The organism is bacterium (assembly GCA_018830565.1).
In the GTDB taxonomy this organism is placed as follows: domain Bacteria; phylum UBA9089; class JAHJRX01; order JAHJRX01; family JAHJRX01; genus JAHJRX01.
This window is the reverse complement of the sequence record JAHJRX010000045.1, coordinates 1-57,671: the sequence shown is the minus strand read 5'-3', so window position 1 is coordinate 57,671 and position 57,671 is coordinate 1. Positions and strand designations below refer to the sequence as shown.

Below are 57,671 nucleotides of genomic sequence, written 5' to 3'. Positions count from 1 at the left end.
AGGACGAATACCTATATTAGTAAAACTTTGATAATATTTATTCTTATATTTTACAAAAGTAGCATATTCTCCTTGAGAAGGTATGACAAACTCTTTTTCTAATAAAAGATTAGCGGTAGGATAACCCATCTTTGCTCCTCTTTTACTACCTGCTGCTACTTTTCCAGTAATTCGATAGATGTGATTTAAGAGCTTATTAGCTTTTTTGATTTCTCCTTCGCTTATAGATTTTCTAATGACACTACTACAAACCACCTCTTTATCAATCTTCAAAGGAGAAATGCTTTCTACTTCAAAGCTATATTTTTGACTTATCTCTTTTAGTAAACTAAAATCCCCCCCCTTCTTAATTCCAAAAGTATGATCTGTTCCTACCCATATCTTCTTCATATTAAGCTTATCAATTAAAATTTGACTGACAAAGTCTTCTGGAGATAAAGTAGCTATTACTGGATTAAAGTTAATAACTAAGACCTTTTTTATGCCTAATTTTTTTATAAGCTTGATTCTTTTTTCTAAGTTATAAATTAATAAAGGAGAATTTTTAGAGATTACTTGAAGAGGATGAGGATAAAAAGTTATCACTAGACTTATTAGACCTTTAAAATTTCCTTCAGCAGCTACTCTTTTAATAATTTCTTGATGTCCTCGATGAACTCCATCAAAAACCCCTATAGTTACTATAGATCCACGCTTTTTAAGTAGTTTAGAATTAAAATTAAAGATATCTTTTATGAAGCTCATGAGAAGCCATTTAACACTTTTTCTATGGGTATTAAGTAATTAAAAAGAAGGTCATTTTCTATGATTTTAGTAAGTTTTTCTAAAGTGAGGGTGTCTTCAAGAAGAAATGAATCAATCCTAGTTCTGACAAGAGAAGACAAACATCCTCCATATCCTAAATAGTTACCTATATCTTCACATAAAGTCCTAATATAAGTTCCAGTAGAGCAACTTACTTTAAATACTACCTCTGGATAGGAATCTTCTTGATAGCTTATTAATTCTAAAGAGCTTATCATTACTTTACGCGGAACTCTTTCTACTATATACCCCTTCCTGGCCAATTGATATAACTTTTTTCCTTTCCACTTAACGGCAGAATACATAGGAGGAACCTGAGTTATTTCTCCAGTAAAACGTAAAAATGCTTCTTTTATTTGCTCTTCTTTTAAATTAACTGGTTCTTTTTTACTAAGAATGCTTCCCCAAATATCCTGGGTATCAGTAACAACCCCTATCTTCATTCCAGCAATATATTCTTTCCCTTTAGAAGATAACCAACTTGAAAGTTTAGTAGCTTGACCGAGGCAAATTAAAAGGACACCAGTAGCTTGAGGGTCTAAAGTTCCGGTATGTCCAATTTTTCTTATCTTGATGAGTCTTCTTAATTTTACGATAACATCATGAGAGGTCAAATTTTGAGACTTATAAATATTTAGTACTCCATCTATCTCTCTTTCGGAAGTATTCATTTAGGAATATACTCCTTTAGGAATATTTAGACCATCAATCTATTAGTACTCCATCTATCTCTCTTTTGGAAGTATTCATTTATGAATATACTCCTTTAGGAATATTTAGACCATCAATCTATTAGTACTCCATCTATCTCTCTTTTGGAAGTATTCATTTAGGAATATACTCCTTTAGGAATATTTAGACCATCAATCTATTAGTACTCCATCTATCTCTCTTTCGGAAGTATTCATTTAGGAATATTCAGCCCCTCGATAATCTTTAGAATATGATCACTGTATTCTATAGATAAATCATGTTTAAAGTTGATGAAAGGAATACATCTGAGGTTAAGATTTTTAGCTATTTGACCCTTAATAAATCCCTTAGCTTGAGATAGTCCTTCTAAAGTCCTTTTTATCTCTTCTTCATTTCCATAAATACTTATAAAGACATCGCAATTTTTTAAGTCTTTAGAAAGTTTTACCTTGGTGACTGTAGCAAAGCCAATTCGAGGATCCTTTATCTTTTTAGTAACAATTAAAGTGCTAATCTCTTCTTTGATAAGTTCTGCTACTCTTAAATGTCTTTGAAGATTATGGCTCATAGTCATTAACTACTCTTTTGATGGGAGATGAAGTTTAGCGATCCAAGTACTTGTAACCATAGTTATTAGGGGAAAATTAATGAATAGAGGTAAGAATAGAGGTAAGAATCAGAAATAAAATTTTATCTTAACTTTTTATCTTAGCTTTTTATCTTTAATGTTAATGATTTTTAAATTAAATTTTAAAGTTTAGCTGGTATCCTTTCTAAGACATATACTTCTAAAATATCACCTATCTTTACATCATCAAAATTTTCAATTTTAAGACCACATTCAAATCCAGCTGCTACTTCCGAGGCATCATCTTTAAATCGACGAAGAGAAGCAATCTTTCCTTCGTAGACTACTATTCCTTCTCTTACTACTCGCAAACTTGCACTCCGAGTAACTTTTCCTTCTCGCACATAACAACCAACAATTACTCCTATTTTAGGGGTTTTAAAAAGATCTCTAGCTTCTGCTATACCAAGGGTATTTTCTTTATATTCTGGCTCTAATAGTCCCTCTAAAGCTTTCTTGATATCAGAAATTACCTCATAAATAATTCTATAAGTTCTAATATTAATATCTTGATGAGAAGCTATTTTAGCTGCATTAGCATTAGGGCGAACATTAAATCCTATAATGATCGCATGGGAGGTTTGGGCTAATAAAACATCTGACTCATTAATTCCACCAGTTCCTTGATGAATAATCTTAATCTTTACTTTTTCAGTCTCTAATTTAGTTAAGGAATCTCTAATTGCTTCTACGGAACCTTGAACATCAGCTTTTAAGACAATATTAAGTTCTTTAATTTTTCCTTGCTTAATTTGATCAAATAAGTTCTCCAAGGTTATTTTCTTTGAACTTACTTCTTTCTTCTTTTTTAAAGCTTCTTGCCTTTTTAAGCTCATTTGTCGAGCTTCTCGCTCATTTTCTGTAACAAAAAAATAATCACCCGCCAAAGGAAGACCAGAAAGTCCTAAAACTTCCACCGGAGTGGAAGGAAGGGCCTTCTTAATCCATGCTCCAGCATCACTAAACATTCCTCTTACTCTTCCATAATATTGGCCTACGACAAAGAAATCTCCAATCTTCAAACTTCCTTTTTGAACTAAAAAAGTAGCTACTGGTCCTTTAGATTTATTTAAATGAGCCTCAATTACTGTGCCTTTAGCTTTTTGATTAGGATTAGCTTTTAGCTCTAATATTTCTGCTTCTAAAAGCAACATTTCCAAGATGTTCTTTAAGCCTAGCTGCTTTTTAGCTGAAACTTCTACAAAAATAGTCTTTCCTCCCCATTCTTCTGGAACTAAATCATATTCGGCTAGTTGTTGTTTTACCTTATTTAAGTTAGCATTAGGTAAATCTATCTTATTAATAGCTACCACAATAGAAACATTAGCTGCTTTAGCATGGTTGATTGCTTCTACCGTTTGAGGCATTACTCCATCATCAGCAGCTACAACTAAGACTACAATATCTGTCACTGAGGCACCTCGAGCTCTCATTGCTGTAAAAGCTTCATGCCCAGGTGTATCTAAAAATACAACTTCTCCCTTATCTAATTTAACCTTATAAGCTCCAATGTGTTGAGTAATTCCTCCTGCTTCTTTAGAAGCGACGCTAGAAGCTCGAATAGCATCTAAAAGCAATGTTTTACCATGATCTACATGCCCCATAATGGTAATAATAGGAGGTCGAGGAACAAGTTGGCCTTCATCTTCCACTTCTTCCTTTAGTAGGATCTCTTCTTCGGTAATAATTTTAAATTCAAGGTCATAGTGTAAGGCTAAAGTATCTAAAATGTCTTGATCGTAATAATTATTTATAGTGCATACTTTTCCATTTTGGATTAAAATCTTAATAACTTCATTAACTGGTTTTTGAAGATGGCCAGATAATTCTCCAATAGTAAGAGATTCAGGAATCTTTAAGATATGAAGCTTTTTTGAAATCTTTTCTATTTCTTTTATTTCTTCTTTTATTTCTTTAATAAGAGGTTCTTCTTTAATAAGAGGTTCTTCTTCCTCTTTAAGAGGTAAGGGAGTTTTTTTCTCTGGAACAAGCTTTTTATGAAGATTAATAATTTTCGTCGTGGTGTCATTATCAATAGAGCTTACATGAGAAGCAGCTTTAATACCAAAAGAAGTTAACTCTTTGATAAGCTCTTTACTAGAAACATTTAATATTTTGGCTAACTCATGAATACGCATTACTCTCTTTACCTACTTACTAATACTCTTTGCAGAGACTTTTATTACTTCAGCAATATTCTTTCCTACGCCTTTTAGCTTAGTTAATTCCTCTACCGAAGCTTTTAAAATGCTTTCTCCATCTTTATACCCAACTTCTATTAATCTTTGAACAATAACCTTACTTACTCCTGGAAGATCAAGAGGAATTTCTTCTACTGTTTCTTCTACTTTTTCTATTTTAGTCCCAGCAGTCATCGCTTCTAATTTTTTTGTTGTTTCTTCTTTCAATTCTTCTTTCAATTTTTCTTCCCCTTGAATGTCAATACGCCAGCCAGTTAATTTAGCGGCAAGCTTAACATTTCGTCCATTTTTTCCAATAGCCAAAGAAAGCTGGTTATTGGGGATAATAACCTTTGCTTGCTTCTCTTCTTTGTTAATAGTAACACTAGTGACTTTGACTGGACCTAAAGCATTTTTGATAAAAACAACTGGATCGGAATTATAAAGAATTACATCAATCTTTTCTTCATTAAGTTCCTGAATAATAGTATTAATCCGAGTTCCTCTTACCCCAACACAAGTACCTACGGGGTCAATAGAGCTATCATTAGAAACTACAGCAATCTTAGAACGAAAACCGGGATCCCTCGCTATCGACTTTATTTCTACTATTTTTTCATAAATTTCTGGAATCTCTAATTCGAATAATTTTTTAATTAAATTTGGATGAGTTCGAGATAAGGTAACATACGTTCCCTTGAAACCCATTTTGACATCGGAAATATAACTCTTAATTCTATCTCCTATTCCATATTCTTCTGTAGGAATTTGTTCTTTTGAAGATAAAATACCTTCTATGTTACCTAAATTTACATAGATATTTCCTTTGGCTATAGTTTGAACAGAACCAGTAATTACATCTCCAATCTTTTCTCTAAATTTTGTGTAAATAATCTCTTTTTCTGCCTCTCGAATTCTTTGAGTAATAACTTGCTTAGCTGTTTGAGCAGCAATACGACCAAAATCTTTGATTTCATTTTCAATCTCTATTTCTTCTCCTATTTTTATCTGAGAATTTATTCTTTTGGCTTCTTCTATGCTTATCTCTAAAGAAGAACTCTTTACTTCTTCTACTACCTTTTTCTTAATAAGAATCTTTATCTCTTCTGTGCTGATATTTACACTAACCTTAACATTAGCATTAACGCCATAGTCTTTTTTATAAGCTGACATTAAAGCATCTTCAATGGTTCCTACTAAAGATTGCTTCTTTATACCTTTTTCACTTTCAATTTGAGATAAAATATTGTAGAGTTCTATCTTCATAAATTTTCCTTAAAATTTCTAATTATTTTAATTCAAGCCTTAGTTTAGCCTTGATTATTTCTTGACAAGGAATTTGTATTAATTCTGAGGTATCTTTAACTTGTAAAGTCAAAATATCATCCTTTAAATCTTTTATATAACCTAGATAGCTCTTTTTTAAGTCTTGGCTGCTTATTTTTATCTCGGCTAAATGACCTTTATATCTTTGATAATCTTCCTTATTTCGCAAGGGTCTTTCAATTCCAGGAGAAGAAACCTCTAACCGATATTTTCCCTCCATAAAATTATCCAGCCGACTTCCTATAAAATGGCTAATCTCCTCACATTTATCTACCGTTACGCCATTCTCACTGTCAATAAATATTCTTATTAACCAGCTTTTTTTTAACCTAACACATTTAATATCGAATAAGTTTATGTTTAACTCTTCTTGGTGAGGAATAATTACTTCTCTAACCTTATCTATGATAGATTGCATAAATAAAACATCCCATAAGAATTAAAGAGTAAAGCCCCCTCTTTTTATCAAGTCTTTTTAGTTTATATTACCTAATTTATTTTGTCAATAGGAAAATTCCTACTGGCAGCAATTCTCATTATATTATAAGAATATTATAAGATTTTACAAATTTGATTCTAATCCAGCCTTTTTAATCACACCTTATATTTTTTATATTATATATATATAGCATGGCAGGAAAATCATGGCAGAAAAAGCTCAGTATATCTTGAACTCAGTATATCTTAAATTGGTTTAACAAGAAGATTAGCTCGGCTATCTCGGAGGGGTTTAATAATAAGATAACAGCTTAAACGAATGGCTTATAGATATAAAGACATTCATTACTTTAAACTAAAAATTCATCAACATTGCGGATATTTGAATCCGATAAGAAAGAACCAAAAAAATAGCTAAGTAAATAGGTAGCTCTACTTACTTAGCTTTTGATATGAGAAATTGTTTGATATGAGAATTACTTTAAAAAAACCGCCTTAAATGAGAACTTTAATTTCCGATCGATATGTTTTTTCAAGTAATGATTTTAGGGAGGATTCATCATTACTTTTCTTTTAACTTATCGTTCTACCTTATATATCGGTTAATCTTAAAAAATCTTTAGCAATATTTATGCCAAAATTTTAATGATTTTAAAATTATCCTGCCCAATCGGTTAATGAAGATATATAATCCTTAGAGCCATCCTGGACCCATCTGTCAATTAGATTTGGGTCTTTAAGTTGTTGTCCTCTTCTTCTTGAAACGGCCAGATATTGAACCTCTATTTCCTCTAAGTGGGTAATATGGCATTGCTGACAAAAATAAGCTAAATATTGCCCCCTGAAAGGTTCAAGCTCTATCTTTATTCGGGCACTAACTAAAGAAGCATGGCTTTCTTGAAACTGGGAACAATTAACCATACAAGCTAAACACCCAGAACAAATAGAGTAATCATAAACTATTTTTTTATCCTTCACTCTCTGCCTCGTTAGATTATAACTTCACCAAATAATTTAGCCACCGCTTGATCTAGGCTCTGTTTTGGACCAAATAAAAAGAGCAGCTTAATTGAAGAGCATTGTTCTTCTCCAGGGAGAAGAACTTTTGCCGGAGCGTGGCTTTCGAGTTCGGCAAAAGCAAGCTCTTTCCCTTCAAAGTGATTATAAACCTGAATTACATCACCACTTGAACGTAGGTCATCTTTTGGTTTATCTACGTACTTACCGTTAATAAGATTTGGAAAGGATTTTAAGATAAGATAAGAATATTTCTCTTCTATCCTTGGTACATATCCTATCTTGCCCCTCGTCTTGTCTGGGGGAAAGCCTACTTTGTATCTTTTCTCACCATCAACAAATACAGAAAGACAATCCTTGCTTATCTTCATTCTTTCCATAGATAGAGGTTCATAGTAATCATAATAGATTTGACCTGTTGTCTCTGCTAAGGGAACAATTACATCTCCTGGTGGAATAACCGCCAGAATACTCCAGAGACCAATTTTTTCAAAGATGGTGACCATTGTTTTATTGGTCAGGCAATGTTCAAATAAGAGAGAAATATATCTTAAATTGGGGATGTTTTTTAAAATAAGAAAAGAGTCTTCGTATTCTTCTTGGGTCTCAAGAGTAATTTTACGGGTAAAAGAGAGATGGTAATGAGTATGGTCATAGGTCTCTACATTAAAGTCATTCTTCATAGCTATTAATCTATCTGGCCAATATTCAGTAACCTGATAGTTTCCAGGGTCCATTTGAGAAGGCACTTGCCAAGATTCTAAGCCATTTAAGATGTAGATGCTCTTTTGTGTCCATTCTGGGGCATACCAAGTACGGTGTCCTCCTTTATTCCAGCCCTCGAAAGAGACCTTATTTACCCAGAGAAGGTTTTGAGAATCAAAAAAGGCTCCCAAAAGGCGACCCCCAAAGGCCGGTACTACCAGAATAGATTCTCTTTCCGAAGAGCTTAATTGGTAATAACTAATCTTTTTTTTAGAAAGAAGGGTTAATAATTCTCCTTTAGAAAGTTTATTTAGTTGGTCCATTTGCATTTTTTCTCTATAATTTCCTATCCGATATCTCGCGAGCCAGTGTTGGATGGAAGTCATCTAATTCCATCTGCCTGGCTAAAAATTTGCCATAATACGAACGTATCGTTAGCTAACAGGTTTAAGCTTCTTAATCTTTTTTTCTGCTGGGTATAAGTATCTAAGCATCAAGTGAGTAATATTATCTATTTCTTGGAAAAAATACTGATAAGATAGAGCAGTAACTTTAAGTGACTTTTCTTTAAAGTCTTTTTCTATTTCAAACATCATTCGTTGAAGATCCCAATTTGAAAAAAACATAAACCTATTTAAAGAAGCTATTTCTTGATAAAGAAGTTTAGCTCTATTTAATAGTTGAGTTATTTTTGGAGAGACATTACCTTCATTATCTTTAATTTGATTGATAAAATTTTCACAAATGCTCTTACCTTGGATGCTTAATTGAGAAGCGATTTGGTATTCTTCAATGATATTTTTAAACTCCTCAATTAATTTCTTAAGGGAAGGAACTTTATGGTTTTTTTGAATCTTATTAATCACCTTAAAGATATTAATCTTCTTTTGGCCATATTGATCTATTACCTCTCTTAATCTTAAGAATTTTGTCCCTTCGATTTTAGCCCCACCTTCAGTAGCATTAATATAAGTAAGATCAGGAGTTTCTTTAATTTCTTCTTCAAACCATAATTTCCATTGCTTCATATTGATACTTGTTTTTATCATCTGTCCAAAATTATCTTCCACAAAAGTAATCTCTGTCTTAGTAATATGCTGATCTGATTCTTTTGCTAACCTCTCTGGCGCGCCTTTGGCGTAAAAGACATTATCTGGAAAAGAAAGATCTTGACCGGTAAAGATAATGGGATTACACCCCATAGCTTGAGCCAAACTAAAACAATTGGTGGCCACAGAACCTAGCCTACTTAAAAATCCCTTAGGATCAATAAAGTGTTCTATCCATTGAGCAAAAGGATAACCTCCGTTCTCTATAAAGATAGGTCCTTTGAAATTATTAATGGTGGGAGGATAAGTAAAAGAACTTGGTAAAAGACAAAGATTTTTAAATAACCAACCCTTAAAACAGTCAATATTTTTAGGATTTGCCTCAAGGCTATAGACAAAGTGTGGTTCAATCTTGTTCTTCATTAAGATAGGTAAAGCGGTGTCGACAGAAATGAGGATAAAATACTTTTTGGCTTCTTTTAATAATTTGACATTTTTATTTAAAGAAGGTCCGGTAGAAACAATGACCGCTGGAACTTGAGAAAATTTATTAAAAAGGGTATTAATGCCTGGATTTTTAAGAAAATGAACAATATTTTTTAAAAAATTACGAGGCCAAATCTTGGTAAAATGAGCTAAAGTAGCAATATTAACATAAGCTTCAGTGCTAATCTCTTTTAATATTTCTTTAACTTTTTTAAAGTAGTCTAAGTTATACTTTGTAAAATTTTCATTTTCAATTGTTTCAAGATCTACGACAGTAAATATTATCAAATGCTCTCTAATTTTTTGCTTAATTACTTCTGGAGCTTCTCCAATAGATAATATAAGGCGCTCGTCTGCTAAAATAGAAGAAAGATCCTTGAGATAAAGAGCTGCCTTAAAGATACTTAAATCAGGATCAGCAATAATGATAAAGGTTTTTTTAGGAACTTGACTTAATAAAGCTTTAATATGATCTCCTGTTCCAAATCCAAAAACAACTACAATATTACTATGAGAAAGATCCTTATCAAAAGTAATAGATCCTTCGCAAGCTAAAGAAAGAGCCAATTCATAGTTTGGTTGGACATCTTTTAACTTTTCTAAAAGATCAAATCTTTTTTCTCTTAAAAGGTTAAGATTTTTAGCATAATTATTAGGTTTATCGATAATAGGTCTATCCATAAAAGATGTTACCTTTTAATTTATTGTCTATGAATTTGAAAGTGCTTTTAAAATTGTCATTTCGAGCAAAGTGAGAAATGACTAAAGCTGCTGTCGAAGGTGGTTTAATTTATTAAAGATTCTAATTTGGGTAATATTTTTTCAAAAGAGATCAACAACTGACGCGAGAATTTAGTTATTTCTTTAAAGAATAATAAATAGTTATTTAATACTTCACTCTTCCTACCTTTTTTTAACCTATGAAGAAGAGATTCTATTGATAATTTATTAGCTTCCATAAAATTAGGCAGAGAGATGATATCCTTAACTATCATTGATAAGCTAAGATGCACTTGGTGATTTCTACTAATATCTTTACTTTTATCTTTACTTTTATTAGACTTGTGTCTTTTTATGAGCTCTTTTCCTTGAGAGCTATAAATTAAAATAGTTTGATACTCTTCTACCAAAGTCTTGATAGACAAAATAACTTTTTCTATATCTTGATTAGGTTTTTTAAAGGTTTCATTAATGATGTCGGTTATATTTAAATTATTTTGGCAATAAGCATCAATTACAGCTTGAAGAACCATAGGTTCAGTTCCTTTTACCTTGGCTCCACCTTCAGTAGCATTAATAAATATTCGATCTTGATGACAGGCAATCTCTCTTTCAAACCATCTTAAATAAACCAACATACCGCTATCGCTGGCTACCTTTTCTCCGTAGATACTTTCTAACCAGACAGTCTTTCTTTTCTTGGCATCATCTTTTTTTGCTTCAATAAAAGAACTACCTATCTCATCAGCATAATATTTTCCCTGAGAATAAGATAAATCTTGGCCAACAAAGATAATAGGATTAGCCCCTAAATTAATAGCCAAACTAAAAGATGTTGCTCCTACGTTACCCCCTAAAGATATACTTTCTTTAAGATTAATTACCTTTGAAAACCATTTAGTTATAGGATTAGAAGAATGGATAAAGAAAACTTTTTCTTTAAATTTGTTTATAGTCTTGGGGGCAACTTCTTCACTGGCTATTAAGTAAGTATTTCTTAGTTTTATTTTTTTGAAACATAAGTAATTTTTAAGATTAAACTCTATGCTTGTTACAAAATCTGGTTCAATCTGGTGTCTCTGTAATACTTTTAAAGCTGTGTCTACGCATATTATTATAGCTTTATTTTTAGCATGTCTTATAAAAGAAACGTTTTTACTTAAGGAGGGGCCAGAAGAAACGATAATGGCTGGAACATTCCTGAATTTATTGCTAAGTTCGCCAACTCCAGGGTGGCATACAATTGCTGGAAGATTCTTAATTGTATTTATTTCTGAAATGTAGTTGGAGCGTAAAATTGATCCTAAGTTTAAGTAAGCAATATATTGAATTTCATTAAGTTGATTTAAGACTTTTTCATAAAAGTCAGGAGCAAGATTCATAGAAATGGGATTTTTAATAATCTTAAAAGTTTCGGCTAACATCACCTCGCCAAAGTATTGTTCTATTCTACCTCGGGTAGCTAATAATAAGTCTTCATCAAAACTAAGGCTAACTTGTTGGTGAGAAAAAATATCCGATAGATCAATGCTTTCTAATAAAGCTTTAAAGGTACTAAGATCATGGTCTATAATTAATATTAAGCTTGATTTAGAACTGGAGCTAATTACTTTTCTAATATGGTCACCTAAGCCAAATCCTAAGATGACAATGACATCATGAAATTTAAGATCATCATCTATGACTAAATCAAGTTTTTGGCTAAGATAGGGAAGTGGCCCTTCTTTATTTGGTTTTACTTTTTTTAGTTTTGCCACTAAATAAGGTTCAATTTTTTTTAATATTTGTACATTTTTTTGAAATAACAATGACCTAACTCTCAAGGTAAATAATTTGAATATGTATCTTAAAAATCATAAACGTAGCCGTCAGCTAAGGCTAACAAATCAGGCAGTGGTGTGCCAAGCACTCCTTTCTCTTGCCTTAACGGACTTATCCCTAATAAAACTGCTATCTGAAAACTGATACCTGAACGTTTGTTAAGAATCAAGAGCCTTGAATGTTTCTCCCAAATTCAACTTCCTTTTCCATTATTCTTCCTTTTCCTTCCCCAATTCTAATTGCAAATAGATCTTCTTCCCTTCAGCTTCGCAATAAGCACCTTTATAGGGCGAAAAGGTTCTTGCCCTCAAGATATTTAATAAGTCTTTAGCTTTGTAGCTACTGTTCAAATCTATACAATCAATTTTTTCTATATCCTTTGTCCGATGATAGGTTCCCTTACCAACCGGCTTTATTCTTCTATTAGTGCTATTCTTTATATCCTCCCATGTTCCCTGAAACAGTTTTAAAGAGGCATCTTCCAATTTATGGTAAAGAGTCTCGCCAGTATCATTAAATTCAACCTTAATCTCCTTTTGGGCAATTATGTCACCGGTATCTATTCCTTCATCAATATAATGCAAAGTCACACCGGCTGGAGTTTCTTCAATTATACTCCAGATATTAGGATGAGCTCCTCGGTTGTAAGGCAAATAGGATGTATGAAGGTTTATGCAACCCTGAGGAAAGATATCCAGAAACTCTTTCTTTATTGTATACCCAAAATTAACACTTATGCCTATATCCGGGCTTAAACTCTTAATCTTATTAAGACAGTCAGATTGACTAATCCCATTTCCTAGAAATATCATTTCTTTCATCAGTCCTGAAATCTTTTGCATCTCTTTGGCAAACTTTGCCTTTTCTGGAGGATGAATTACCAGTCCAACTATATTTTCCTCCCTTGTCTTCAGCCACTTTAGAACATTCAGCCCTATTCGATTGTTGCCCAGATAGAGGATTTTCATCTTGCCTTCCTCCGTCTGGGGTTAAAAGGACAAGATTTTGAAATTAATTGACTGCCAATCCCTTTTCTCCTCTTTTCTGGAGCAATATTTATATGAACTTCAGCAAAAAACTCATCTTTAATATCAAACCGGGCCACTCCGCATTTCTCATTTTTATCATCAATCCCAATATAAAATAGCCTATTGGAATCCTTTAGGGCTTCCTTAAGCCAACCACAGTGTTCTTCATACGAAACTTCTTCCCTATTAAAGGATTGTTCCCTGCTCACCGGATCATTTTTCCAGTGGTAGAGGTCATCACAGTCTTCTAATTTTGCCTCTCTCAGAATTAAATCCACTTTATATCATCTCCCAGAACAGGATATCATCTTCTTCGATGTCAACTCTAGCTGATCTGCCAATAACTAAATTAAGCATCTTTGTAGGAATACCATAACCTGGTCTCTTGACCTCGATCATTTCTCGGGTAATCACTGTTTTCTTAGGAATATTACAGGCTGCCACTAAACTCCTTCTCCCTAAACGATACAGCTCCTTTTCTGCTTGAGTGCACCTTTTGATTGGAGAACCCAATGCCTTTTCAGTATCTCTTATGGCCTGAACCATTACCTTTAGTTCATCTGGCTCCAGGGCAAAGAAATGATCAGGTCCTGGTAGTTTTCTATCTAAGGTAAAATGTTTCTCTATCGCACAGGCACCTAATGCTACAGCCGCAATATCAGATACAATTCCTAAGGTATGGTCAGAAAATCCCACTGGCAGTTGAAATGCCTGCCTCATTGTCTCCATTGCCCGTAAGTTCAAATCTTCATACTTAGGAGGATAGCTTATGGCGCAATGGAGTAAAATAACATTTTCATTACCTTGTTTATAAATAACTTCTAAAGCTGTTTCAATATCTGAAAGGTCAGCCATACCAGTTGAAAGAATAATCGGCTTGCTAGTTTTGGCCACATGCTCCAAGAGAGGCAGATGAGTGATCTCAAAAGAGGCAATCTTATGAGCCAACATTCCTACTTCTTCAAGTTCGTCTACAGCCTGAAGATCGAAAGGTGTCGATAGGAAAATAACTCCCTTTTCAGCGCAATAGTCAGCCAAGTCCTTATGCCACTCTCTTGGTATCTCAATTCGTTTGATCAAATCCCAGACAGACTCTTCTTCTTTAGCTAATCTCTCTTTCTTTAAGTAGCTCATCTTTGGGGTTTTTTTAGAGTAAATTTTTTCAGCAGAATAAGTTTGAAACTTAACAGCACTTGCTCCTGCCTCAGCCGCAATATCAATCAGCTTTAATGCCTGCTTGAAATCCCGATTGTGATTACTTCCTGCCTCGGCAATGATAAAGCAGGGTTCTCCTTCGCCAACCAATTTATTACCTATCTTTACCTTCTTCATCGCTCTTCTCTATTGACTCTCTATAGCACTTATTAATGAAAATTTGACCTAGAGCAAATTAATTTAACTCCAAACAAGTTTATCTTTTGTTATTCGGTATTATTTCCTATGTCCGGTTTTCGTTAATAACTAACTCTATTGATTTGCTTTGTAATCTCCTCTACTACCCTCTCTACGCCTCTTCCATCAACTAACTCTCTGCCTTTCGTGCTCATCTTTTCTCGTTTATTTCTATCTTTAATCAAATTTTCTCCTGCCTTTTTGATATATTCTTCAGTAACATCTTCAAACCAATTCAAGTTTATAGAGGTGCCGTAGCTATCTAATTCCTCGGCAATCTTTTTCTGGTTATCTGCCATGACCATAATGATATTCGGTACCCCAAGATAGGCCAATTCATAGCAGGTACTCCCACCGGCACTGACGGCCATATCTGCCTTTTCCATTAAGTCAAAGATATCTTGAGGGTCACTCACAAGGAAAAATTGGTTACTTACTCCAATCTCTTTTCTAAGAAGTTCTTCGTATTGATAATGAGGCCCCATAATCACAGTAACCACAATATTATTCTTGATATCCTTAAGTGCCTTAACTATTTTTAGGGTTTGATTATCTGGATCGGTTCCACCAAGGGTGATCAAGATATTCTTAGCTATTTCTTTTATCTCCTTAAGTCCCTGTTTATCCCTAGCCTTCTTCCTTAAAAGGGCATATTCTGGTCCTAACAATAGCTTGGTATATTTTTCTATCGAATAATCACTATTTTGGGCACCAATGTTTTGATTAAGCACTATATCAGAACAGAAATGCAACTTTGCCAAATCATCGATACTCATCAAAATAATATTTAATTTTTTTAATTGTTCAAGATAAGACTGATCAATCTCATAAGAATCAGTAATTACCAAATCAGGGCGGATGTTTTTAATCAAATTAATAGTTAAGTTTAAATCTTCTTCTAAGCTTATTTCTGAGGGTAATTTTTCTATTAAGTGACCATTACTAACAATCATTCCTCCTATCTTTGAATCAATATCCTTGGTGGCAAATACACACTTGATACCTTTTTCCTTTAAGCTTTCAGCTAGGCTTAGGCACCGACTAAGATGTCCTAACCCAACATTCCCCCCTCCATCAGTTCGAAAGATTATTTTATTCATCTTTATTCTAGCTAGACTTTCGTGAATTTTGCAATATTTTGAGATTCCAGAAACTCCTTGGCTCTTTTTAAATCTTGCAGTTCACATATTCTTATGACCTCTTTCATTTCTTCATTCAAGGTATCATATATTTTCTTTTGCGCAATTTTTTTATTGATGAGTTCTAACCAAGGTTTCCTCTGGAAAATTTGGATTATATCCCTGGCTTTGAAAAACATATTTTCATAATAAAGGTAATCAAAAATTATACAGAGCAAGACATAATCTTCTTCCGTATCAAGAGTAATTCTAATCTCGGGACAATTTAGTTTTTCTGGCGTTTTGACTAAAGTTATTTTGAACAAGTCAGGTCTTGTTTTGTAAATATATGGGGTAACATGTTCTCTTTCATAGTCATGTTGGGTATCTTTAAAAGCCTTTTCTAAAGTCTTGAAGTTTATCACCTCGGTACCTAAGCCACGAGGGAAGGTTCTTGAGTCATTTGATGTATAATCCGATTCAGTCTTTAAATGTTCTTTTATCGCTAAATCAACTAATTCAGAGTCGATACATGGGCAATCACTTGTTACTCTTATAACAAGATCTAAATTATTTTCATTTGCTGCTGAGTAATATCTACCTAAAACATCTTCTTTACTGCCTCTAAACCATTTTACATTTTCAGATTCGGCTATTTTTACAATTTTTTTGTCTTCTGGGTCGGTGGTGGTAGCCACAATAATTTCATTTACTTTTTTTGATTTATTAAGTCTCCTAATAACCTGCTGTAAAACGGTTATTCCACTTCCATACGGCAATTCTTTTAAAACTTTTCTTGGTAGCCTGCTTGAAGAAGTTCTTGCTTGAATAATAGCCCCAATCTTCATTTCTAATTACTCACCTAATATCTTTCTTAGTTCTTCTGGGGTTAAACACCAGTTATTTTTATCACTCCTATAGGAAAACCCTGGTGGTAGAGGCTTACCACCAGCTATTCTATGTTTTTGTATTGTTCGCCAAGGAAAGGCTGAGTAAATAATAAAACAATCCTCATATTCTAAGGTGTGCAGAGCTTCATCTTTTGAAATTAAGACTTCATGGATCTTTTCTCCAGGTCTAATTCCTACAAATTCATATTTGCATTTTGGGGCAATTACTTTAGCTAAGTCCATAATATTCATGCTCGGCAGCTTTGGAACAAATATCTCTCCACCTATCATTTTAGCTAAACATTTCAAGACAAATCTTACTCCTTGGTCTAAGGTAATCCAAAAACGAGTCATTCTTTTATCAGTAATGGGAAGTTTGCCGGTGGAAGAAAGTTTTTGAAAAAGAGGAATAACACTTCCCCGGCTACCGACTACATTTCCATATCTAACCACACTAAAATTGATATCCTTTTGGCCTATATAAGAGTTGCCGGCAATAAAGAGTTTATCAGAACATAGTTTAGTAGCTCCATAAAGATTAATTGGGTTCACAGCTTTGTCAGTACTTAGAGCAAGCACCTTTCCTACTCCTTGATCTATGGCTACATTGATAATATTTTCTGCACCTAAAATGTTTGTTTTAACTGCTTCGAAGGGATTGTATTCTCCCGCTGGAACTTGTTTTAATGCCGCTGTATGAATTACAATATCAACCCCTGCCAAGGCCCGATATAATCTTTCTTTATCTCTTACATCACCAATGAAATATCTGATATTTTTATATTCCTTTTCACTGAAGATCTGGCTCATCTCAAACTGTTTTAATTCATCTCGGCTAAATATAATAAGTTTCTTAGGATGATATTCTTTTAGAACTATTTCTGTAAATTTTCTTCCAAAAGAACCTGTTCCTCCTGTAATTAATAGAGTCTTATTTTTCAAGATCATATTTGTACCTACTTTTTTAAAGTTTATTTCCTCTTTTTGTATAAATTAAATATTTCCTGATGTCAATAATATTATTTGTCAGCAATTCTAATGATGAAATTATGAAAAAAACTGTCATGAAAAGATTTGCAGAATGTTGTCATACCAAGTTGCAATCAGAAATAAAATGTTGCAAGCTACTAAATATCTCAAATATCTTATTGTTTTGGATTTTGAATTTTGGTATTCGGATTTGTTTCGTATTTCGGATTTCGATATTCGGATTTAACCGTTTTTTCATATTTATACCGAATTGTTATTATACATTTGATTGCAATTTGGTATAAGGGCTATATTTAGTCCGAGGTCATCCGATAGGTTCTGGTGTTGTTAAGTCAACATGTAGGCATATTGTTAAGAATAGAATGGGAATATCAATGGCCTGCTGGGGAATTAGTGGGGCTGAATTAATTCTGAAGTTACGTTCAGTAGCAAAAAGCAATGATTGGGATGAATACGGGGAGTTTTAGACAAAAGAAGCCCAGAAGAATGAACTTTTTTCTGAAGGCAATAACTTTTTGATTTTACAGGAAAGAAAAATTGCTTAATTTTGGTGGCATTCAAATGAAATTTTCCTACTAAGGCATTATTTACACTCTGGTATCTTAGAAGCAAAAGTTTCATTGACAATCTTGATGGCACAATATTCTCCGCACATCGTACAAGTACTCTTATCCTTGGGGGCTCTTTCTTCTCTTAACTTTTCAGCTTTTTCTGGGTTAATGGCTAACTTGAACTGTTCTTTCCAATCTAAATTACGACGGGCATAAGCCATCTTTAAGTCATCTTCTCTTTTATTAAGCTTAATCATATCACCGATATGGGTAGCAATTTTAGCAGTAATTACTCCCTCTTTGACATCTTCAGGAAAGGGAAGAGCAACATGTTCTGGCGGTGTTACATAACAAATGAAATCAGCTCCATAGGCTGAAGAAAGAGCCGCGCCTACCGCCGCAGAAATATGATCATAACCAGGGGCAACATCGGTGGTTAAGGGACCTAACATATAAAAAGGAGCCTCTCCACTCATTCTTTTCTGAATAATCACATTGGTTTCTATTTCATCAATGGGAATATGACCTGGTCCTTCCACGATTACTTGAACTCCTGCTTTTTTAGCTTCATCAGCTAACTCGCAATTAAGGATTAATTCTTGCACTTGAGCTCTATCGGAAGAATCATGAATAGCCCCAGCACGCATGCCATTACCCAAGCTAAGAACCGTGTCGTATCTTTTCAAAATCTCTAATAAGCGACCAAATTGAGCATATAAGGGATTCTCTTCTTTGTTATGAAGCATCCAAGCTGTCATAAAAGCTCCTCCTCGACTCACTAACCCACCATAACGATAATTTTGCTTCTTCAGACGTTCTAAGGTGATTAAATTAATACCACAATGAATAGCCATGAAACCAATGCCATCACGGGCTTGTTTTTCTATTACTTCAAATAAAAAATCTGGTTTCATCTTAACCACCGAACCAAATTCTTGAATAGTCTCTATAGCGGCTTGATAAAGAGGAACATTTCCTACTGGCAAAGAGATTGCTTTTAAGATAGTTCTTCTTATTAAGTCTAAATCTCCTCCTGTGGAAAGTTCCATCAAAGTATCAGCTTGATATTTTTCCGCAATCTTTGCTTTATCTATCTCCATTTCTAAGTTTATAATATCAGGGGAGGTGCCTATACTGGCATTAACCTTAGTCTTTAATCCTTTGCCAATGCCTACCGGATTACACTCCCGATTGACATTAGCTGGAATAACCACTTTGCCTTTGGCTATCATGTCTCTTATGTATTCCCAAGAAACACCTTCTCTTTCCGCTACATCCTTCATCTCCTTAGTAACTTCTCCATTTTTAGCTCTTTCTGACTGGGTCTGCATTTATTTCTCTCCTTATTAAATAATAGAGACTATCATACTTTAAATTGTTTTTTTGTCAAGCCTTTAGTTAAATCCCCTGATAACTAACCGATCACCCAAAAACTAACTTTTTTGTTGCAAATTATCTTAAAAATAGGTATGTTTAACAAGAATAAAATGGAGAGTATTAAAAGGAATTTAAGTTATCTAAAAAAGAGGATTGTCCATATTTGTCCAAATAGAAGAGTAGTTATTGTTGTAGTTACTAAGCTGGTAGAAGTAGATAAAGTAGAAGAGGTTATTAAACAAAACATAAAAAATATAGGAGAAAGCAAGGTTCAAGAAGCAGAGAGAAAATTTTCATTTCTTCAAAAAGATAAGGTTAAGTATCATCTGATAGGACATCTTCAAACTAATAAAGTAAAAACAGTCGTGAGATTGTTTGATTTAATCCAATCTGTAGATAGTTACTCTTTAGCTTATGAAATAAATAAGGAAGCGGAAAAGATTAATAAAGTTCAAGACATCTTGCTTCAAGTAAATACTTCTAAAGAAAAAAATAAGTATGGTTTTTTTGAAGAAGAAGTTTTAAACTTAATTGAAAGATTAGCCTCCATGTTTAATCTTTCAATTAAAGGGTTAATGACAATTGCTCCTTTTGTTTCTGAAGAAGATAGATTAAGAGATTGTTTTAAAAGATTAAGAAATTTACAAACTAAAATCTCTAAACTAAACATCAAAGGCCTAAAGTTAAAGTATCTTTCTATGGGCATGAGCAATGATTATGAAATTGCTCTACAAGAAGGAGCTAATATGATTCGCGTTGGAAATGCAATATTTAATTGAATAGGAACTTAAAAAATTCATAGACGTAGCTTTTATTAAAAGTAAAGGGTTATTGGCAAAATGAATTTAAAAGTATCATTTTTAGGGGGAGGAAATATAGCTGAAGCTATTGCCAGAGGTGTCATTGAAGCAAAGCTTCTCTCTCCAGAGGAGATTTCAGTAAGCGATGTCAAGAAAGAAAGATTAGATTATCTTGTTGATAAATACAAAGTAAATGTTTTTAGTAATAACAAGGAAGCGATTAGGGAGACTGATGTTATTATCCTTTCTGTAAAGCCGGTGGTATTAAATCAAGTGATAGATGAAATAAAGAATGAGGTTAATACTACCCAGAGTATAATTTCTGTGGTGGCTGGAATTAATACTACTGATATTGAAGATCGATTTAATAAGAAGGTTAGCGTCATTAGGGCGATGCCTAATATGCCGGTCTTAATTAGAAAAGGTATTTCAGCTATTTCCTTAGGTAAATATGTTCAGGAGGAAGAAGAAAAAGCAGCTTTCACGATCTTTAAGACGGTAGGAGAAGTAGTCAAAGCAGAAGAAAGCTTAATGAATGCGATTACGGCTTTATCTGGAAGTGGCCCTGCCTATGTCTTTACTTTTATTGAAGCTTTAGTAGATGCAGGCGTAGAATTAGGGATATCTCGAGAAATATCTCTTAAACTTGTTACTGAAACTATAAAAGGAGCAGTCTTGACTATCTTAAAGACCGGTGAACATCCAGTGCTTCTTAAAGAGAAAGTAACTTCTCCTGGAGGAACAACGATTGCGGCTTTGAACACTTTAGAGGAGTCAGGATTTCGTTCTGCTATTATTAAAGCTGTCAAGAAAGCCGCCCAAAGGGCTTCCGAGTTATCAGCGGAAAATTAATTTATTGTCTAAGAATTTGAAAAAATTCTTGTTGTAAGGATTGCAACAAAGGGGAAAACTAATTTTCCTTTCGTGGGAACGGCAGCACAAAAAAATGCGAGCAAGTCCGAACGTTCCTGAGCATCATAAGGGCGAAGTTTTACGGAAGATAGTTCCGTAGCACTATCAAAGAGCTATCTTATTTGACTTTTTTTAAAAATAAAAATCATGATGTTTAACTTAGCTAATCTTTTTAGAAACTTAGCGATAATTTTAAATATAGCCTTTAACCTTTTCTATTTTTTATTGGTAGCTAGAATTATTAGTTCCTGGATAGCACCAGATCCTTTTCATCAAGTTGTTCAAATTATCTATAAACTTACTGACCCTATCTTAAATCTAATTAAAAGATTGGTTCCTTTGCAGTTTGGAATGATTGATTTTTCGCCCATTATTGCCTTTTTTCTTTTAGAATTTTTAAAAAATTTCATTGTGGGAACCTTAATTAGTATTAGTAATAAGATTTAAGTTTGAAGTTACAAATTAAGATTAAGATACAGCCTAATGCTTCAGAAAATAAGATTTTAGACTATCTTGATAATTATTTAAAGATTAAGATAGTTTCTCCAGCTATTGAAGGAAGGGCTAATAAAACTTTGATTGATTATTTATCTAAACAACTTGGGATCTCCAAGTCTTCTTTTAAAATTATTAAGGGTCAACATTTTTCTAAAAAGATAATAGAAATTAGTAATTTGACAGAAGAAAAGCTGAGTATCGTGGAGAAATTTTTAAGATTACCAAATTATAAGATTAATTTATAAGATTAATTGATAAATTATATAAAATCTATCCAAAATCACCAAAAAACTAGATGAATTACCAAGAAACATTAAATTTACCTAAAACAGACTTTAAAATGAAAGCTAATCTTCCCCTTAAAGAACTAGAAATAGAAAAGTTTTGGGAAGAGATAAGGCTTTACCAAAAATTACGGGAAAATTCTAAAGATAAACCAAGGTATGTTCTTCATGATGGCCCTCCTTATGCTAATGGAGATATTCATATGGGACATGCTTTAAATAAGATCCTAAAAGATATTATTGTCAAATACAAGTCGATGACTGGCCACGATGCACCATACATTCCTGGATGGGATTGCCATGGCCTCCCCATTGAGTATAAAGTTGCGCAACGATTGGCTAATGAAGAAGGCTTAACTTCAGAAAGAATAAGACTGGAATGCCAAGAGTATGCTGAAAAATATATAGAGATTCAAAAAGAACAGTTTAAAAGGTTAGGAGTTTTAGGAGATTGGAATAATCCGTATTTAACCCTCGATCATGATTATTGTGCTACGGTGATAGATGTATTTGGCAAGATCGTGGAAAGAGGACATGTTTACAAGGGACTCAAGCCTGTCTACTGGTGCTCTGACTGCCAAACAGCTTTAGCAGAAGCGGAGGTAGAGTATAAGGAACGAAATTCTCCTTCTCTCTTTGTAAAGTTTCTTCTGAAAGAAAAAGGTGAAATATTTAAGGACATTAACTCGCTTCTCTATGTAGTTATTTGGACTACCACTCCCTGGACATTGATTGCTAATGTAGCTATTGCTCTTCACCCCGAGGCTAATTATATTACCGTCTTGGTAAAGAGAGATGAAAAAGAAGAAGCTTACCTTTTTGCAGAAAATATGCTCTCCAAAATGATCAGCATTTTGAAGATAAACGACTATCAGATTCTCCAAAAAAACAAAGGAAGAGAGTTAGAAAATTTATCTTGTGACCATCCTTTCATAGAAAGAAAATCAACCTTAGTCTTAGCTGACTATGTTTCTTTAGAAGAAGGTAGCGGTTGTGTTCATATTGCTCCTGGTCATGGATTGGAAGATTACGAAACAGGAATTAATTACAAACTGCCTATTATCTGTCCGGTAGATGAAAAAGGTAAATTTACTAAGGAAGCTTTAGAATTTGAGGGATTGGAAGTATTTAAGGCTAATGAAAAGGTTTGTAAAAAGTTAAAAGACTTAGCTTATCTTTTATGGCGTGGCGAAATTACTCATTCTTATCCCCATTGTTGGCGATGTAAGAATCCTGTAATCTCTAGAGCTACTAAGCAATGGTTTATCAGTATGGAGGTAAATAATTTAAAAGAAAGAACTTTGCAAGCCATAGAAGAAGTAAATTGGATTCCTGACTGGGGTAAGAACAGATTTTATGGAATGGTAGCTAATCGAGATGAGTGGTGTATTTCTCGTCAAAGATCTTGGGGAGTGCCCATTCCGGCATTTCATTGTCAAGAATGTGGAGGTTATCTTTTACTACCTGAAATAATCTATAAAGTCAGAGATGTTATCCAAGAAGAAGGAATAGAGGCTTGGTTTAAAAAAGAAGCTAGTTATTTTCTGTCAAGCCAAGAAAGATGTCCTCAATGCGGAGGAAATAAGCTTAGCCAAGAAAGTGATATTATAGATGTTTGGTTTGAGTCAGGAGTAAGCCATGAAGCTGTTTTACGTCAAAGAAAAGAGCTTTATTGGCCAGCTGATTTGTACTTAGAAGGAAGCGACCAACATCGAGGTTGGTTTCAATCATCTATGTTAGTAGCTATGAGCATCCATGGAAAGCCTCCTTATAAGACGGTCCTTACTCATGGTTTTATGCTTGATTCTTCAGGCAAAGCCATGAGCAAATCGATGGGGAATGTGATCTCTCCCCTGGAAATTATTTCTAAATATGGAGCTGATATTTTAAGGCTTTGGGTATGTTCTATTGATTATCGAAATGATGTAAACATAGGAAAAGAAATTATAGAAAGAATGGCTGAAGCTTATCGAAAAATTAGAAATACCGGTCGGTTTATTTTAGGAAATATTTATGATTTTGATCCTGATAAAGATAGCTTGCCTTATCAAGAATTACTAAGCATAGATCGTTGGCTTCTTTCCAAGCTTCAAGTCTTGATTAATAAGACTACTTCTTCTTTTGAAGAGTTTGAGTTTTATAACTTCTACCATTTGTTGAATAATTTTTGTGTTGTTACTTTAAGTTCTCTTTATTTAGACATTATCAAAGATCGACTTTATACTTACCCTAAAGATTCATTAGATAGGAGATCTGCCCAAACCTGTATTTATAAGGTGTTAATAGTTTTGGTTAAATTAGTAGCTCCAGTCATAAGCTTTACTGCCGAAGAAATATGGAGTTATTTACCTAATGGTAAAAAAAAGAAAGAAAGTGTTCACTTGGCTTCTTGGCCTAAAGCAAAAGAAGAGTTCATAGATGAGGAATTAGAAAAAGAATACGAAGAACTACTTTTATTGAGAGATGAAGTCTTAAAAGAGATAGAAGAGATTAGAAAAAAAGGAGTGATAGGAAACTCCTTAGAAACAAGAGTAACCATTAATTTATCTTTGACCAATAAGAAATTGTTAGAAAAATACCAAGAAGAATTAAAGAGCTTATTTATTGTCTCCAAGGTAGAGTTAAAAGATTCTTTGGAAGAAAAGATAAAGATAAAAGTAGAAAAGGTAAAGGAAAAGAAATGCCAACGATGTTGGAATTATCAAGAATCAGTGGGAAAGAGCTTAGAATTACCAGATCTTTGTCAAAGGTGTGTTAAGGTAGTAAAAAGTTAAGTTTATCTTAAATTTACCAAAGAAAGGAGAGGAAGATGGAAGAAAGACAGCGTGAAATCTTTAAGGAAAAACTCTTGAAATTAAGAGCTGAGTATGTCAAAGAGGTTCAAAGCATGGAAAAAGAAAATTTACGTAATTCCTTGCGAAATGTTTCTGGGAACCTCTCCGGGTATTCTCAGCATATCGCTGAAATTGCTGCTGATAGCTCTGAGCAAGAAAAAAATATTCAACTATTAAGTTCAGTCTCTCATCTATTAGCAGAAGTTAACGAGGTTCTTCATAAGATGGAAGATGGTTCTTATGGAATATGTGAAGATTGTAGCCAAGAAATTCCACTTAATCGGTTAGAAGCTATTCCTTATGCTAAATTTTGTTTAAAATGTAAAGAAAAGAATAGCCCAAAAGATAGGAGGAGATGAGCTTTACTTTGGAGGTAACTTTAAAAGATAAAAGATCTTTGGCTTTTTACTCAGTCTTCTTGGTAGTCTTATTTTTGGATCAAACAAGTAAGTATCTGATCAGATGTGCCTTTCAATTAGGTGAAGGAATATGGCTGATTAAAGATGTCTTATCTATTTGTCATATCCAAAATCAAGGAATTGCTTTTAGCTTATTAACAAGTCTTAAAGATATCCTTATCTATTTAAATCTTGCCTTAGCAGGAATGATCGTCTTTATTTATCAAAAGATAAAAAAAAGAGTCGGTCAAATCTTTATAGATGTTATCTTTGGATTAATTATCGGCGGAACAACAGGTAATATTATCGATCGTTTTTTATTTAAAGGAGTGATAGATTTCTTAGATTTAGGTTGGAAAAGTATCAGGTGGCCGGTCTTTAATCTGGCTGATATGGCCATTTGCTTAGGGATGTTCCTTCTTTGCTTTTTTCTTTATAAAGAAGAGAAAGAAAAAGGCAACCATCTTTTTTCAGAAAAATAAAAGTTTTTAGAGATTTTTAATTAAGAACAGAGGAGAAAATGCATCCAGTCTTACTTTCTGTTGGTTTTATAAAAATTTATTCTTACGGATTATTCCTATCAATTGCTTTTCTCATATCCTTATTTTATCTAAAAAGAAAAGCAGTCGATGAGGGGATAAAAGTTAAGGACTTGATAGACTTAAGCTTGTCTGGCCTAATTGCCGGTATCATTGGAGCAAGGCTTTTGTATGTCTTAGATAATTATCAATATTACTTAAATGAGCCTTTAGAGATTATTTTACTTAACAAAGGAGGTTTAATATTCTATGGAGGTTTACTTTTAGGCAGCTTAGCCAGTGTCATCTTTATTAAGAAAAGAAGACTACCTTTGGGAAAAATTACAGATTTATTAGCTCCTTGTCTTGCTTTGGGCGAAAGTATGACCAGAATAGGCTGTTTTATGGCTGGGTGTTGCTATGGAAAGCCTACTTCCCTGCCTTGGGGAGTAAGATTTCCTGTGGATAGCTTAGCTTGTAGTCATTACGGCCATAAAGTCTTACATCCTACTCAATTATATTCATTCTTGGCTCTCTTAGTTGTCTTTATTTTTTTAAATTGGAAGCTGAAGCATAAACTATTTGAAGGTGAAGTATTTATTTGGTATTTTATCTCATATTCTACAGTAAGATTTATTTTAGAGTTTTTTAGAGGAGATAACCTGGCTTTTATTTTTTCTCTCACTATGGCCCAAAGTCTTGGAATATTACTCTTCATTTGCAGCCTCTTTTTCTGGTTGATGCTTAAAAATAGATCTAAGACTTTAATTTAGAAAAATGGTCAAGTTAAAAAAGAACTTAACGATAGTTACTCTTATCTTAATCTTAATCTTTTCTAACCAAGTATGGGCTCAAGAAAAAGAAGAAGTGAAAGAATCTAAGATTCGGCGATTTGAAATATTATTTAATGCTTCTTTGCCTTTTACCCTGATCTTTAGTTATTTATTAATTAGTGGGATAGAGAGTATCGCTAGCCAAGGAAAGGTCTTTTCCGTGAAAGAAAAAGACCGCCCTTTAGTCTTAGTTGGGGCAGTAACTTTCTCTAGCTTAATTGCTTTTATAGATCTTAAGAAAGACTCTTCAAGAGATGAAAAAGTAAGGCCATGTAATGTTAAATGAATTTAATTGTCCTTCCAGAAGAAGCTAATCAAAGACTAGATATTTTTTTCCTTCCTTATCTTCCTTCTTCCATCTCTCGTTCTTCTCTGCAAGGAATGATTAAAGATGGTTATGTAAAAGTAAATGATCTCCCCGTAAAATCAAGTTATCAAGTCAAAGAAAAAGATCATATTTTTATTGAGATTCCAGAAAGAAAGAGCTTAAGTATAGAAGCGGAAGATCTTCCTTTAAATATAGTCTTTGAAGATCAAGATATTATCGTTGTTAATAAAGAAGCTGGAATGATTACGCACCCTACCCCTAATATCTTAAACAAGACCTTAGTTAATGCTCTCCTTTTTCATAGCCAAAAATTATCTAACCTCGGAGCGCCACTGCGACCTGGCATCGTTCATCGGCTCGATAAGGATACCTCTGGACTATTAGTGGTAGCTAAAAATGACTCAAGTTATCTCTCCCTTTTTCACCAAATTCAAGAAAGAAGGCTACAAAAAAAGTATCAGGCTATTGTTTATGGAAAGGTGAAAGAAGAATTAGGAAGAATAGATCTGCCTATTGGAAGGCATCCTCAAGAAGGCTTAAAGATGTCTGTCATGGGTAGAAACTATAAAGAGGCTGAAACTACTTTTAAAGTATTAGACCGTTTTTTCCTCCCTAAATTTCAATTTTCTTTTTTAGAAGTAGAATTAAAGACCGGTCGAACTCATCAAATTAGAGTTCACTTAAGCTATATTAAGCATCCCCTGGTCAAAGACAAAGTTTATGGACCAAAAGACAGGTTCTCTTGTCCATTGCCTTTTATTAATAGACAAGCTCTTCATGCTAAATATCTAAAACTACTCCATCCAAGAACCAAGAAAGAGATAGAATTTTACGCTGAAATGCCCGATGATATGGCTAACCTTTTAGATTATTTAAAGAAAGAATCAAGAGATAAATGAAGAACCAAGCTAAGAAGTATCAGCTAGTAAATATCTTTATTTGGTTAATAGGGCTGATCTCTTTAAGCAGCCCCCTTTATAGTTACACTTCTTTGTCTGTGGATGCCCAAGGAACAAGCCAAGAATTTTATCATTTGAATCAAGGATTAAATCAAGGCTTTGAATCCCCAGACCCAGAATTTTTAGAACCGGTCTTAAATAGATTAAAAGATGAATTAGGCACTAAATTTATTAGAATTGATCATCTTTATGACAAATATGTAGATGTCTATTATCAAAATTATGAAGTAAAATGTAACTGGGAAAGATTGGATCAATATGTAAAAAGTATTATCGATATAGGGGCTCAGCCTTTAATGTGCTTAAGTTATATGCCTTTAGTTCTTCAAAGTGACCAAGGGGCAGGAATTAGCTCTCCTCCTAAGTCTTATGAAGACTGGCAGAAATTAGTCAAGATGACCGTCCAGAGATATAATAAAGAAAAAGGTTATCAGATTAAGTATTGGGAAGTATGGAATGAACCAGAAAATAAATCTTATAACTTCTGGAAAGGAAAAGCCCAGCCAGGAGAAAGCTTAGATAATTTACTAAAATTATATCGATACTCTTTGCAAGGGATAGAAGAAACAGAAAAGGAAGGTAGTTTTAAGGTCAAGATTGGAGGTTTTGGTTTAGCTGGTTGCACTACTCATATTATCAAGAAACTCTTAGAAGAAAATTTAAGAGTAGATTTTGTTTCTTGGCATCATTATGGCAATCTTTCTGGAGAAAAATTCAATTTAAAAAAACTTAGGGAGGAAATAATAAAGATCAAAGAGATAGTGGGAAGTGAAAAGGAATTAATAATTAGCGAATGGAATGCTTCCGTCTCAGGAACTTCATCTGGGAGAATGGTTAATAGGTCTCCCCTCGGAGCTTCTTATGCTGCCGCAGCAATCTCAACCATGATAGAAAATGGTGTTTCCTTGGCTTGTTTTTCTCAAATAAGAGAAAATTATAGCGCTTCTGTCTGGAGCTTGGGAATGTTTTATCCTAATCCAGAATATACCAAGCCAGTCTTTAATGTTTTTAAATTATATAAGATGTTAGAATCAGATAAGATAAATTTAGCAGGATCTTTGGAACAAGATATAACTGGAGGAATAGCCACTAAAAGTAAAAATGGAGAAAATATAAAGATTATTATTTGGCATCGAGGCAAAGAGAAAGAGTTAATAAATTTAAGTTTAGAAAATCTAAATTTTGACAAGGTTACTGTAACTCGTTATTTGATAGACAAGGAAAATAGCAATGGAAGATACTACGAAACTGACACTTCATCTCCAGGTTTATTAAATCAAGAACAAGAGCTTAAGATCTTTAAAGGACCTCTTATTTACCAAGATGAAGATGTAGAGTTTAACCATAATAGTTATAATATCAGCTTTTACCTTAACCCAAATAGTGTTACTCTTTTTGAAATTAAAGGTGAAGTTACGCCTATTAAAGTCGTAAGAGTTTTTCCTATAAATGATGCCAAAGGGAAGACAGGGGTAGTGTTTAATGTAGGAATAAGAAAGATTAGTTCTTTTAAGCTGATAAACAAGGACAACTCTTCAGAAGTTTCTGGAAGTTTTGAGCTTAAACAAAAGGCCATTACCTTTACTGCTTCAACATCTCTTTCTTATGAAACTAATTATCAGGTAGAAATTAAAGATCTAGAAAGTTTAGCGGGAAATAAATTAGAAGAATATAGTTATAGTTTTAAATTACTAAGCGAGGAAGAACCTTTGTCTAACCAAGTCGAGATCTTTCCTTCCTCGTTAAATAAAACCCACCCTCTTGATTTTATCCAAGTAAAATTTAATAATGTCGCCATAGATGAGCTAAGCTTAAGTTCTGAGAATATTAAGTTATTATTAGATCAAGAAGAACTACCGACGGTCTTTAATTATTACCAAGAAAAGAGATTGGTCAATCTTTTTCCAGAAAAGAGCTTATTTTATAAGAGAGATTATCAAGTAATCTTATCTTCAAAAGTTAAAGACCTTCAAGGAAACTCATTAAACAAAGAACATCGCTTCCAAACTATGAGTTATCCTAAGATAGTTTGTGAATTATCAGGAAAAGATGGAATTTCCCCTACTGCTCCTCTGGAACTTTATCTTAAAGAAGAAGTTCTTTGGGGGGCAGCGGAGGACCCTGTCTTGAGGATAGAAAAAACAGAAGCTAAAAATATCATTGCTTCCTTTTCTCTTAAGGGGTGGAAAAATAAACAAACTAATTATCCAGTTTTAGAAGACCGTGGCTGGAAATGCTCTTTTGATACCTCTCAAAATAAGGTCAAGATAATCTCTCCCAATAACTTAGAGACAAATACTCTTTATTATTTGACTCTTATAGATAAAGATGTTAATTGGACATCTTTTAGTTTTACTACTTCATCTACGCCTTTGGTTACGAAAGACTTAATAGTAGAAAAAAGATATCCCGAGGGAGATAAGATCGACCCTACTACTGAAATTTATGTAATTTTTAATACTGATCTAGATAGCTCGACTATTAATAACCAAAGTATTATTCTTTATGCCTGGCCTGCCTGGCCTCTTCCTGGGGGGGATATAGAAGGAAAAGTAGAATATGATTCCAGTAAAAAGAAATTAAGTTTTATTCCTTCGAAATTATTAACTTATAAAACCACTTTTAAAGTAACATTAAATAAAGATATAAAGAATATTTATGGAAAATCAATCGGGTGGGAATATACTTGGACCTTTACTACCAAAGAAAGTAATAATAATTGTCCTAAAATTAGTTATCGCTCTCCTAAGCCAGATGAAGATAATCTTTCTTTAGGTAGTAAGGTAGTGATAGAGTTTGATAAAAATATTACCCAAGATGTTAATCAAGAGAGATTTTTTGTAAGATCCATAGATAACCAGAGCCTTCTATCTGGGATTATTGAAAAAGAGCTTCAAAGAATTACTTTTACTCCTTCTCCCGGTACTTTAAAGCTCGGAAAAAATTATGAAGTCTTTTTAAGCAAAGAGATAGGCATAGAAAAAGATGAAGTCTGGAAGTTTACCACTAAACTTCTTAAAATTTCCCAAATAACACCCCAAGAAAGAGAAAAAATAGACCTTGAAGACCACTTAGAAGTTTTTTTAAATGAAGAGATTAGCTCTCAAAGCAAAGTTATCTTTACTTTACAAAGAGATCATCAATACCTTAAAGGGAGAACTTTGTCTAACAACCAAGAAAAGAAGGTAATATTTATTCCCGAGGAAAAACTTACCGGTGCTACTAATTATCGAGCTTCGGTAGTTATAAAAGATGGAGATATTTACCTAAGCAGAAGTTGGGTCTTTGAGACTAAAGAGGGGATAATGCCTCTTATGTTTTACCCCGATCAAGAAGAAGAAGATGTTTCGCTAAATTGCGACATAGGTGTAAAGTTTAACTTTAATTTAGATCAAGAGGGTGTTAATAAGCAAAACTTTATTTTATATGGAGAAATAGAAAACAAAGAAACGCCCTTAGAAGTAACTGTAGCCTATTTGGAGAAGAGTAAAGAAGCGTTGATCAAACCAATAGTTAATTTAGCCTATGCTAATAAGTATCGAGTAGTAATTAAAAAAAATATTAAGAGTCAAGAAGGTGTAACTTTAGCTAAAGGTTATGAATGGACCTTTACTACCAAGAATATTCCTTTGATGGTAATGGTGAATAAAAAGACTTCTCAAGAAATAAAAAGAATAGAGGGAATAAAGGTTGAGAGTGAAGATAAAATCTTAGATGAAGTTATTGAAAAAATAAAAAATTTTCAAGATCTTAGTTATAAAAGTATGCTCCATGACACCGCTTGCTTATTTAACTTAAATGAGGTCAAGTATGATCCTGATTCTATGTCTCTTAACTTAACATTACCTTATCAAAAGGAAATAAAAAATTGTATTCCTGAGACTAAATTATCAGATCTAAAGATATTTTATTTAGAAGAAAGAGACCAGACCTTTCATCTTATCAGAGGAAAGCAAGATTTAGATCCAAGGAGAAGAGAGATCAAAGCTTATCCTAATCAAGTTCATACTTATTATATTATTTTAGAAAATGTTAAAACAAACGACCTTTCACTAATTAGTGTCTTCCCTAATCCTTTTCATCCTTTGAAAGATAAGCAAGTTACTTTTATCAACTTACCCCAAGAAGCAATGACCATAAAATTATATACCATCAGTGGGGAGTTAATTAGAACACTAGATAGTCCAGAGGAATTATCTTTTACCAGAGCTATTTGGGATGGCAAGAATGAACATGGATATTTAGTAGCTAGCGGGATATATATTTATGTAGTTAAAACAGAGAAAGGAAGAAAGATAGATAAGATAGCTCTAATTAAATAGCAACTAATAATAACTAACAATAAATAGAAAGGAGTACCTTATTCCAGGAAGGAAAGATGGTACTCCGTTGATATGAGAGTATATAATATAATGACAATTTTATAGAATTATGGCATATCTTTTTTTAAGTTCTTTTTTTAATTCTTCATAAGAAGTTACATTATAGAGTTCAAAAACATAAGCCCATAAAATATCATTTTTATTATCCATACTATGACTCCTTTTGCTATTTTTTATTATCTCCAACATTTATATCGACATAAGTTTTAAAATACTTGAATAGGTGGATTTATTAAAGGTAAGATCAACAAGAAGAGTAAAAGGAAGGAAGATTAGTTGAGGTTTTAAAAAAATAGCTTATTTACTTATCTAATTAAAGTAACTTTATTAGTCTTCAGCTTGTCAATGAGTTCAAAGGTAATAGAAGTAGCTAAGGAAATATTATTTTCTGCTTTGGCTACTTTTATTTTACCAATAATTCTTTCTTTAAATCTTTTAGTTCTTCCAGTGCTAGGATCTAAATATTTTCCTCCTTCTTCCCATACTTCAAAGACATCATTTTCTTTTACTTTATGGCGATTACCTAAATTAATGATTACTTGATTTTTAGCTAACTTAACCTTAATGATATTACCCGAAAGAGGCGTATTCTTTAAAATATATCCTTGAATTTGATTAGCCATTTCCAAAAGTCTATTATTTCCCTTGTTAGTTAGGTCTATTCTTGAGATACTGGTTAAATTTTCAACATCTACCAAGTTAATGCTTACCTTTATTTCATCTATTTCTTCAGTTGCTTCACCCCATAAGACTACTTGAGCTTTTAAGGCTTGCCCTACTTTTGAAATATCTTCAATATCCTTAACTTCTTTAAATTTCTGGTTTTTTAAGAACTCATTTAATTTATCTCTATCGAGAATCTCTATTTGAGGAAATTCCTTCAAAAGGGTAGTAGCTAAATAAGTTAAATAATGGTCAATATCCTGATGGAAAATCTTTTTAGGTTTAAAACTAATGATTAAAATAGTGGTTCCTGATGAAGGAGTAAGAAGTAAATCTATCTTTTCTTTTTCTGAAAGAAGTCGAGATCTTAAATAAAAAAGTTTTTCTAAGTTATCTTTAGCTTTAATATTATTAGGATCTAATTCAATAACTTTCTTTATCTCTTCTATGGCTTCTGGGAAACAACCTTTGTATTTCAAAAGCTTACAGTAAGCAAATCTATTGACAGGATTTTGAGGATAAAGTTTTATAGATCTCTTAAACTCATACTTAGCTAAGGCTACTTGTTGTTTTTTTAAGTAATATTGTCCTAAATTAAGATGTCTTTGGGCATACTCACTTCGCAAAGGAGAGGAAATATCTTCGTTCTTTAAAATGATATTTTCTAAGTGATAAAGGGCTAATTCATCATAAGGATTAACTTGTAAAGCTATTTTATAGTAATCCAAAGCTTGAGGATACTTTTTTTCTACTTCATAAATAAAACCTAAATTATACCAAGAAATAAAATTTTCTGGTTCTATTTCTGCAATCTTTTTATAAAGAAATAAAGCTAAATTATAATTTTGCTTTTCCATGTAAATAGCAGCTAAAGCAGCGAGAGAATAAACATCTTGAGGGGATTTTTCTATAGCTTTTTGATACTCTTTAATAGCCTTATCAATTAAACCTTGCTTGTAATAAATAGAAGCAATATTAATGTTTATTAAGGAATTAGCGGGGTCGCAAAGAAGGGCCTTTTGGTAGTAAGCCATAGCTTTATCAGGATCGTAGTATTTTCCTTCAATTAAGAAGAGAGATCCTAAATTTAAGTAAGACAAGGCATGTTGTGGATCTATCTTTAATACTTTTATGTAATTTACGATTGCTTTCTTTAGATCATTTTTTTTATGATATAAACTTCCTAAGTTGTAGTACACCTTAGGATTACCTGGAGCGATCTCTTTAGCTTGGTCATATTTCTTTAAAGCTTCTTCTAATTTTCCTTGCTCTTCATACAAAAGACCTAAATCATTATGAGCGTCAAAGTAGTATTGATCTAATTTAATAGCTTCTTTAAAATTTTCCTCTGCTTTTGTTAAATTATTCTTTCCAAAATAAGCTAAAGCTAATTGATAGTAAGCTTCTTTGTAATAAGGATTTATCTTTAGAGCAGTCTTATATTTATTAATAGCTAAGGAGTATTTTTTCTCTTTTAAATACTCATTAGCTTTTTGGAGATAACCTATTGCACCTGTAGCTAAAAGGGAGGGAACTTGAAAGAGGAAGATTAACATCAAGAGCAAGATTAAAAAAAAAATCTGCTTTCTCATTTTTTTTCTTTTTCTAGTCTTATTTCTATTTTAAACAACCTTTTACTTAATTCTGTAATCTCAGATTGAAGTTTATCCATTCTACTTAAAACTTGACTCTCAATTTGTTTTTGCCAGGTAGAGGCTTTATAATTAAGCCAGTTCATTAAGTCTTCTTTTTTTTCTTCATCGCTCTTTTTATAATACTTTTCAACCATCTCTAAAAGCAAAGTTTGTTGGGTCACTTCTTCTTTTTTAAGTGAATCTAATTTATCTATAATACTATCTTTAATACCATCTTTTTCTTTTATTAAAGAAAGAATGGTCTTCCCATCTTCTTCTCTTGTTTTCTTGAATTTTTTAGTCCTTAGATAGCTTATGACTACTAAGATTGAGGCACAAATTATAGCTACTGTGCTAATTAAAATAGGGATAACTTCATAATAATTCATAGTCATTTCCTTTTTCCTTTATTTAAATCAAATTTATTTATTTGATTTAAGTTTTTTGGTTAATAACTGCCTTAACTACAACTACCACAGTGATGCGTACTACAGCTATGACATGAAGAGGAATAGTTTGAAGTAGAACTTGAAGTAGAATTAGAATCAAGAGAACCTTTATTAATACCAAATAAAGAAAATAATTTTTCTACTTCACTTGAGTTGCACTTAGGACACCTTAATTGGGTCTTTGGTTTTCCAAAAACTAACATCTCGAATTTATTTTTACAATCTTGACAAGCATATTCATAAAGTGGCATCTTTTTACCTCTTAGGGCAAGGATTTATTATTAAGCTTTTTTATACTAATCTACCAATCATGCTTAATATTAGGAGAATAATAATTTCAAAGATAATTAAGAAGATGATCATTTGACGAGTTAAAAAAGAAGCCTTACCTAGATTATATAATTTTACACTCCTATGAGCATCATAAAGAATAAAAAGCCATAAAAAGATATTAATTAATGAAATAAATATGTTTAGAGGGGAAGCAATGGGTAAGATTATCTTCTTAATACCAAAGTTTAAGGAAGTAAGGACTAAAAAGAAGGAAAGCCACAAGAATCCTTTGATAAAGGCATGAGCATATATTTGGCCTCCACCTGGAATAAGCATAGAAAATAAGACAGCTAACAAGGAACTTTTATGAGATAAGAACATTTCTTGTTTGACTTGATATCTTGCTTTTTCTATCTTTCTCAAATTATCTATGTCTTGGTAATCTTCCATCTCGCTAATACCTTGCTCTATATTTAAAAGAGGTAATCTTATCTAAGAAAAGCTTATTAAATAACTCTTCAAAAGCTTGAGAAAACTTGGCTTTTTTTCTGATGATAGTGGGTTTTTTTTCAATATTAGCTAACCTTGCCGCTACTTTAATAGCTTCATTTAAATTTCCTAATTGGTCAACAAGTCCTGCTTTATAAGCTTGAAGTCCTGTAAGGATGCGACCGTCAGCAATATTAATAAGTTTCTCTTTTTTGATCTTTCTTCCTTTTGAAACTGCTTCTATAAATTGACAATGAACATCATCAGTCAGCTGTTGAATTAACTCTTTTTCATGGGAAGTCATATCTCTCAAAGGAGAACCTATATCTTTATACTTACCACTCTTAATTATTTCTGCTTTTAAGCCAAGCTTATTTAGTAGCTCTCTAAAATTATGAACTTCCATTATTACTCCAATGCTACCAGTTAAAGTTCCAGGGTTAGCTAAAATATAGTTAGTGGCCGCAGCGATATAATAAGCACCTGAAGCACCAATATTGGCAAAGGAGGTTACAAAAATCTTACCTTCCTCACGAGCTTCCTTAATTTCTTGATATATTTCTTGGGTTGCTCCGGTATAACCACCAGGGCTGTCGATCCGCAAAACAATAGAAGCAATGGTAGGGTTATCCTTATATTCATTTATTTGCTCTAAAACTTCTTCTGAATCTAAAATGGGACCCTTGATGTCAATGATAGCAATATTTTTCTTCTGAAAAGACTCTCCTTTTAGCAGTGCTAAAAGATATAAAGCTTCTCCCAACATTAAGGTAGTTAAAACAATAAGTACAATCTTGATAATCTTATTCTCTTCAGCCATCTTTATCCTTAAGTTATAGTAGTTAGATTATAGTAAGCACTCAGCGGTTAGCTAAGTCTACAGTCTTTAACTTAGTTATCTAAACCCACCTCTTATTAGTAAATTCAGATAGAATAAAAAGAAATTTTCATAATTAGAATTACTATTAATAAGTAGTATAAAATTAAAATGATAAAATGTAAAGAAAAATTAATGATTTAATGATTCCTCATCTTGTATTAATAACGTTTAATAAGGCTATCCTATAAGATATTCGGCCAAAACTCCCCCTTACTCCCGTTTTTGCTTATTGAACTTGTGAGATTAAAAAGATAGACTTTTAAACAGGTGATTAAATTTCCTTGGAAGAGACAGTTTTTTAGTATATTTAGTATATATAGTGGTAATTATTATTTTGGTATTTTAGAAAGGACTTAGTGGAGAGATGAGAATTTTAGATTTGATTTTATACCTATTTTTTTTATTCTTCTTTTTTATGCCTTTAAAAGGAAAAGCTTCTTTGATTAATTTTACTCCTGATCAGCCTGAGTACATTGAAAAATTTACTAATGAAATAATTCAAGCTACTAATTTATCTTTAAATACAGAAAAGGTCAGGTTTTTCATTAATATAGCTTATAAGAGGTTACAAGAAGCAGTAAATATGTCTGGAGATTATAACTATGCTTATCTTGGAGAATTAGTAAAAGCTTATCAGAATTGCTTAGCTTTAAGTATAAATATTTACAATAATAAAATAGAGGCTAAAGGAGAAAGGAAAGAGATATTATCTCTATTAGAAAAATGTTTGTTCAAGAGTATCGTTGATTTAACTTACCTACTTCGAAATTCACCTAAAGAATATAGGGAAACTGTTCAAAGATCTTTAGATTACACTTTATCCCAAAAAAATAAAGTAGAAAAGATAATGAAGAAATTAAAAGAGAAGTAGTTTATTGGTAGCGCTACGGGGATTCGAACCCCGGTCTGATGGCTGAGAACCACCTGTCCTAGGCCTCTAGACGATAGCGCCTTTTTTGGCTGGGGAGGAAGGATTCGAACCCTCGCAGCAAGATCCAGAGTCTTGTGTCCTACCCCTAGACGACTCCCCACCTCAAAGTTAAACTTTTCGATTAATCTTAAGCTTGCGGCTAAAGAGTTTTAGCTGGTCAAAGAGCGGCTTATGGTCCTTTCCCCATTTCTTTAAGGTTCTATTTCCCCAATATCTGGCCATAGCAGTAAAGGACTTACCCTTCCAAAATGATTTTAAACAACGCCATAAAGAATAGAATTTTTTCATGGCTTTAAAAGTTTCTATTTGAAGTTCAAAAGGACTCATTTTTTTTGGTTCAAATACCACATGATGACCATCATAGAGTACCCAATTTTTAGTAAAGATCCTCCCGGCGGCATCTAAATCAGAATAAACTTTAGTTCCACAAAAAGGAACTAAAGTTAAAAATTGAATTGTATCAAGCTTAAGTCTTTTAGCAAATTTAACTGTTTGTTTAAGAGTCTCTATCTCGTCATCATCTGAGCCAAACATGAACATACCATGTATTTTAATCTTGTATTGGTGTAAAATCATAATGCTTTCTTCTATTTCTTCTACTGTTTGCCCTTTATTATATGATTTTAAAGTGAGGGGATTAATGGACTCAAACCCAATTTGGACTATAAAACAATTGGTCTTTTGCATAAGTTTTAACAAATCTTTATCTTTTGCAACATCAACTCGTGCTTGAGCCATCCACTCAGGACGTAAATTATTTTCTAACATCTTTTCTAAAAGTACTTTGCTCCGTGTTTTGTTTGCCGTAAAGTTATCATCGTAAAAAAAGATCCTCTTTTTTTTATCTCTTTTTATCTCTTCTATAACTAAATCAGTGTTTCGAAAGCGATACTTTTTTCCAAACATTGGAGTTACTGAACAAAAACTACAATGGAAAGGACAGCCACGAGAAGTAGAAATAGGAGTAACGGTCATCTTTTCTCTTTCTAGAACTAAAGAAAAATCAGGAATGGGAAGATGGTCCAAGGAAACAGGTTTAGGATAACCTGGATTATGGACGGGGACTGTTCCTTCTGTGTAAGATAAACCTTTAATATTTCTTACCGTGCAATGGTTTTCCAAGGCTTCGATAAGTTCTGGAAAGACATACTCTCCTTCTCCTCTAATCACATAGTCACAATGACTTAGAGCTTCTTCTGGAAGAAAGGTAGCATGAGCACCTCCTATAACAACAGGAATTTTACTATGATGTGCTTTTATCTTATCAGCAATTAAGTAGCCTTCAGGAGCAGTAGAGGTAGTAGTAGAAATTCCTACTAAGTCTGCTGAGAAAACATCGCTATAATTTATCTTCTTGATATCCTGACAATAAATTCTCACTTCATGCCCTTTTTCTTTTAAGATCGTACCTAAAATAGGAAGTCCTAAGCGAGGCATACAAGCTTGTCCAAAGATATGACGGTCAGGAGATTTAGGTTCTATTAATATTATCTTTTTTATGTTTTTCATGGTAGCTTAAAGTTTCCTTTCAAAAACTTTTACTTTTATAAAGTATACTAAATTATTTTTAAATAAGCAAGTTTTTTTAGAATTTGTCAAGCTAAATATGAAAATTGCACAGCAATTCTACTTATTTATAAAATTTTTGTGATATAATACTCATTAGTTAAAATTTAACTTAGAGCCAATTAATTTAAGTGCCAATGAGTTTATCTTTTATTGCTCGGCATTATTTCCTATGTCTAATTTTTGTTAATAATTACTATAGTATCTTTAATTATAATATTATTTAATTATACTATTATTATATCATTAGACTTCAGGTCTTAAGATGGAAGCTTCTCAATACTTAGAAAAAAACCTCATTCTCCTTAAAGAAAAGGAACCGGTTTTATTCCAAAAGATAGAAAAGCTTAATAAAGCTACTCCCCTGGCTATTATAAAACCAGCCAAGAATCTTCAAATTACTGGTCAATACCCTGATGAAAAAGAAGCACTTATCTGGATACATAGTCCTATTAATCCATCTCGGGAAGCAGAAAAAACATTCTCCAGGATAGAATTTGAAACTTGTCAAAAGATTATCTTATTAGGGTTAGGTTTTGGCTATGTACTCTTTGAATTAATGAAAAGAGTCAAGCCTTTTCAAGAAATAGTGGTCATCGAGAAAGAGGTAGAATTATTCTACCATTCCCTTTATCTCTTCGATTACAAAGATCTTCTTACTTCGACAAAAGTAAGACTTTTGGCCGGCCTTGAAATTGAAGAATCTTTTAACTTGATAGGAAGCATAGGAAATACGAAAGTAATTTCTACCGAAGGTTGCCAAAGAGCCTTTCCTGATTATTACCTCAAATTAGAAAAGATGATTTTAGAATCAGCTTACCACCAAATAACGACTCTTAAAAAAAGATTAAAGATCATCTCTTTTATGGACTTTCGTTTAAGTGGAACAAGATATATTTTAGAAGATTCTTTAGCTGCTTTATCAGAATTAGATCAAGAAGTATATGTGATTGATTTAAACAAGTTTGTCCTCGATAGAGAAAAAAATCTCTTAAATGAGAAAAACATCGCTTTAATTGCAGAAAAAGCCATAGAGGAAATAAAGCCTAATTTTATTTTTACCGTTACTTGTGTTGGTTTAAAGTTTATCTTAGAAGTAATAAAAAGATTTAAAATCCCTTATGTTTCCTGGTTTGCAGATGCTCCTGTTTCGATCTCTACTATCTTTAAGCCAGATCCACTTTTCTTTATATTTATGTGGGATAAAACATATATTAAAGAACTTAACGATATGGGATATGAGCATGTTTACTACCTTCCTTTGGCCACTAACCCAAAGATTTTTAAAAGGATGGAATTAAGTAAAGAAGACAAAGAAAGATATGCAGGTGGAATAAGTTTTGCCGGAATGCTGGCTGACCCTTATGCTACTAAAATGTACAAAAAACACAGAGCCCTTTTTAACGAAATGTTTTCAAAAAAAGTAGTAGATAAGTTAATAAAGACATTAAGCCAAGACCCTACTCTATCTATCTTAGATCTATTAATAGATATTCAAGAGCAAGAAGGAGTAATTAAGGATATTTCTCTTGAGTATAAGGAATATTTAAAAGAAAGAGTTTCTAATCATTTAGAAATTATTGATTGCATAAGCATGCGAAAATACCGTAAAAATACAATCAGAGCTATTGCTGACCTCGGAGTAAAAGTTTATGGAGATAAAGGATGGTTAGAAGTTAAACAAGAAGGTGTAAAGTATGGTGGCTATATCCACAATAGAAGTGAATTACCAAGACTATACAATGCCTCTGAGATAAACTTAAATATTACGGTTTCTCAACTTCGGACAGCTATTAATATGCGAGTATTTGATATAGGTGGTTGTGGTGGGTTTATGTTAAGCGATTATCGAGAAGACTTAGTTAATTTATTCTCCAAAGATACAGAAGTTATCTTTTATAAAAATAATAATGAGTTAAGAGAAAAGATAATTTATTTTCTTTACCACCCAGAAGAAAGAAGGAAGATTGCTGAAGCTTTTCATAAAAAGGTCTTGGAAGAACATACCTATCTTCATCGATTAAAGAAAATGTTATCGATATTGAAAGATAAGATTACTTAAGATTCTTGGGAATGAGATAACTTACTAATTCAAATTATAGCACCTATTAATGAAAATTTGACTTAGAGCAAATTAATTTAAGTGCCAATGAGTTTATCTTTTATTGCTCGGTATTATTTCCTATGTCCGGTTTATAATGATTAACTCATTGCCTCAAATAGATTAATAATTGTTTGGCTAACTGCTCAAAAGAGATTAAAAGAACCAAGCCTTGAAGAGGCAATCACGCATTTTTGTTATTTTTGTTGGCATAAAATTTTATTTCTGATATAATTTTTCTAGTCTTTAAAAATAAATTTTTTGGGAGAAATTATGTTAAAAAAAATGATTTCTATAACCATCTTTCTCTTTATTATTTATACTCCTTTATTTGTACTGGCTCAAGATCTTGAAGAATATGAATTAAATGATCCATCGTTCGATACCAAAGATTTAAGAGAAAGAGGATTTCAACTCTATGAAGATGAGGATCTTGATTTAGAAAGTCCAAAAAAGCCATTTAAAACTGAATCACCTGAGGAAGAATACCCTCAAGATTGGGAAACTGAATACTATGATCTCATCAAAGAGAAACCATCGAAAAAAGAGACTCCTTCAGAAGAAAAGGGCGTAGAACCTAAAAGCAAAAAAAAAGAAGAATATGAATTTAAAGAGTACAAGCCCGAAAAAGATTATCCTTCTGAAGAAGACTACCAAAGGAATTTCTTAAAAGATTATGGGGAAGAAGAAGTAGAATTTGACCAAAAACCAGTAAAAGAAGATATCCGTTACCGAGAATATTACGACCCAGAAAAGGAATTAAAAGAAGTTCCAGGAAAAAAACCTCTTCCTAAGCCATCTCCAGAAAAGTCTTATCAAGAAAAATCTCCTAAGAAATCTTCTCTAAGAGAAAGAGAGAAAGCTTATCAAGAAGAAATTATTCCGATTGCCTCAAAGCCTTCTTGGTTGTTTTCTATCCCGACTGCCTTTGTTTTAGATGAAAACGATTATCGACTTGGATTTCCTCATGCAGAAATAGGTATGGGAAATAATATAGAATTAATCATTCCTGGCCTTAAATGGCAAATTCCCAGACAAAATATCTTAGGTTGGACGCCAGCTGTGGGAATAGGTCTTTTTGCAAATTATGCTCTGGGTCCCAGCCGGTCTTTTGCTCCTCTCTTGTATGGGGTATTTACTCAAAATATTGATACTTTTAATATTCATCTTGGGCTTAAAGTAGTTCCTTATTGGTTATTTGGAGGAGTAGATTATAACTTAACTAAGAATCTTAAATTTACCACAGAATTAAATGATGGTTTACTACTTGGTTTGAGGTATATTTTAGCTAAACATTGGAACATTGGCTTAGCGGTAGGTTATGGCAATTATAAAGGTGCTTATCAATTTAATTTAAAAGATAAAGAAGGAAGTGACTTTTGTGTTTTGTTAGATCTATTTTATTTTAATAAATTTAAAGAATAAGCTTGTGGTTTACCTTCTTTAATTCACAATCTCTGACTTTTGGGGCAGAAATAAAGATTTAACTATCTCTTCTAATTTTGAAACTTTAAAGGTAATCAAAGATTTAATAAAGTCATATCAGCCCCTTAAATAGTTTATCCTATGTAGTTTTTCGAAAAATCCTTTAATCATTGTTTATCTCCTTATTAAGTAAGCGTTCAGTTGAACAAATAGAAGATATAAATTAATATTTGACATAAATGGCTACTTATTATATCTTACTTATACTTAAAATTACTCAAAATTTATATTCAAAAATACTCAAAAAAATAAGCTAAATAATAAAAAACTGAAGGAGTTCGTTGTTATGATCGAGGTAAAACCATTTAAGGGAATTTTATATAATTCGGAAAAGATTTCTAATTTTTCTCAAGTTATGGCTCCTCCTTATGATGTTATTTCTAAACAAGACCAAGAAAGATATATTAAATCACATCCCTGTAATATTGCCCATCTAGACAAAGGTTTAGATTTGCCTAACGATACCCCAGAGTATAATAAGTACACCCGAGCCTCTAATTACCTTAATAACTGGCTTGAAGAAGGATACCTGACTTTAGATCAAAGACCTTCTTTTTATGCTTACCAAAAAATTTATAATATTGATAATATTCCCAAGATACTGGCTGGATTTATAGGTTTGCTAAGATTAGAAGATTTCTCTTCTCAAAGAATACTACCTCATGAAAAAACTCATCATAAGCCGATAGAAGATCGCCTTAATTTACTATCCCATTGCCGGGCTCACCTTAGTCCGGTCTTTTCTTTATACCAAGACTATCATCAAGAAATACCAAAAATAATTAACGATTTTATCGAAAAAAAACCACCTTTCATCGACTTAATCTTTGAAGATTGCATCAGGCATAAAGTATGGAAAATAAGCGATCAAGAGACAATGGAAAATATCCAAAAGGCAATGAAAGATAAAAAGATCTTTATTGCTGATGGCCATCACCGTTATCAAACGGCTTTAAACTACCAAAGACAATTAATTAACCAAATCTCTCCCGATAGTCCAGAAAACTTTATTATGATGTACTTTACTAATATCTTAAATGAAGGATTGACCATCTTACCCACCCACCGCTTAATTTCAAGCAATTTAGAACTTAATTCCTTAAAAGATAAGATCAAAGAATACTTCCATTTAGAAGATTGTTTTTCTCTTCTGGCTTTATCTCAAAGATTAAGGGAAAAGGAGAATAGTAATTATATTTTTGGTCTATTTGGAGAAGATAAATTTTACTTACTGACCTTAAAAGACCCCCAACTAATTGATAAATTATCTCCCCAAGATCAACCTTGGGCTTTAAATCATTTAGCTGTTTCCGTGTTGCAACATATCTTTATCCAAAATATTTTACACATCAAAGAAGAAGAAGTTGAACATAAGATAGGTTATACTCGAAGTATGGAAGAAGCAGTAAAATTAATTAAGGAAGGAAGATATCAATTAGGTCTTTTTTTAACCCCCACTAAGATAGCAGAAGTAGAGAAGATTAGTAATTTAGGAGGACTGATGCCGCAAAAATCTACCTATTTCTATCCTAAGCTTCTGACGGGTTTAGTTATGTATAAATTTAATTAAAAATACTTCTCTTTAAAAATAATTCTCTTCTAAGTATTTTATTCTCTTCTTAGCTTTTTCGGTCCATTCACTCTTAGGATAATGCTCAACAATCTTCTTATAAGCTGATAAAGCTTTGATATAATCCCTTGCTTCATACGCATAATCATAAATCTCAGCTATGTAGTATAAGGCCGTAGAAGATTCTTTGCTTTTACGGTCTTTCTCCAGTACCTTATCATACTCAACTAAGGCTTGCTTATAATCTTTCTTTTCTCGATAGGCATTACCCACTTCTAATTGAGCCTCAAGACAGTACGGACTCTTGGAATATAAGTTAATTAATCGCAAGTATTCCAATAAAGAGTTATCGATATCCTTTTTTTCTTTATAAGTTTCAGCCACCATTAGTTGACACTTATCTAAAAATTCGCTTTCAGAAAAATTTTTAATGATCTTGTTAAATTCTGTGATGGCAGCATCATATTCTTTATTAGCAAAGTAACATTCACCGATAAAGAAAGAGATGGCATCTCTTATCTTTGTCTGGGGGAAATCAGTAAGGAATTTCTGCATTTCTTTAGCCGCAGCTGGATATAAATTTCTTTTATATAAATCTTTAGCAAATTTATAACGATCTAACTGTTCCGGAGGAATAATAGTTTCAGGGACGCTTCCAATCATTTTTAGTGCTTCGGAAGAAGGTTCTTTTTGAGCTTTTTGAGGTAAAATTTTTTCTTCTTTTTTGAGAAGACCTTTCTCTTGGAGAGGCTTTTTTTCTATCTTCTCCTTTTTTAACTCTTCTGGAATTGGCTTTTCTTCTTTTTTCTCCTCAATCTTTTCTTCTTTTTTAACTTCTGGCAATTTTTCTACGATGGTTTTTGTCTCTTCCTTAGCCGTAGGAGTTTCTTCTTTTACTTTCTCTTTTGCCTCTTTTTCAGTAGATTCGTCTTTAAAGGTTAAAGGTGGTAACTCTACTTCCTTGATTTTTTCTTCTTTGGCAATTACTTCCTTTAAATCATCCTTTTTTTCTTCCTTAGTCTCTTTTGTTACTGGTAAGCTTTCTCTTTTAGGCAAAGCCAGACAACTAGAAATAAATAACAAGAATAATCCTATGCAAAATATCTTCTTAGGCATTTTATTTTTTCTTCTTTATTGGCTTTCTTCCCACTTTTTTAATCCAGGATCAAGTTTAATAGCTTTTAAATAGTATAAGATCGATTTTTCGTCATTTCCCGTTAGCTCATATAACATTCCTAACCTTTGATAAATCGTAGGGTCTTGAGGGTTAATTTCTAAAGTTTTTTTTAGGTAATGTTCGGCCTTTTGATATTCTTTATATCTTATACAATCATTAGCTTTCTTAAGATAGTTTTCTTTTGCTTTTTGAGCAGGACTTTTCATTTTAATGACACTAAAGACTAAGTTATCTCTAATAGAATCACAATTATTAATGATCAAGGATAACAAGATAATCATTAAAATTTTTTTTATTAACATTTTGCTGGTCCAAAGTTGTATTTTTATCTCAAGTAATCATTAAATCTAAAGGAAGCATACTCTTTTTTAGAAGTAATGAGGTAACATTCTATGTCATTTAATTTTTTTACTAAGGCTAAACCTTTGTCCGGGCCTAAAACAAATATCCCGGTGGATAAAATATCGGCTAAAAAAGCATCTTTAGCAATGATGGTTACGCTTATACATTCCTTAGCTGGATATCCTGTCTCAGGATCTAAGATATGGTGATATCGCTGACCATTTAAGATAAAGTACTTCTCATAGTCCCCAGAAGTAGCTACTCCTTTATCGGTTATCTTTATTATTTTCTTAATCTTATTCTTGTTTCTTGGATCTTGAATACCTACTTTCCAGGGCATTCTAATGTTGCTTCCAATAACTTGAATATTTCCTCCGGCATTTATTAAGCCTTTGGTTATGCCCATCTCTCTTAATTTATCACAAGCTTTCTTGACAATATAACCTTTAGCAATTCCTCCTAAATCTAAACTTGTTCCTTTTTCTAAAATGATCTCCTTTTTTTTAAGATCTATCTTGATATTTTGAGATCCTACTTTCTTCTTGGCTTCTAAGATTTTCTCCATCAAAGGAAGTTTGGGATTTTCTTTGTTAAAGCTCCAACATTTAAAAACAGGAGAAATAGTGATATCAAAAGCACCGTGGGTTAATTTGCTAAATTCTATCGCTTGGGAGACTACTTCTAAAATTTCTTCTGAAACTTTTATTCCTTGACCTTTATTTTGATTAATTAAAGAAATCTCGCTCTTTTCGTCGTAATTGTTCATTAAGGCAGAAAGTCGTTTTATCTCTTTACAAGCGGCAGCTATGGCTTTCCAAGCCTTTTCTTTATCTTTTTCTACCACCTTAATCTCGACTACCGTACCGATAGAGAGAAACTTTTTAGAAAATAATTTCTCTCCACAATTGCTAAGACAAAAAAGAGAGAACATTAAAGATAAGATTAATCTTTTATTCCACCACATTTATCTCAAATCCACAATAGGTACACCTTCTATGGCTAATCTTTTTTTCTAAGATCCTATACCCCGATCTCTTAATAATTACTTTTTTACAAGCAGGACAATAAGTTGTATTAGATTCAATATCCATAATGTTGCCAATATAGACATAGTCTAACTTCTCTAAAGCTATACTTCGAGCCTTTTTTAAAGTCTCGACAGATGTAGGGGGAATATCCATTTTGTATTGAGGATAATATTTAGAAAAATGAAGAGGAGTGTCTCTTCCTACTTGGGAAGAGACCCACTGAACCAAAGCTTTTATTTCTTCCTGGCTATCATTTAATCCTGGAATTATCAAGGTAGTAAGTTCAACAAGAGCAGATCTTTTAGAAGTTTCTATAGTCTTTAAGACAGGGGTTAAGCTGCCACCACAATACTTCTTATAAAAAGAATCCTTAAAGGCCTTTAAATCAATACTTAAAGCATCGAGATAAGGTAGAAGTCTTAAAAGGGGTTTTCTGTTAATATACCCGTTAGTAACCAAAACATTCTTTAATCCTTCTTTTTGGGCTTGCTCTGCTGTCTCTAAGACAAATTCATACCAGATTAAAGGCTCAGAATAAGTATAAGCAAGGCCAATGGAGCCTTCTTCTTTAGCCAGACTTATTATTTGAAGACTATCTATCTTATTAGTAGGTGCTTCTCCTTGAGAAATATGCCAATTTTGGCAAAATGGGCACTTAAAATTACAACCCGTGGTCCCTAAAGATAAGATCCTGCTTCCTGGATAAAAGTGATATAATGGTTTCTTTTCAATAGGATCCATCGCCAGGGAAGAACATTCTTCGTAGATAATAGAATATAGTTTTCCTTCTTTATTGATTCTTCTTCCACAGATACCCTTTTTATCTTCCTTGATTAAACAACGATGAGGGCATAGCAAACACCTGATTTTATTATCAACTACTTCATAAAAAAGAGCTTCTTTCATCATCTATCTTCTTCTTTATTTATATCTTTTCACCTCAAAACGATATAGCTGAACTTCCTCATCTCCTCTTATGCCTGCTTTGGACTTAGCAATGCTTATTTGATAGTCAACCGTATCTACTCCTTCTATATCTGGAAGTAATAATCCTCGCTTAAAACCTTTTTGAACAATAATCCCATATTTCTTTGGATCTAACTCCTCTTTACTTTTTATTCGTTCAGGAGGAGCAAGAACATCCACCGAAAATTCTAATTCTTCTAACTCTTCAGGGGTAATAGGTTTAAATCTTGGGTCTTTAGTGGCTGCAGAAATAGCATTACTGATAATCTCCAAAACTATGTTAGATGTTGTAGGTTGAAAAGTTCCTATACAACCACGAAGTTCCCCTTTTTTCTTGATAGAAACAAAGACGCCTGCTTTTTCTTTCATTTCAGGGGAAAGATCAAGAGGGGGGTCGATCTTCTTATTAAAGCAAACATAATTTTTTACTGTTTCCATAGCCAACTCGACCAAAGGGCTTTTTTCTTTCATCATCTTTTTCCTCCTATCATAAGTTAAGTAACCTTCTTTGAAAACTACCACCTGTAATAAATTCGGTGGTGTCCGACAATAGCTTAGTTATAGTGAGACATCTAAAAAAGGTATAAAAAAGTGGATTATTCATTGCAAATTGTAAATTTTAAATTTAAAATGCTAAATTTGCAATTTAAAACAAATTTATCCCCTTATCTGACACAAGTTAGTTATTCACAGACACACCCAACATCCGGCAACAAATTCAAGCATTTAATTTTCTGGTTCTCTCTTTTGGCAATTAGGACAAAAATGACTTGATCGACTATTTATCTTGAGACGAATTATTTTGCTACTACAAGAAAAACACTGTTTTCCTTCTCGTTGGTAAACTTGATGAAACCTTTGATAGCTTCCTTCTTCTCCATTTGTATTTATATAAGTATCTACACTAGAACCTTTATAAGCAATAGCCTTAGTTAAAATCTCTCTGGTCGCTTGATAAAGTCTCTCTATTTGATCTTCGCTGAGAACGCAAGCCAAGCAAAGAGGATGAATTTTAGCCTGATGTAAGATTTCATCTGCATACATATTACCAATTCCAGCTAAAATTGATTGATTCATTAAGAGCACCTTTATCCTACCTCTTTTTTTAGATACTTTTTTAAAGTCAGCCAGTGAAATTTCTAAAGCTTCAGGTCCAAGAATAGCTAATTCCTTAAGTAAGGATAATCGATCGCTCTTTTCTAAAAGAAAGTATCCAAATTGTCGTAGGTCAAGATAACGAAGTTGATCTCCGCTAGATAGATTAAAGATAAGGTGAGTCTGTGTGGTTATTGGCTTTTTTGACGAGCTATAGATTAATTGACCCGTCAACTTGAGGTGAATAAGAATAGTTACTCCAGTAGAAAGACTAATTAGGATAATCTTGCCTCGACGACTAACATCTTGAATAGAAGCTCCTTCGGTCAAGGAGACAAACTCTTCTTGATGGCTCTTGATAATCTTAGGTAAATTTACCTCTATCTTTAAGATCTTTTGACTAATAATTTGCTTCTGTAAGCTTCTAACAATTGTTTCTACTTCAGGTAATTCTGGCATCTTGCTCCTTAATTTATTCACCTATTATCTTTATTCACCTATTATCTTCACCAAGACTTTCTTTTTTCTTTGACCATCAAACTCTCCATAGAAGATTTGTTCCCAAGGACCAAAATCTAATCTTCCTTTAGTTATGGCTATAACTACTTCTCTCCCCATCACCTGCCGCTTTAAATGAGCATCGCCATTATCTTCTCCCGTTCGATTATGCCGATAATGGGATACGGGCTTAAAAGGAGCAAGTTTTTCTAACCAGTCATCGTAATCTTGTAAAAGTCCATTTTCATCATCATTTATAAAGACACTGGCCGTAATATGCATAGCGTTTACCAAGCATAACCCTTCTTTAATACCACTTCTTTCAACTAATTCTTCTACTTGAGAAGTAATATTTAGATAGGCTCTCTTAGTCTTAGTATTAAACCAAAGATATTCAGTCAGTGATTTCATCTTTTCTCCTCTTGTGTCCTATCTATCTTTCTATCTTCTAAGGCTATAAGTACATCCACAATAGTCTTGGCGATAAAGATTATATCTCTTTGAAAATTCTATCCCTTTTTTAAAGCCATCTTTTTTCTTGAAATTAGACTCAAGAAAACTTTCTCCACCTATACCTCTTCCTATGTGGTTAATCATCAAGGCATCTTTATGGGGACTGGCGCTTAAAGTAGTAGTAAAGTAAGAAATATTTAACTCTTTACTCTTTTGATAACACTCCTTTAATCTTATTTGAAAACATAGCTGGCATCTTTTTCCACCTTCGACTTCTTCTTGATCTTTAAATTCTAAGACTAATTTTCCCCACTTATCTTTTTCATAATGACCTTCTATTAATTTAAACTTAAGGATCTCAGAAACTTTAAAAGCTGCTTCTAGTCGTCTTTTATACTCTTCTTCTGGATAAACATTGGGATTATAAAAAAACCCCGTGGGCTCGAAATTTTCTTCTCGTAACTTTTCCACCACCGAACTAGTACATACTCCACAACAGATATGAAGTAAAATGTCTCTTGCCTTCATCTTTCTTTAATTAATCTCTTGACTTCATTCTCGAATACTTCTTTAGAACGATAGCCAATAAATTTTTTAACAAGATCGCCTTTCTGGTTAATCACAAAAGTAGCCGGGATCCCTCTGATTCCTCCATAATCTTTTATTACTCTGGCATTAGCTATGACCACCGGATAGCTTACCTTCATCCTTTCTATGACTTGCTTAACTTCATCTTCATTTGTTTGGTTAAGATTAACCCCGATGATTGTTAATCCCTTATCTTTGTACTTATTATATAATTCTACAAAGTCAAGAATTTCGTCTTTACAAGGACCGCACCAAGTAGCCCAAAAATTCAAGATAATTACCTTTCCCGCAAAATTTGATAAAGTTAAAACCTCTTTATTTAACGTAAGTAACTTAAAGTTTGGAGCATTTCCCCATTTTTTAGCTTTAACCACAACACTTTTTTCTAAAAGTTTTACTGGTTGATTGGTAATTTCTTCTTTAATTTCTTCTTTAAGAATCCCTTTACCTTCTCGACTAAGGATAGACAAGATTACCAAGCTAATTAAAACTAAACAATATTTCTTCATTTTCTCTTTATTCTCCTTTACTTATTAGAGGTCTGACTTACTTGTTTTCTAATAGCAAAGCTGCGGGCAACAAGAAACTATGACCATTTGTTATCGGTAATATAACTAATAATGATAACTAAGTAATCTTTAAGTGCCTTTTCAAAAACTCCAGTAACCGATAATGAACCTCTTCGGGAATTACTATAAATTTTTTTCTACTCGATAGCTTAATGGTCATTTTAAGGGTATTTAAAAAGGTATGACAATAAGGACAAACATTAAGGTGGTCCTCAATTTCTAAGTAAGTTTCTAAAGGAAGTTCCTTATCTATTAAGTCTGATAATGAATTATAAATTTGTTGACAATTCATAACTCTCCTTTAAATTATTATCAATAAACAATTTTTCTAACTTAAAATCTTTACTAATTGAAATTTCACTTTCTTCATTCTTCTTAAAAGCATACCTAGTAATTATAAGTTATTTGCTTAGGTGGGATAATTAATTCCCTATCTTTTTTAAAATAAGCAGCAATCTCTTCTCGAACAAATAATCTAGCTCTATGAACTCGTGCCTTAATGGCAGCTATAGACTCACCCAAGACCTCGCTTGCCTCTTTATTAGATAATTCTTCTATGTCTCGTAAGATAAAAACTTCTTTATACTCCCGGGGTAGTTTTTCAATCGCCTTATTTAAGACTTCTTTCATTTCTTCAGCCAATAAACAAGCTTCTGGGTTTTTAGACCAGTCTATTATTTCTCGATGAAATTCTTCCTCTATTGCCCCAGAACTTTCTAAAGATAAAACCACTTTTACTTTTTTTTCTCGGAGCTTAGAGTAGCAAGTATTGACACAGATTCGATAAAGCCAAGTAACAAATTTAGCTTCTTCGCGAAAATTAGGCAGAGAAACATAAACTTTTAAAAAAGTCTCTTGCAAGATATCTTCAGCATCTTCACGATTCTGCATATAGTTATAAGCTAATGAATATATTTTAGCTTCATAACGTTTTATTAATTCAGTAAAAGCTTCAAAGTTTCCTTGCTTACTTTTTTTAACTAATTCCAAATCTGGTAATTTTATTGTCTCGTTCTCCATCTTTTAGAGCACTTATTAATGAAAATTTAACCTAGAGCAAATTAATTTAACTCCAAACAAGTTCATCTTTTATTGCCCGGTATTATTTCCTATGTCTGGTTTTCGTTAATAACTACTTATTATCTTCGGCTTATTTCCTTCTGCCCATCCAGATAAGGTCTTAATTTTTCTGGGATAATTATACTTCCATCTTCTTGTTGATAATTTTCCAAGATAGCTACCAAGGTTCTTCCAATCGCCAGACCAGATCCATTTAAAGTATGGACATATTCTACTTTTTTATCTTCACGACGACGATACTTAATATTTGCTCGTCTGGCTTGGAAATCTTCAAAATTACTACAGGAAGAGATTTCTCGAAAACTATTTTGAAAAGGAACCCATACCTCTATATCATAAGTCTTAGCAGCCGCAAATCCTAAATCACCGCTACAAAGAGTTACCACCCTATAAGGCAACTCTAATTCTTGTAAAATAACCTCAGCATTTAAGAGAAGTCTTTCTAACTCTTGATAAGAAGTTTCGGGAGTGGTAAATTTAACTAATTCTACTTTATTAAATTGATGTTGCCTAATTAAGCCCTTAGTATCCTTGCCATAAGAACCAGCTTCTAAGCGAAAACAAGGAGTCCAAGCTGTGTAGTAAAGAGGAAGATTGTCTTCTTCTAAAATTTCATCCCGGTGAATATTGGTAACAGGAACTTCTGCCGTAGGAATTAAGAAGTAATCTACCTCATGACAATAAAATAGATCTTTCTCAAACTTAGGAAGTTGCCCGGTGCCAGTCATAGAGCTTCTATTTACCATGAAAGGAGGTAATACTTCTAAATATCCATGCCTTTTAGTGTGAATGTCTAACATAAAATTAATCAAAGCTCGTTCTAATTTAGCCCCTGCTCCTTTAAGAAGCGCGAATCTTGCTCCTGTAATCTTAGCGGCTCTTTTAAAATCTATGATATCTAATCTTTCCCCTAACTCATCATGTGATTTTACAGGAAAAGAAGGCTCTAAAGCCTTACCCCATCTTTTGACCTCTAAGTTATCTTTTTCATCCTTTCCTACCAGGACACTATCATGAGGTAAATTGGGGATAAAATACAACAAGTTATTAATCTTTTCCGTACAGTGAGCTAGTTTATTATCTAATTCTTTAATCTTAGTACTTACCTCTTTAATTTGAAGAATCAGATCTTGGGCATCTTCCCTTTTAATCTTTCTTTCCCCTATCTCTTCATTAGCTATATTTCTCTTTCTCTTAAGCTCCTCTACTTCAGCTATGTATTTTCTTCTTTCCCCATCAAACTCTTTAAGATCTTCTACTATCTTAAAATCTATACCTCTATTCTTCATCGCCAAACTTACTTTTTCCATATGATTGATCATAAATTTTAAATCTAACATTTACTTTTACCTCTGACTTAACCTTTTATTACTCCTAAAGGTCGAAGTTTAGCTACCTTTTTACAAATGCCGGCATAATGCAAGGTATCTATAACTTCAGAAACATCTTTGTAAGCTTCAGGCATCTCTTCGGCTATAGTCCCGTAATTAGCTGATTTAACAATAATGCCCTTTTCTTTTAAATCCTCAATGACTTTACTTCCCTTAGTAGTCTTTAAAGCTTTGGTACGACTCATCTGCCTTCCAGCGCCATGGCAAGCAGAGCCAAAAGTTTCCTTCATTGCTTTGTCTGTGCCCACCAAGACAAACGAACCTCTTCCCATATCTCCTGGTACAATTACTGGCTGACCTACCTTCTGGTATCTTTCTGGAATATCCTTATGACCGGCAGGAAAAGCCCTGGTGGCCCCTTTTCGATGAACACAAAGAGATATCTTTTTTCCACTAACTAAATGTTCTTCAATCTTCCCTATATTATGAGCTACATCATAGAGAAGCTTCATCTTTAAGTCCCTTGGCGAAGCAGAAAGTGTTTTCATAAAGACTTCTCTTGTCCAGTGCATAATACATTGACGATTTACCCAAGCATAATTAGCTGCTGCGGCCATAGCTGAGAAATATTTCTTGCCTTCTGGAGAATTAAAGGGAGCACAACAAAGTTGACGATCGGGAAGAGATATTTGATACTTCTCTGAAACTTTCTGCATAAAACGAAGGTAGTCTTCACATACTTGGTAGCCTAACCCACGAGACCCAGAATGAATCATTATTACTATATAGTCTTTCTCTAACCCAAAGACAGAAGCGATCTCTTCTTCGTAAATCTTTTCTACTACTTGAATCTCTAAAAAATGATTCCCTGAACCTAGAGTTCCTAATTGCTTAAACCCTCTTTCCAAAGCCCGAGAGCTGATGTTATTAGGATCAGCACCTGATAATGCCCCTTTCTCTTCGGTATGTAAGAGATCTTCTTCTTCGCCATATCCTTTTTCTACCGCCCATTTAGAACCTTTAATTAAGACTTCCTTTAACTCTTTCTCGTTAAGTCTGATGTTTCCTTTAGAACCTATTCCCGAAGGAATAGCCTCAAATAAATTTTGGATTAAATCTTCTAATCGGTCTTTTATTTCTTTTAATTTTAGCTGGGTAGTTAATATTCTTACTCCACAATTTATATCTGAACCAACTCCTCCTGGAGAAATAATTCCATCTGCTCCAATATCAAAAGCCGCTACTCCGCCTATAGGCAAGCCATAGCCCCAATGAATATCAGGCATGGCCAAAGAATAATTTACAATTCCCGGTAAAGTAGCAACGTTAGCTACTTGTTCTGGTGTCATATCCATTTTAATATGACTAAGCAACTTTTCACTAGCGTAAATTAATCCTGGCACTCTCATTCCTTCTTTAAAGCTTTTAGGAATTTCCCAACGATACTGATCAATCTTAACTAATGGACCTAACCAGCTATCTCTGTTCATAAATTCCTTCTCAAACCATAAAATATTACTTGAGCTTTCCATCGTTTCCATTCAATCTTAACTAATGGACCTAACCAACTATCTCTGTTCATAAATTTTTCCTCAAACATCAAATATTATTTGAGCTTTCCATCGTTTATGCTCTCGTTCAATTTCTAATTGATGATAAGTAACAATCTTAATTTCCCGTAATATTTTATGACGAGTTTCATCGTATCCTTCTCCATAAGCCACGGCATCTATGCTTCTCTCGGTAAGATTTTTAATCTTAAATTCCTTAAAGAAAATATCTTCTACGGCATGATAATACAAAAGCTCTGAAAGCCAATTAACTAAAAGCTCTATTACATCACTTCCTCCTACTTGAATGTCAATTTTTATCTCCTTATTTACTTTATTTAAGTCTGTAATTAAGTTAAACATACCATAAGCAGCATTGATAAATACCTCTTTTAGATCTACTCCATAAGCCATAATCCCGATATCAGCTGTATGTTCAAATATTTCAAACCTCTTCATAAAACTTTATTAAAATGTCTTTCTTTGGAAATAACTGCTCATTATTTTATCTTCCCTTCTTGAAAAGAGAATATTTTTATGTCATAGTTAAAATGAAGTTGATAGAGAGCCTAATAAGTCCTATCTTGTTATTGATAAGGAGCTCATTTTCAAGACCAAAAACAACGATAATGCTTAACTTTAGCTATTAAAGACATCTCTAACAAATAAGGATAAAAAAGAAAGTCTGCGATAGTTAAGAAAGCATAAAGATTATTAATCTTAATTTGAAAATGGCTCTGTTTATAAATTCAAGATAGGACTTTTATTCTAAATAGACATTATTCTTTATTAGCAATCTTCGTAGTTTTTCTATATCTAAGGTTAAAGGCGCAGTCTTTTCTTTAATAGAGAGGGCGGCGGCGTGACCAGCAGCTTCTCCGGTAGCAAAACAGTTAGCTATAATTCTAATGGCATCTTGAGTATATTTATCGGTAGAAATACATCTTCCGGCTACGATTAACCCTTCAATATTTTTAGGCAGTAAGCATCGATAAGGTATATCATAACCCACCCCTGTCTTTCCTAAGTAACCTCCATGAACTACTGCATCGCTAAATCTCTTTCCTTTAAAAATATCTTTCTCGGTTAATACATACTCACCTATTAACCTTCTTGTCTCTCTGACTCCTAATAAAGAAGAAGTATCTATCAAATAAGTTTCTTTAAAGCCTGGGAAATTTTTTCTCATAAAATTTAAAGTTATATTAATTTTCTCTCTAAGTAAAATCTCCATCTTGCTCAATACTTCTACATCCAATCCATCTTCTGGATCTAACATATTATTCCACCAAACTATTCCCTCCCTTATTGTTGGATAAAAACTCATTTCCAGTCCACCTTCTTTGACTAAATCTTCCTTCAATCTTTCATATTTTTGAGGATCTTCTACTTTAAACTTATTAGTTAAATTTATATCTACATTTCCCAATCTAAAATTTAATCCAATTCCTTTGAGTCCCCTTTCAAAAAAAGCCCCCGAAAAAGCTAAGACATCTCCATCCCCCGTAGCATCAATCACTACTTTGGATAAAATAGCTCTGGGTCCTAGTTTAGTAAAAATAACTACTCCTTCCACTTTATCTCTATTCACAATAGCCTGCACAAAATAAGCGTGGAATAAAATTTTTACTTTGGCCTCTATTAATAATCTTAAACTAACATCCTTAATGTCCTCTGGATCAAAGATACCATCAAAGTTATTACTTGATTTATTAAAACCTCTTATCTTTTCTAAGTTCTTGACTATTTCTCCCGCTACTCCTTTAATCACTTGTTTTTCTCCATCACTAAAACCTTCCATGTTTAAAACTAACCCCCCACTGGCCATGCCTCCCAGATATCCATACCTTTCTATTAAGGTAGTTTCCAGCCCATTTCGAGCAGCAGCTAAAGCAGCAGCAATTCCCGCACTTCCACCTCCGACTACTAAAACTTCAGTTTTTTTTAAGACCGAAATTTTTTTCTCCGGTATAATAATTAATTCTCCAACTTTTCTAGCTGGCCTAATTCTTTCTTTATGATAATTATCCATAAATTTTCCTCTACTTTTAATTTATTCTTATAAAAATTGATTCTTTCTAGATCGACAACCTGTAATCGTTCAGCCGTCAGCTAAAGCTAATAAAATCAGGAAGTAGTGTCTCGATTACTCCTCTGGCTTGTCTTGATGGACTTATAATTAATAAAACTGCTCCCTGAACGTTTACAATAATTTAAACTTAATACCACAATCTAGCACAATCTAGAAAGAAAATCAAGAAAAAGTCTATAAAATGTTAGCCACAAATGAAAATGTCCTATTTTCCGTTAAATAGAAATGTCCTATTTTGTATTAGATAAAAATGATCTTTTATATGGGTTTATTTTAAACTTCCTCCAAGGGTGATCCAATGGAAGAATATTCACCTTTCTTATCTTTAATTGCTCTTTTTCTTCTTTTGGTTTTAATGGTCTTTTCTCTATCTTTTTGTATCTAAGCTCAATATCATTATAGATAAGATGGATTGTATTGTATATTCTTTCTTCTACCACTACAGACTTCCTGCCTGTGCGTGAACGCACGCAGACAGGTATTCTGGTGTTGAAAGGAGTTTCTTCAATCTGACCTGCCTGTGCTATGGCAGACAGGTAGAGCTGATTGTCGTAGGAGATTGTCCAATCGTTCTTTAGAACCCTCTTTGTCTTTATGGAGAGTATATTGTCAAGATTTATCCCTTTTGGTATCTCTCTGTGGAGGTTAGCCATGTTTAATGGGAGTTTGCTGAATTTTTTGTTGTGTTCAGGTAAATACTCTTCCAAGAACTTATTTGCTTCTTCTTTGGTGCTGATATTCTTTAACCTCATCTCTTTAATGAGTCTGTCCTGGAAGGTCTTAAATAGTCTTTCTATTCTTCCTTTAGCCTGAGGAGAGTTAGCGTGAATTACCTCTACTCCCAATTCTTCTAAAGCCCTTTCAAATTGACTTTTGGGCTCTCTTTTGCCTTCTAACTCTTC

Annotated in this window: 55 protein-coding genes and 2 tRNA genes (1 of these 57 running past the window's edge); 16 read left to right on the top strand and 41 right to left on the bottom strand. The window is 32.9% G+C overall.

Annotated features, from left to right (window positions below):
- From KJ849_04000 to KJ849_03975, 6 genes are all read right to left on the bottom strand, one after another.
- Window positions 1-744, bottom strand: the 5' portion of a protein-coding gene (locus tag KJ849_04000) for a bifunctional riboflavin kinase/FAD synthetase (protein ID MBU2599723.1). It extends 219 nt beyond the left edge of the window; 744 of the gene's 963 nt are visible here — the first part of the coding sequence; the start codon lies at window positions 742-744; the stop codon falls past the left edge of the window.
- A complete protein-coding gene (gene truB / locus KJ849_03995; GenBank protein ID MBU2599722.1) occupies window positions 741-1,475 on the bottom strand; it encodes a tRNA pseudouridine(55) synthase TruB in 735 nt (244 codons plus the stop codon). The genes KJ849_04000 and truB overlap by 4 nt, the downstream gene beginning before the upstream one ends.
- 233 nt (window positions 1,476-1,708) lie before the next feature.
- Window positions 1,709-2,071, bottom strand: coding sequence for a 30S ribosome-binding factor RbfA (gene rbfA, locus KJ849_03990; protein ID MBU2599721.1), 363 nt, complete (start codon window positions 2,069-2,071; stop codon window positions 1,709-1,711).
- 176 nt (window positions 2,072-2,247) lie between these two features.
- Window positions 2,248-4,263 (bottom strand): translation initiation factor IF-2, encoded by a 2,016-nt coding sequence (gene infB / locus KJ849_03985; protein ID MBU2599720.1) that lies wholly within the window; start codon window positions 4,261-4,263, stop codon window positions 2,248-2,250.
- A 12-nt stretch (window positions 4,264-4,275) separates the two neighbouring features.
- Window positions 4,276-5,571 (bottom strand): transcription termination factor NusA, encoded by a 1,296-nt coding sequence (gene nusA / locus KJ849_03980; protein ID MBU2599719.1) that lies wholly within the window; start codon window positions 5,569-5,571, stop codon window positions 4,276-4,278.
- Window positions 5,572-5,593: 22 nt separating this feature from the next.
- Complete coding sequence (locus KJ849_03975) at window positions 5,594-6,049, bottom strand: ribosome maturation factor RimP (GenBank protein ID MBU2599718.1); 456 nt, start codon at window positions 6,047-6,049, stop codon at window positions 5,594-5,596.
- 263 nt (window positions 6,050-6,312) lie between these two features.
- On the opposite strand from KJ849_03975, the gene KJ849_03970 reads away from it, so the two are divergent.
- Window positions 6,313-6,384, top strand: a complete 72-nt coding sequence (locus KJ849_03970) for a transposase (protein ID MBU2599717.1) — start codon at window positions 6,313-6,315, stop codon at window positions 6,382-6,384.
- Window positions 6,385-6,726: 342 nt separating this feature from the next.
- On the opposite strand, the gene KJ849_03965 is transcribed toward KJ849_03970, so the two are convergent.
- The 11 genes from KJ849_03965 to thiC form a co-directional block, all read right to left on the bottom strand.
- Window positions 6,727-7,047, bottom strand: coding sequence for a hypothetical protein (locus KJ849_03965; protein ID MBU2599716.1), 321 nt, complete (start codon window positions 7,045-7,047; stop codon window positions 6,727-6,729).
- 11 nt (window positions 7,048-7,058) lie between these two features.
- Window positions 7,059-8,114 carry a hypothetical protein gene (locus KJ849_03960; GenBank protein MBU2599715.1) on the bottom strand — a complete coding sequence of 352 codons (1,056 nt, stop codon included), beginning with the start codon at window positions 8,112-8,114 and terminating at the stop codon, window positions 7,059-7,061.
- Between the two features lie 111 nt (window positions 8,115-8,225).
- Window positions 8,226-10,007 (bottom strand): DUF115 domain-containing protein, encoded by a 1,782-nt coding sequence (locus KJ849_03955; protein MBU2599714.1) that lies wholly within the window; start codon window positions 10,005-10,007, stop codon window positions 8,226-8,228.
- A gap of 104 nt (window positions 10,008-10,111) precedes the next feature.
- Window positions 10,112-11,854, bottom strand: coding sequence for a DUF115 domain-containing protein (locus KJ849_03950; protein ID MBU2599713.1), 1,743 nt, complete (start codon window positions 11,852-11,854; stop codon window positions 10,112-10,114).
- 222 nt (window positions 11,855-12,076) lie between these two features.
- A complete protein-coding gene (locus KJ849_03945; protein MBU2599712.1) occupies window positions 12,077-12,835 on the bottom strand; it encodes a formyl transferase in 759 nt (252 codons plus the stop codon).
- Entirely contained in the window at window positions 12,832-13,173 is a 342-nt protein-coding gene (locus KJ849_03940) for a GNAT family N-acetyltransferase (protein MBU2599711.1), read from the bottom strand. Before KJ849_03940 ends, KJ849_03945 begins: the two co-directional genes overlap by 4 nt.
- A gap of 1 nt (window position 13,174) precedes the next feature.
- Window positions 13,175-14,227 carry an N-acetylneuraminate synthase gene (gene neuB, locus KJ849_03935; protein ID MBU2599710.1) on the bottom strand — a complete coding sequence of 351 codons (1,053 nt, stop codon included), beginning with the start codon at window positions 14,225-14,227 and terminating at the stop codon, window positions 13,175-13,177.
- A 122-nt stretch (window positions 14,228-14,349) separates the two neighbouring features.
- A complete protein-coding gene (gene pseG, locus KJ849_03930; GenBank protein ID MBU2599709.1) occupies window positions 14,350-15,387 on the bottom strand; it encodes a UDP-2,4-diacetamido-2,4,6-trideoxy-beta-L-altropyranose hydrolase in 1,038 nt (345 codons plus the stop codon).
- An 11-nt stretch (window positions 15,388-15,398) separates the two neighbouring features.
- A complete protein-coding gene (locus KJ849_03925; protein MBU2599708.1) occupies window positions 15,399-16,253 on the bottom strand; it encodes a glycosyltransferase family protein in 855 nt (284 codons plus the stop codon).
- Window positions 16,254-16,259: 6 nt separating this feature from the next.
- Entirely contained in the window at window positions 16,260-17,243 is a 984-nt protein-coding gene (pseB, locus tag KJ849_03920) for a UDP-N-acetylglucosamine 4,6-dehydratase (inverting) (GenBank protein ID MBU2599707.1), read from the bottom strand.
- A gap of 625 nt (window positions 17,244-17,868) precedes the next feature.
- Window positions 17,869-19,167 carry a phosphomethylpyrimidine synthase gene (thiC, locus tag KJ849_03915; GenBank protein ID MBU2599706.1) on the bottom strand — a complete coding sequence of 433 codons (1,299 nt, stop codon included), beginning with the start codon at window positions 19,165-19,167 and terminating at the stop codon, window positions 17,869-17,871.
- A 156-nt stretch (window positions 19,168-19,323) separates the two neighbouring features.
- Between thiC and KJ849_03910 the strand changes: the two genes are divergently transcribed.
- The 11 genes from KJ849_03910 (at window position 19,324) to KJ849_03860 (ending at window position 31,899) form a co-directional block, all read left to right on the top strand.
- Window positions 19,324-19,992, top strand: coding sequence for a YggS family pyridoxal phosphate-dependent enzyme (locus KJ849_03910; GenBank protein ID MBU2599705.1), 669 nt, complete (start codon window positions 19,324-19,326; stop codon window positions 19,990-19,992).
- Between the two features lie 60 nt (window positions 19,993-20,052).
- Window positions 20,053-20,865, top strand: a complete 813-nt coding sequence (gene proC, locus KJ849_03905; GenBank protein MBU2599704.1) for a pyrroline-5-carboxylate reductase — start codon at window positions 20,053-20,055, stop codon at window positions 20,863-20,865.
- A 207-nt stretch (window positions 20,866-21,072) separates the two neighbouring features.
- Complete coding sequence (locus tag KJ849_03900) at window positions 21,073-21,372, top strand: YggT family protein (protein MBU2599703.1); 300 nt, start codon at window positions 21,073-21,075, stop codon at window positions 21,370-21,372.
- A 2-nt stretch (window positions 21,373-21,374) separates the two neighbouring features.
- The gene (locus KJ849_03895) at window positions 21,375-21,668 is read left to right on the top strand and encodes a DUF167 domain-containing protein (GenBank protein MBU2599702.1); all 294 of its coding nucleotides are present in this window, start codon (window positions 21,375-21,377) and stop codon (window positions 21,666-21,668) included.
- Window positions 21,669-21,718: 50 nt separating this feature from the next.
- Window positions 21,719-24,481: an isoleucine--tRNA ligase gene (ileS, locus tag KJ849_03890; GenBank protein ID MBU2599701.1), complete on the top strand. Its 2,763-nt coding sequence runs from the start codon at window positions 21,719-21,721 to the stop codon at window positions 24,479-24,481.
- 35 nt (window positions 24,482-24,516) lie between these two features.
- Entirely contained in the window at window positions 24,517-24,900 is a 384-nt protein-coding gene (locus KJ849_03885; GenBank protein MBU2599700.1) for a TraR/DksA family transcriptional regulator, read from the top strand.
- Window positions 24,897-25,421 (top strand): signal peptidase II, encoded by a 525-nt coding sequence (lspA, locus tag KJ849_03880; GenBank protein ID MBU2599699.1) that lies wholly within the window; start codon window positions 24,897-24,899, stop codon window positions 25,419-25,421. Before KJ849_03885 ends, lspA begins: the two co-directional genes overlap by 4 nt.
- Before the next feature lie 38 nt (window positions 25,422-25,459).
- Window positions 25,460-26,230: a prolipoprotein diacylglyceryl transferase gene (gene lgt, locus KJ849_03875; GenBank protein ID MBU2599698.1), complete on the top strand. Its 771-nt coding sequence runs from the start codon at window positions 25,460-25,462 to the stop codon at window positions 26,228-26,230.
- A gap of 4 nt (window positions 26,231-26,234) precedes the next feature.
- The gene (locus KJ849_03870; GenBank protein ID MBU2599697.1) at window positions 26,235-26,576 is read left to right on the top strand and encodes a hypothetical protein; all 342 of its coding nucleotides are present in this window, start codon (window positions 26,235-26,237) and stop codon (window positions 26,574-26,576) included.
- The gene (locus KJ849_03865) at window positions 26,573-27,517 is read left to right on the top strand and encodes an RluA family pseudouridine synthase (GenBank protein MBU2599696.1); all 945 of its coding nucleotides are present in this window, start codon (window positions 26,573-26,575) and stop codon (window positions 27,515-27,517) included. The genes KJ849_03870 and KJ849_03865 overlap by 4 nt, the downstream gene beginning before the upstream one ends.
- A complete protein-coding gene (locus KJ849_03860; protein ID MBU2599695.1) occupies window positions 27,514-31,899 on the top strand; it encodes an Ig-like domain-containing protein in 4,386 nt (1,461 codons plus the stop codon). Before KJ849_03865 ends, KJ849_03860 begins: the two co-directional genes overlap by 4 nt.
- Before the next feature lie 365 nt (window positions 31,900-32,264).
- On the opposite strand, the gene KJ849_03855 is transcribed toward KJ849_03860, so the two are convergent.
- The 5 genes from KJ849_03855 to sppA form a co-directional block, all read right to left on the bottom strand.
- Window positions 32,265-34,214, bottom strand: coding sequence for a tetratricopeptide repeat protein (locus KJ849_03855; GenBank protein ID MBU2599694.1), 1,950 nt, complete (start codon window positions 34,212-34,214; stop codon window positions 32,265-32,267).
- Window positions 34,211-34,645: a hypothetical protein gene (locus KJ849_03850; protein MBU2599693.1), complete on the bottom strand. Its 435-nt coding sequence runs from the start codon at window positions 34,643-34,645 to the stop codon at window positions 34,211-34,213. Before KJ849_03850 ends, KJ849_03855 begins: the two co-directional genes overlap by 4 nt.
- Before the next feature lie 71 nt (window positions 34,646-34,716).
- Window positions 34,717-34,956, bottom strand: a complete 240-nt coding sequence (locus tag KJ849_03845; protein MBU2599692.1) for a zinc ribbon domain-containing protein — start codon at window positions 34,954-34,956, stop codon at window positions 34,717-34,719.
- Window positions 34,957-34,996: 40 nt separating this feature from the next.
- Complete coding sequence (locus KJ849_03840) at window positions 34,997-35,428, bottom strand: hypothetical protein (protein MBU2599691.1); 432 nt, start codon at window positions 35,426-35,428, stop codon at window positions 34,997-34,999.
- Window positions 35,429-35,432: 4 nt separating this feature from the next.
- Window positions 35,433-36,287, bottom strand: a complete 855-nt coding sequence (sppA, locus tag KJ849_03835) for a signal peptide peptidase SppA (protein ID MBU2599690.1) — start codon at window positions 36,285-36,287, stop codon at window positions 35,433-35,435.
- 424 nt (window positions 36,288-36,711) lie between these two features.
- Here sppA and KJ849_03830 point away from each other — a divergent pair, with 424 nt between their 5' ends.
- Window positions 36,712-37,218, top strand: a complete 507-nt coding sequence (locus KJ849_03830; GenBank protein MBU2599689.1) for a hypothetical protein — start codon at window positions 36,712-36,714, stop codon at window positions 37,216-37,218.
- A 5-nt stretch (window positions 37,219-37,223) separates the two neighbouring features.
- Here the strand turns inward: KJ849_03830 and KJ849_03825 are convergent.
- The 3 genes from KJ849_03825 to KJ849_03815 form a co-directional block, all read right to left on the bottom strand.
- Window positions 37,224-37,299 (bottom strand) — tRNA-Glu (locus KJ849_03825).
- A gap of 5 nt (window positions 37,300-37,304) precedes the next feature.
- Window positions 37,305-37,378 (bottom strand) — tRNA-Gln (locus tag KJ849_03820).
- 8 nt (window positions 37,379-37,386) lie between these two features.
- Window positions 37,387-38,787 carry a B12-binding domain-containing radical SAM protein gene (locus KJ849_03815; protein ID MBU2599688.1) on the bottom strand — a complete coding sequence of 467 codons (1,401 nt, stop codon included), beginning with the start codon at window positions 38,785-38,787 and terminating at the stop codon, window positions 37,387-37,389.
- Between the two features lie 322 nt (window positions 38,788-39,109).
- Here KJ849_03815 and KJ849_03810 point away from each other — a divergent pair, with 322 nt between their 5' ends.
- The 3 genes from KJ849_03810 to KJ849_03800 all read left to right on the top strand — a co-directional run bounded on the left by KJ849_03810 (window position 39,110) and on the right by KJ849_03800 (window position 44,000).
- Entirely contained in the window at window positions 39,110-40,906 is a 1,797-nt protein-coding gene (locus tag KJ849_03810; protein ID MBU2599687.1) for a glycosyltransferase, read from the top strand.
- Window positions 40,907-41,218: 312 nt separating this feature from the next.
- Complete coding sequence (locus KJ849_03805) at window positions 41,219-42,370, top strand: hypothetical protein (protein ID MBU2599686.1); 1,152 nt, start codon at window positions 41,219-41,221, stop codon at window positions 42,368-42,370.
- 346 nt (window positions 42,371-42,716) lie between these two features.
- Window positions 42,717-44,000: a DUF1015 domain-containing protein gene (locus tag KJ849_03800; GenBank protein MBU2599685.1), complete on the top strand. Its 1,284-nt coding sequence runs from the start codon at window positions 42,717-42,719 to the stop codon at window positions 43,998-44,000.
- Between the two features lie 12 nt (window positions 44,001-44,012).
- On the opposite strand, the gene KJ849_03795 is transcribed toward KJ849_03800, so the two are convergent.
- From KJ849_03795 to KJ849_03720, 16 genes are all read right to left on the bottom strand, one after another.
- Window positions 44,013-45,116, bottom strand: a complete 1,104-nt coding sequence (locus KJ849_03795) for a tetratricopeptide repeat protein (GenBank protein ID MBU2599684.1) — start codon at window positions 45,114-45,116, stop codon at window positions 44,013-44,015.
- Between the two features lie 15 nt (window positions 45,117-45,131).
- On the bottom strand, window positions 45,132-45,479 hold the full coding sequence (locus KJ849_03790) for a tetratricopeptide repeat protein (GenBank protein MBU2599683.1): 348 nt from the start codon (window positions 45,477-45,479) through the stop codon (window positions 45,132-45,134).
- A gap of 23 nt (window positions 45,480-45,502) precedes the next feature.
- Window positions 45,503-46,483, bottom strand: coding sequence for an FAD:protein FMN transferase (locus tag KJ849_03785; GenBank protein ID MBU2599682.1), 981 nt, complete (start codon window positions 46,481-46,483; stop codon window positions 45,503-45,505).
- The gene (gene amrS, locus KJ849_03780) at window positions 46,470-47,453 is read right to left on the bottom strand and encodes an AmmeMemoRadiSam system radical SAM enzyme (GenBank protein MBU2599681.1); all 984 of its coding nucleotides are present in this window, start codon (window positions 47,451-47,453) and stop codon (window positions 46,470-46,472) included. The genes KJ849_03785 and amrS overlap by 14 nt, the downstream gene beginning before the upstream one ends.
- 15 nt (window positions 47,454-47,468) lie before the next feature.
- Window positions 47,469-47,984 (bottom strand): AmmeMemoRadiSam system protein A, encoded by a 516-nt coding sequence (amrA, locus tag KJ849_03775; GenBank protein MBU2599680.1) that lies wholly within the window; start codon window positions 47,982-47,984, stop codon window positions 47,469-47,471.
- Window positions 47,985-48,239: 255 nt separating this feature from the next.
- Window positions 48,240-49,067 carry a bifunctional DNA-formamidopyrimidine glycosylase/DNA-(apurinic or apyrimidinic site) lyase gene (gene mutM, locus KJ849_03770; GenBank protein ID MBU2599679.1) on the bottom strand — a complete coding sequence of 276 codons (828 nt, stop codon included), beginning with the start codon at window positions 49,065-49,067 and terminating at the stop codon, window positions 48,240-48,242.
- Window positions 49,068-49,097: 30 nt separating this feature from the next.
- Window positions 49,098-49,517 (bottom strand): secondary thiamine-phosphate synthase enzyme YjbQ, encoded by a 420-nt coding sequence (locus tag KJ849_03765; protein ID MBU2599678.1) that lies wholly within the window; start codon window positions 49,515-49,517, stop codon window positions 49,098-49,100.
- 30 nt (window positions 49,518-49,547) lie between these two features.
- The gene (locus KJ849_03760; protein MBU2599677.1) at window positions 49,548-50,087 is read right to left on the bottom strand and encodes an epoxyqueuosine reductase QueH; all 540 of its coding nucleotides are present in this window, start codon (window positions 50,085-50,087) and stop codon (window positions 49,548-49,550) included.
- Window positions 50,084-50,656, bottom strand: a complete 573-nt coding sequence (locus KJ849_03755) for a TlpA family protein disulfide reductase (protein ID MBU2599676.1) — start codon at window positions 50,654-50,656, stop codon at window positions 50,084-50,086. Before KJ849_03755 ends, KJ849_03760 begins: the two co-directional genes overlap by 4 nt.
- 118 nt (window positions 50,657-50,774) lie before the next feature.
- Window positions 50,775-51,008 (bottom strand): zf-HC2 domain-containing protein, encoded by a 234-nt coding sequence (locus KJ849_03750; protein MBU2599675.1) that lies wholly within the window; start codon window positions 51,006-51,008, stop codon window positions 50,775-50,777.
- Between the two features lie 95 nt (window positions 51,009-51,103).
- Window positions 51,104-51,736 carry a sigma-70 family RNA polymerase sigma factor gene (locus KJ849_03745; GenBank protein MBU2599674.1) on the bottom strand — a complete coding sequence of 211 codons (633 nt, stop codon included), beginning with the start codon at window positions 51,734-51,736 and terminating at the stop codon, window positions 51,104-51,106.
- Window positions 51,737-51,855: 119 nt separating this feature from the next.
- Entirely contained in the window at window positions 51,856-53,136 is a 1,281-nt protein-coding gene (serS, locus tag KJ849_03740) for a serine--tRNA ligase (protein MBU2599673.1), read from the bottom strand.
- A 17-nt stretch (window positions 53,137-53,153) separates the two neighbouring features.
- Window positions 53,154-54,617 carry an RtcB family protein gene (locus tag KJ849_03735; GenBank protein MBU2599672.1) on the bottom strand — a complete coding sequence of 488 codons (1,464 nt, stop codon included), beginning with the start codon at window positions 54,615-54,617 and terminating at the stop codon, window positions 53,154-53,156.
- Window positions 54,618-54,719: 102 nt separating this feature from the next.
- On the bottom strand, window positions 54,720-55,136 hold the full coding sequence (locus KJ849_03730) for an archease (protein ID MBU2599671.1): 417 nt from the start codon (window positions 55,134-55,136) through the stop codon (window positions 54,720-54,722).
- Between the two features lie 304 nt (window positions 55,137-55,440).
- The gene (locus tag KJ849_03725) at window positions 55,441-56,709 is read right to left on the bottom strand and encodes an FAD-dependent oxidoreductase (protein MBU2599670.1); all 1,269 of its coding nucleotides are present in this window, start codon (window positions 56,707-56,709) and stop codon (window positions 55,441-55,443) included.
- A 290-nt stretch (window positions 56,710-56,999) separates the two neighbouring features.
- Window positions 57,000-57,671, bottom strand: a 672-nt coding sequence (locus KJ849_03720) for a hypothetical protein (GenBank protein MBU2599669.1), incomplete at its 5' end; no start/stop codon positions are given.

Bases quoted from the DNA above. Each gene is read 5' to 3' on its own strand.
- truB (MBU2599722.1), bottom strand. From the start codon at position 1,475: ATGAATACTTCCGAAAGAGAGATAGATGGAGTACTAAATATTTATAAG.
- rbfA (MBU2599721.1), bottom strand. From the start codon at position 2,071: ATGACTATGAGCCATAATCTTCAAAGACATTTAAGAGTAGCAGAACTT.
- infB (MBU2599720.1), bottom strand. From the start codon at position 4,263: ATGCGTATTCATGAGTTAGCCAAAATATTAAATGTTTCTAGTAAAGAG.
- nusA (MBU2599719.1), bottom strand. From the start codon at position 5,571: ATGAAGATAGAACTCTACAATATTTTATCTCAAATTGAAAGTGAAAAA.
- KJ849_03975 (MBU2599718.1), bottom strand. From the start codon at position 6,049: ATGCAATCTATCATAGATAAGGTTAGAGAAGTAATTATTCCTCACCAA.
- KJ849_03960 (MBU2599715.1), bottom strand. From the start codon at position 8,114: ATGGACCAACTAAATAAACTTTCTAAAGGAGAATTATTAACCCTTCTT.
- KJ849_03955 (MBU2599714.1), bottom strand. From the start codon at position 10,007: ATGGATAGACCTATTATCGATAAACCTAATAATTATGCTAAAAATCTT.
- KJ849_03945 (MBU2599712.1), bottom strand. From the start codon at position 12,835: ATGAAAATCCTCTATCTGGGCAACAATCGAATAGGGCTGAATGTTCTA.
- neuB (MBU2599710.1), bottom strand. From the start codon at position 14,227: ATGAAGAAGGTAAAGATAGGTAATAAATTGGTTGGCGAAGGAGAACCC.
- pseG (MBU2599709.1), bottom strand. From the start codon at position 15,387: ATGAATAAAATAATCTTTCGAACTGATGGAGGGGGGAATGTTGGGTTA.
- KJ849_03925 (MBU2599708.1), bottom strand. From the start codon at position 16,253: ATGAAGATTGGGGCTATTATTCAAGCAAGAACTTCTTCAAGCAGGCTA.
- pseB (MBU2599707.1), bottom strand. From the start codon at position 17,243: ATGATCTTGAAAAATAAGACTCTATTAATTACAGGAGGAACAGGTTCT.
- thiC (MBU2599706.1), bottom strand. From the start codon at position 19,167: ATGCAGACCCAGTCAGAAAGAGCTAAAAATGGAGAAGTTACTAAGGAG.
- KJ849_03910 (MBU2599705.1), top strand. From the start codon at position 19,324: ATGGAGAGTATTAAAAGGAATTTAAGTTATCTAAAAAAGAGGATTGTC.
- proC (MBU2599704.1), top strand. From the start codon at position 20,053: ATGAATTTAAAAGTATCATTTTTAGGGGGAGGAAATATAGCTGAAGCT.
- KJ849_03900 (MBU2599703.1), top strand. From the start codon at position 21,073: ATGATGTTTAACTTAGCTAATCTTTTTAGAAACTTAGCGATAATTTTA.
- ileS (MBU2599701.1), top strand. From the start codon at position 21,719: ATGAATTACCAAGAAACATTAAATTTACCTAAAACAGACTTTAAAATG.
- KJ849_03885 (MBU2599700.1), top strand. From the start codon at position 24,517: ATGGAAGAAAGACAGCGTGAAATCTTTAAGGAAAAACTCTTGAAATTA.
- lspA (MBU2599699.1), top strand. From the start codon at position 24,897: ATGAGCTTTACTTTGGAGGTAACTTTAAAAGATAAAAGATCTTTGGCT.
- lgt (MBU2599698.1), top strand. From the start codon at position 25,460: ATGCATCCAGTCTTACTTTCTGTTGGTTTTATAAAAATTTATTCTTAC.
- KJ849_03870 (MBU2599697.1), top strand. From the start codon at position 26,235: ATGGTCAAGTTAAAAAAGAACTTAACGATAGTTACTCTTATCTTAATC.
- KJ849_03865 (MBU2599696.1), top strand. From the start codon at position 26,573: ATGAATTTAATTGTCCTTCCAGAAGAAGCTAATCAAAGACTAGATATT.
- KJ849_03860 (MBU2599695.1), top strand. From the start codon at position 27,514: ATGAAGAACCAAGCTAAGAAGTATCAGCTAGTAAATATCTTTATTTGG.
- KJ849_03855 (MBU2599694.1), bottom strand. From the start codon at position 34,214: ATGAGAAAGCAGATTTTTTTTTTAATCTTGCTCTTGATGTTAATCTTC.
- KJ849_03850 (MBU2599693.1), bottom strand. From the start codon at position 34,645: ATGAATTATTATGAAGTTATCCCTATTTTAATTAGCACAGTAGCTATA.
- KJ849_03845 (MBU2599692.1), bottom strand. From the start codon at position 34,956: ATGCCACTTTATGAATATGCTTGTCAAGATTGTAAAAATAAATTCGAG.
- KJ849_03840 (MBU2599691.1), bottom strand. From the start codon at position 35,428: ATGGAAGATTACCAAGACATAGATAATTTGAGAAAGATAGAAAAAGCA.
- sppA (MBU2599690.1), bottom strand. From the start codon at position 36,287: ATGGCTGAAGAGAATAAGATTATCAAGATTGTACTTATTGTTTTAACT.
- KJ849_03830 (MBU2599689.1), top strand. From the start codon at position 36,712: ATGAGAATTTTAGATTTGATTTTATACCTATTTTTTTTATTCTTCTTT.
- KJ849_03815 (MBU2599688.1), bottom strand. From the start codon at position 38,787: ATGAAAAACATAAAAAAGATAATATTAATAGAACCTAAATCTCCTGAC.
- KJ849_03810 (MBU2599687.1), top strand. From the start codon at position 39,110: ATGGAAGCTTCTCAATACTTAGAAAAAAACCTCATTCTCCTTAAAGAA.
- KJ849_03805 (MBU2599686.1), top strand. From the start codon at position 41,219: ATGTTAAAAAAAATGATTTCTATAACCATCTTTCTCTTTATTATTTAT.
- KJ849_03800 (MBU2599685.1), top strand. From the start codon at position 42,717: ATGATCGAGGTAAAACCATTTAAGGGAATTTTATATAATTCGGAAAAG.
- KJ849_03795 (MBU2599684.1), bottom strand. From the start codon at position 45,116: ATGCCTAAGAAGATATTTTGCATAGGATTATTCTTGTTATTTATTTCT.
- KJ849_03790 (MBU2599683.1), bottom strand. From the start codon at position 45,479: ATGTTAATAAAAAAAATTTTAATGATTATCTTGTTATCCTTGATCATT.
- KJ849_03785 (MBU2599682.1), bottom strand. From the start codon at position 46,483: ATGTGGTGGAATAAAAGATTAATCTTATCTTTAATGTTCTCTCTTTTT.
- amrS (MBU2599681.1), bottom strand. From the start codon at position 47,453: ATGAAAGAAGCTCTTTTTTATGAAGTAGTTGATAATAAAATCAGGTGT.
- amrA (MBU2599680.1), bottom strand. From the start codon at position 47,984: ATGAAAGAAAAAAGCCCTTTGGTCGAGTTGGCTATGGAAACAGTAAAA.
- mutM (MBU2599679.1), bottom strand. From the start codon at position 49,067: ATGCCAGAATTACCTGAAGTAGAAACAATTGTTAGAAGCTTACAGAAG.
- KJ849_03765 (MBU2599678.1), bottom strand. From the start codon at position 49,517: ATGAAATCACTGACTGAATATCTTTGGTTTAATACTAAGACTAAGAGA.
- KJ849_03760 (MBU2599677.1), bottom strand. From the start codon at position 50,087: ATGAAGGCAAGAGACATTTTACTTCATATCTGTTGTGGAGTATGTACT.
- KJ849_03755 (MBU2599676.1), bottom strand. From the start codon at position 50,656: ATGAAGAAATATTGTTTAGTTTTAATTAGCTTGGTAATCTTGTCTATC.
- KJ849_03750 (MBU2599675.1), bottom strand. From the start codon at position 51,008: ATGAATTGTCAACAAATTTATAATTCATTATCAGACTTAATAGATAAG.
- KJ849_03745 (MBU2599674.1), bottom strand. From the start codon at position 51,736: ATGGAGAACGAGACAATAAAATTACCAGATTTGGAATTAGTTAAAAAA.
- serS (MBU2599673.1), bottom strand. From the start codon at position 53,136: ATGTTAGATTTAAAATTTATGATCAATCATATGGAAAAAGTAAGTTTG.
- KJ849_03735 (MBU2599672.1), bottom strand. From the start codon at position 54,617: ATGAACAGAGATAGCTGGTTAGGTCCATTAGTTAAGATTGATCAGTAT.
- KJ849_03730 (MBU2599671.1), bottom strand. From the start codon at position 55,136: ATGAAGAGGTTTGAAATATTTGAACATACAGCTGATATCGGGATTATG.
- KJ849_03725 (MBU2599670.1), bottom strand. From the start codon at position 56,709: ATGGATAATTATCATAAAGAAAGAATTAGGCCAGCTAGAAAAGTTGGA.